Here is a 56,443-nt window from a genome sequence, read left to right as displayed (position 1 = left end):
CGGTGTCCGGATCGACGATGGTGGCCCACTGCGACAACGCCACGTATCCACAGGACACCTGGGCGATCGCGTTGTCGGCGCCCTGCTCGACCTCGATCATCCGGCCCGAATTCAGTTGGGCGCGATCGACATACACGACCCTGGCCTCGTCCTCCGCCTTGGTCGCGGACACGAACAACGTCGCCTCGGCCATGCCGTAGCAGGGCTTGATCGTCGTCTTCGGCAGCCCGTACGGCGCGAATGCCTCGTTGAACTTGTTCATCGACGACACCGACACCGGCTCGCTGCCGTTGATCAACCCGATCACATTCGACAGGTCGAGTTCTTCACCCGGCTTCGGCTTACCCCGCGCCGCCGCGTGCTCGAAAGCGAAATTCGGTGCCGCGGCGAAAGTTCCGGCGCCGTCGGAGGCGGCGGCCAGTTCCTTGATCCAGCGATAGGGGCGGCGGACGAACGCGCTCGGCGACATAATGGTGATGAATCCGCCGCCGACGGTCGGCAGAATCACGCACAGCAGTCCCATGTCGTGGAACAGCGGCAGCCAGGTGACGCCGCGCGAATTCTCTTTCACGCCAATGGCATCGATCATCTGCAACAGATTGGTGCCGACCGCCCGGTGCGTGATCTCCACGCCCGCAGGCGTTCTGGTGGAGCCGGAGGTGTATTGCAGGTAGGCCACGCTGTCGATATTGATATCCGGCCGCACCCACATCGCGCCGACGCTGTCCGGAATCGCTTCCACCGCAATAATCCGCGGCCGTTGCGCCGCGGGCAGATGCCGGAAGAAGTTCCGCACACCGCCCGCCGCGGAGCCGACCGTGAGAATCGCCGCCGGCGTGCAGTCGCTGAGCACCGCGGTGAGCCGGTCGGTGTGCCCCTGCTCCTCCGGGTCGAACAGCGGGACCGCGATATTGCCCGCGTAGACGGCGGCGAAAATGGAGACGACATAGTCGAGCCCCTGCGGCGCCAGAATCGCCACCCGGTCACCGGGCTGGGTCACCTGTTGCAGTCGAGCCGCGACGGCTCGTAGCCGGACACCGAACTGCCGCCAGGTCAGCTCGTGGTACTCGCCGTCGCGTTCCCGCGAATAGTCGATATAGCGGTAGGCGAGGTCGTCGCCGTTCTCCGCGCTGTGCTTGTCGACGAAGTCGATCAGGGTCTTGTCGCCGCGGATTTTGATATTGCCCTGGTCGTCCAAATAGTCGTCGAAGGTCTCGTCGATCATCGCCTTATCCTTTTGCCAAAGCACGCACACAGGCCGTGCAGTTACACCGAACACAGGTCGATAACGAAGCGTCGGGAAGGCTAGCAGGTGTGCAGCCTTCCGACGCTCAGTACCGCCCGAAGGCGATCGCTACGTTGTGCCCGCCGAAACCGAACGAGTTGTTCACGGCGTAATCGATCCGACCCGGCCTGCTCTGCCCCTTGACCACGTCGAGGTCGATTTGCGGGTCCTGATTGTCCAGATTCAGGGTCGGCGGGACGATGCCGTCGCGAATGGACAGCACGGTGAGCACCGACTCCAGCGCGCCGACCGCGCCGATCGAATGCCCGAGCGCCGATTTCGGCGCGTAGACCGAGGCGTGGTTGCCCACCGCCGACGAAATGGCTTGCGCCTCAGCGGTATCCCCGATCGGCGTGGCGGTGGCGTGCGCGTTGACGTGGGCGACGTCTGTCTTGGTCAGCCCGGCCTTCTCGATCGCCCTGGTCATCGCGCGCGCCGCACCCTTGCCCTCCAGATCGGGCGCGACCAGGTGGAAGGCGTCGGAAGTGATGCCAGCCCCCATGATTCGCGCGTGGATGGTCGCGCCGCGGGCCTTCGCGTGTTCCTCGGTCTCGATGATCATCATCGCGCCCGCCTCGCCGAACACGAAGCCGTCGCGGTCGGTGTCGAACGGGCGCGAGGCGCTCTTCGGATCGTGGTTGCGGGTGCTCATCGCGCGCATCATGGTGAACGCCGCGATCGGCACCGCCTGGATGGAGCCCTCGACGCCGCCGGTGACCACCATGTCGGCGTCGCCCATCACGATCATCTGCCACGCGTTGGCGATCGCCTCCGAGCCCGACGAGCAGGCCGACACCGGCGTCACCACGCCCGCCCCCGCGCCCAGCTCGATACCGACACACGCGGCCGAGCCGTTGGGCATGATCCGCTGCACGGTCAGCGGCGAAATCTTGCGGTAGCCACCGTTTTTGATGCGGTCGCGGGCGTCGATGATGTACTCGCCGCCGCCGAGCCCGGTGCCGATGGCGACGCCGAGCCGGTTCTTGTCCACCTCCGGGCTGCCCGCGTTGCGCCACACCTCACGGCTCAGCACGGTGGCCATCTGCTCCACGTAGGACAGGGTGCGCGCCTCGACGCGGGTGAGGCTGTCGGCCGGCGCGACCTTCAGATGCCCGCCGATCCGGACCGGCAGCTCGAACTGCTCGATGAAGCTGTCCTCCAGGACGTCGATGCCGCTCTCGCCGTTGAGCAGGCCTTTCCAGGTCGAGTCGACGTCGCCCGCGATCGAGGTCGTCGCGGCCAGGCTGGTCACGACGACGTTGGGAAAGCTCCTGTTTTTCGAAGGTATCTGCATGTTCGCTCACTTTCCCTAGCGTGACGACTAAGAAATTTGTCGAGCTCAAAACCTTTGTGGAGCAGTTGCATTTCGCATGCGGACGCGCCGCCTAACACGTGGGGCGGCATCCGCGCGTATAGCGCTGGAGCGCAGGCAGATCAGCCTGCCGAGCCTGTCATCAGGGCCGCATACTCGATCGGCCGATAAGCATTATCGAGCAGCAGCAGACCGATCGAGTTGCTGACACGCGGACGGTACCAGGCGGCCTTCGCGGTCGTTCGGTCACGCCGTCATGGCGCTGTTCGCGGACGGCACCCGGCAACTCGAGTAACCTCTCCCCGGGCACGGGGCGACGTCGGCGGCGTCTCGACCGAAGACGCGAGGAAGGGACGGTCGGTGACGGGCGCGCGGATGGTCGGGCTGTTCGCCGGGATCGGCGGGCTCGAGCTCGGCCTCGGCCACAACGGCTGGCAGACCGAGCTGCTGTGCGAGATCGATGCGGGCGCACAGGGGGTGCTGGCTGCCCGGTTCCCTGATGTGCCACTGCATTCCGACATCACCGGACTGCGCGCGCTACCCGCGGGCACCGAACTGGTCGCGGCCGGTTTTCCCTGCCAGGACCTGTCCCAGGCCGGGCGCACGGCGGGCATCACCGGCAAGCGGTCCGGCCTGGTCGACGAGGTGTTCCGGCTGGTACGGCGCAAGCGCGGGCCGCGCTGGCTGCTGATCGAGAACGTGCCGTTCATGTTGCAGCTCGGTCGCGGCGCGGCGATGCGGCACATCACCACGGCCCTGGAGGAGCTCGGCTACACCTGGGCTTATCGGGTGGTGGACGCGCGGGCGTTCGGCCTGCCACAGCGCCGTCAGCGGGTCTTGATGCTGGCCTCCAGGACCGAGGACCCGCGCGGCGTGCTGTTCGGTGACGACGCGGGGCCGCGGATCGTCGGCGACCCCGATCGCGATCCGTGCGGGTTCTATTGGACCGAGGGCGTGCGCGGACTCGGCTGGGCGGTGAACGCGGTGCCGACGGTGAAGGGCGGATCCGCGCTAGGCATCGCCAGCCCGCCCGCGGTGCGGCTGCCGTCCGGCGAGATCGTCACGCCCGGCCTGGTCGATGTCGAACGGCTGCAAGGCTTCGATGCCGACTGGACCGCGCCCGCCGGCGAGGTGCTCGGCGTGCGGCAGGGGCATCGGTGGAAGCTGGTCGGCAACGCGGTGAGCGTGCGGATGGCCGACTGGGTCGGCTCCCGGCTGGCCGCGCCGTTGCACCCGATTCCCGGCGATCAGCCGCTACCGCCGGGCACGCCGTGGCCGGTGGCGGCCTGGGGGCACAACGGGGTGGCCTATCGGGTGCCGGTCTCGACCTGGCCGGTGCACGAACCGTACGAGGATCTGCGCAACTTCCTCACCGATTCCCGGCTGCTCTCGGCCCGGGCGACCGCCGGGTTCCTGCGCCGGACCAGCATGGGCAGCCTGCGGTTTCCGCCGGGCTTCCTCGACGACGTGGAGAGCCATCTCGATCGGATGGGTGGCTGGGCGGCATGAGCCGGGGATCGGCTGCGGGGCCGGCCTCCGCCGGCGACGCGCCCGAGGACGCCCAACGATTTCCGAAAACCGCGCAGCGTCCGACCACCGACGCGGCGACCAGCGCGCGCATGTCTCGGCAGCGACGCACCGGAACCAAGCCTGAACTGGCCTTACGTCGGGAACTACACCGGCGCGGGCTGCGCTACTTCGTCGATCGGGCGCCGATTCGCGGGCAGCGGCGGCGCGCCGATCTGGTGTTTCCGCGACTCAAGATCGCGGTCTACGTCGACGGCTGCTTCTGGCATCGCTGTCCGCAACACGCCACCGATCCGCGCAACAACGCAGAATGGTGGGCGGCCAAGCTGGCTGGGAACGTGGCCCGGGACCGGGCCACCGACGCGGCACTGATCGAGGCGGGCTGGCGGGTGATCCGGGTGTGGGAGCACGAGGACGCCGTCGTCGCGGCCGATCGGGTGCAGGCCGCGCTGGGGCGACCTAGCGGGACTTGACCCGGACCAATGTGCGCGGCGCATGGGCGGCGAGGTAGCTCGACGCCACCATCACCGTCATCACGATGACTCCGGCGGCAGCGGTTGCGTAGCCGATCATGGGGAACCTCCTTGGGAACGCTTCCCTGACAGCCTGTCCGCCGAACCTGACAGGAGCCTGTGTAGTGGGTGGCAAAGGCGTGTGTTTGCTCCCATCGCGGTGGTGATCCCATGACTCCGCGGCCGCGCTGACCTACGGTTTGAACATCGGTCCAGTGGCAGGTAGGAGAATGGGTCCGTGACAGATAGCCAAAAGATCGCCGAACGGCGCGTGCGGGTGGCGTCCTTGGTGATCGCGGCGGCCATCCTGATCGCGGGAGTCTGCTACTCGTCCTGGGTGCTGGAGTTCGTGCTGAAGATCGACGTCGATCCGGTCAACTCGTTTCTCAGCGAACTGGACGCCGAGGGAAAGCCATATCGTGCGGTGTTCGCGACCGCCGACAAGATCGTCGGCGCGGTGCTGATCCCCGCCGCGATCGGCGGACTGCTGATTTTCCCGCGCCGTCGGTTCACCACGATCGGCTGGGTCGCGCTGTTCTGCTTCGGCGCGGCCACGATCGCCGATGTGTTGCTGCCGCTGAAGGACTGCACCGCGAGCGACAGTGGGTGCGGCGGCGGCAGCGAGCTTTTCCCGCAACTGCACCAGCCGCACGCACTGTCGAGCACCATCGCGGTCACCTCGATCGCCGTCGCCACCTTCGCGTTCAGCCTGGCCGCTTTCCGCTATCACCGCTGGCGGATCCTGCGCGAGGCCGGGCTGGTCGTGCTGGTGGTCGGGTCGGCGGCGACCGTGTGGATGCTGGTCGCCGACAACCTGCCCGGCAATTACGCGCTCGGCATCGCCCAGCGGATCCAGGTCGGGTCGATGTCGCTGTGGCTGATCACGCTGGCCGCGGCGGTCATCCTGGAGGGCCGGGAGTGGATCGACCCGAACGACTAGCTATTTCACGGTCAGCTTGATCGTGTGCTCGGCGGTCTTCGCGGGCAGCTTGGTGGTGTCGACGAAGAGGATCTCGCCGCTGTCCTGCACGCCGTTGGGCAGTGTCTTGGGCTTCAACCCGAACGGCGGCTGGTCGCCCTTGCTGCCGGCCAGGCCGAAGTCGCTGTCGTTGGCGATATAGAGCGTCTTGCCGCCGTCCAGGGTGGCCACGCCCTCGATCTTGTCGTGGCCGAAGAACTTTCCGTCGGCGTCGAGATCCTTGACCAAGCCGTTCAGGTCGAGGTTCTTCGGCTTGGCCGCCGGGGTGACGCCCACCTTGGTCAGCGCGGCGACGCCGTCGGTGGTCGAGACCGTGCCGACCAGGGTCTCCAGTGGCTTACCCTCGATCAGCAGGCCGCCGCGTTCCGGATCATATTGTGCGCCGGGCACTTTCGAGCCCGGACCGACGTCGGTGGCGTTGGCGATGTCGACGGTCCACAGCTTCTTGTCCGCCTTGGGCGCCAGGTTGCCGTCGCGTTCGTCGACCAGGAAGGTGGTGGCGCTCAACGCGGTGATCTCCGAGTCGGCGACCTTGGCGCTCTTCGGGTTCTCCAGCGGGACCACGAATTCCTTCTGCGCCTTCGTCTTCAGATCGACGGTGACGAGCCGGGTCAGCGGGACCTCCTTCGCGGATCCGCTGAGACCGGGGGTGTTCAGCGCGCTCTGTACCAAGCCGACCAGGGTGCTGCCGTCGGGCGTGATGGTCAGCCCCTCCATGCCCTGGTTCGGGGTGCGCAGCGAAAGTTCCTTGGGCAGGCCGGATCCCGGCGCGAGGCGCTCGAGCTCGCCGCCCTTGGCGTCGAAATGCACCAGGAACGGGCCGTATTCGTCGGACACCCAGAAGGTGCCGTCGGGCAGCGCGACCAGGCCCTCCGGATCTAGGCCGTGATCGGTGGGCGGCAACACGTTTCCGGCGAGGTCCTTGATGGTCTCGCCGGTGTTGGCGGCGACGTCGACCTGTCCGTTGAACGGGACGCCGGCCTTGGTGTGCAGGTCCAGGCTGGATTGCAGCACCGCGCGGGTGCCCACCAGCTTGAACTTGCCGATCTTGGGCACGAAACTAGCGGTCGGGGAAAGCTTCTCGTTCTTGCCGGGGCCGTCCACGTTCGGGCCGCGGTCGGTCAGGCCGTAGAACTCGTCCTTGCTGCCGGGCACCGGGGTCCAGGCGGAGCCGAAACCGCTGCCCTGCACCGTCGTTCCGCCGAACTCACCGAGCGGCGGAATGTCGGTGGTGTACAGGCGAACCGCGTCCGTGGTGGTCACCTTGATGGTGTCGGACCCGGTGTAGCCGGCCTTCGGCGTGTAGACCACCGCGCCGTCCACGCGGCGGCTCAGCGTGCCGTGCTCCGGATCGGCGAGGCGGACGGCGGCGCTGCCACCCGTCTTGGCGAGCAGGTCGTCCAGGGAGATCACCAGCGGCTGATCCTTGGTGGCGGTGAAGTCGGCCGAGTCCGCGGACGAGCAGCCTGCGGCCAGCACACCGGCACAGAGGACGGCGACGGCGGTGATGCGAGGACGAGAATGAGCTTTCACTGGGACTGCCTACCGCGTCTATCCGACTTCTGGCCGACGCGGAGGTGACAATTCGGTGCCGATCGGCGCGCATGCGATGCTGTCGCCATGACCGCACGCGTGAACATCTCCTCCGGCTCCGAATTCGAAGACATCGTCGGCTACAGCCGCGCCGTCCGGATCGGCAATCACATCGCGGTCAGCGGCAGCACCGCCTCGGTCACCGGCGGCACCGCGGTCGGCGGCGACGACATCGGCGAGCAGACCCGGGAAACCCTGCGCCGCATTGCCGCCGCGCTCACCGAGGCCGGCGCGAGCCTCGCCGACGTGGTGCGCACCCGCATCTTCGTCACCGACATCGCCCGCTGGCCCGAGGTGGCCAAGGCACACGCCGAGGTGTTCGGCGAGATCCGCCCGGCCACCTCCATGTACGAGATCAGCGCCCTGATCACGCCCGCACTGCTGGTGGAGATCGAGGCCGACGCCATCGTCGGCGAATAGCTACCCGGCGAAGTGCGACAGGGTCTGATCCGGATCGCTAGGGTCGCAGAGGTGACCAGTGCCCTGCCGGAAGATCCCGTCTCACTCGACACCCTCGCCGAGGCGACCGACCGTCTCCTCGACACCATGCGCAAGCTCGGCAACGACGACGTGGCCGAGGCCTCGCTGCTGCCCGGCTGGAGTCGCGGGCACGTGCTCGCGCATCTCGCCCGCAATGCCGACAGCCTGCTGAATCTGTTGCTGTGGGCGCATACCGGGGTGGAAATCCTGCAATACGCGAGCATGTACCTGCGCGACTTCGACATCGAGGCCGGCGCCCCGCGGCCCGCCGCCGAACAGCTCGTGGACAACGAGGCCGCCACGAAACGGTGGCTCGCGCTGGCGAATTCGCTGACCGCGGACACCTGGCACGCGGAAGTTCGCACCCGCCAGGGACGTCCGATCCCGGCCAGCGAGGTGCGCTGGATGCGGTTGCAGGAAGTCGAGATTCATCACGTCGACCTGAACGCCGGCTACACCCCCGCCGATTGGCCCGCCCCGTTCGTCGCCCGCATCCTCCAGCAGGCGACCGTCGACATGAACCGAATCACCGCCGCCGCAACCGAACCCGTGCCCGCCTTCGAATTGCGCGCCACCGACACCGATTTCACCGGCCTCGTCGGCACCGACTCCCCTGCCACCACCGTCACCGGCACCGCCCCCGCCCTCGCCGCCTGGCTGCTGGGCCGTTCGGACGGCGCCGATCTCACCGGCGACCTCCCCACCCTCCCCGCGTGGAAGTAGTAGCCGCCCGGAACGTCTGGAAAGGAAGCCCGCCCCTCGATGACCTTCGAGGTGGCGGGGCTTTGTTCGGGTCGTGACCTGCTGAAATGCGAACAGCCCCGCCGGTTTCGGCGAGGCTGTCCGTTCGACCGCTAGATCAGCGGACGGTGAACTCGAAGGCAGGCAGGGCCTGATGCGGGCGGTCCGTCGTGGTCGTGATGCTGATTCGGCCACGGCCGGTGGGCAGATCGGCGCGCCCGATCGCGCCCGGATTCGCCGGCAGCGCGAATCCCCAACCGCCGCTGACGAACACGGGCACCGAGCCGGAGTCGCCGGTGGTGAGATTGCGCCAGTTCGCGAAGACGGTCACGGTGCACGGCGGGTAGACGAACAAGTAGTGCTGGATGCCGTACCAAACGCTGGCTCCACCCGGGCCGCCGACGTCGGGGCGGTTACCCGCGTTGCCGGTGATCGTCGCGAAGGTGAGCGGGTCGTAGCAGAGGGTGTTGGTGTACCCCAGCTGAGTGCCGAGGGCGTCGTCGGCCACCGCGGTCGCGTTGGTGGCGAGCAGCGCCCCCACCAGCAGCGAACCGACGACCGGTATTCGAACAAGCCATTTGCGCATGGATCTCTCCGTCGTGGGAAGGGGGTCGATCAGCGGAAGGTTTCGTACAGGCGTGCGTCCGTGGCGATACCGAAGTGGCCGGTGATGAATTCATTGCATTCGGCCCGCGGATGGGTTTGCGTCGCGTCCATTTCGGGGTGCGGGCCGGCGTAGGCGTTGCGCTGGCTCGATTGCCGGTACGGGCCGATGCCTAATCCGCCGGGGGTGACGTAGACGCCGACGCAGTCGGCTTCCACCGTGAAGTACCCGTCGCCGCCGGGGCAGAAGCCGGTCGCGCCGGTCAGCGATCGATCGAGGACGCAGTCCCTCGGCTCGGCCGCGGCGGCCCCTGCGGTGGCGACGACCGCGGCCGCCGCCAGGCCTAGAAGAGTCGAACTACTGATGATGCGGCGCCAGCTTGCTGTCATTCCGATCTCCGTTCGTTGGACCATCACCGCAATGTATCGGCCGATTCCATGTGGAAGTGACAGGTTCCGGTGACCCCAATTCCATTGGCAGCCGCGCTCAGCCCTCGGGATAGAAGACGAACAGCGTGCACCCGGTGGTCGTCTGCGGAATGTGCGAGGAACCGGCCGGTGCGTGGATGAACGAGCCGGCGGGATAGTCGCGGACCCCGTCGTTGAATACGCCGGAGACCACGAAGACCTCCTCCGGGCCCGGTTCGTGCACGTCGATTCCCGACCAGCAGGAGTTCGGATCGAGCTCGAGGAAATAGGCCTTCGCGCCGTTGTCCCCGGCCCACAGCGAACGCGCGCGGATCCCGGGGAACAGCTCGCGCACCGCGGCGTCCTGCGCGTTGGACCACTCGTAGCCGGACATGTTCAGGTCTGTCGTCATGCAGCCAGCCTCGCCGCAACGAGGACCGCTGCCGAGTGTCAGAAATGACATCTCGAGGTACTTTTCTGCCATGCACCGAGTCGTCGCGCTGGTCCACGCTCCGCAGTCGACCTTCGAACTCAGTTGCGCGGCAGAGGTGTTCGGGCTCGAGCGCGGTGGCCTGCCGACGCGATACGAGTTCAGCGTGTGCGCGGAGCAGCCCGGACCGGTCGCGACGCACGCCGGTTACTCCATGCTCGTGACCGACGGCCTCGACGCGCTCGACCGGGCGGACACGGTGCTCATCCCCGGCTGGTTGCCCACCGAAGAGACCCCCTCACCAGGCGTGATCGAGTCCTTGCAACGCGCCCACGCCCGCGGCGCCCGGCTGGTCAGCATCTGCTCCGGCGCCTTCGCCCTGGCCCACACCGGCCTGCTCGACGGACGACGCGCGACCACCCACTGGGCCCGAACAGCCGAACTGGCCACCCGCTTCCCCGCCATCCACATCGACCGCGACGTCCTCTACGTCGACCACGGCGACATAGCGACCAGCGCAGGCGCCGGAGCCGGCATCGACCTGTGCCTGCACCTGGTCCGCGCCGATCAAGGAGCCCGCTACGCCGCCCAACTCGCCCGCAGCATGGTCATGTCACCCCACCGCGAGGGCGGCCAGCTCCAATACGCCGCACCCCCACACCCCACCCAGATCGACGGCTCCCTGGCCCCGCTCCTGGACTGGGCAACCACCCACCTCGACGAACCCCTCACCGTCGAAGACCTCGCCACCCGAGCCGCCGTCTCCCCCCGAACCCTCGCCCGCCGCTTCACCGACCAACTAGGCACCGCCCCCGGCCAATGGCTCCTGGCCCAACGAATCACCACCGCCCGCGAACTCCTCGAAACCACAAACCTCCCCCTGGAAGCCATAGCCCGCCGCGTAGGCCTCTCCTCCCCCACCAACCTCCGCCGCCGCTTCCTCCGCGCCCTAGGGACAACCCCAGGCGCCTACCGCAGAGCCTTCAAAACCGATCACCCATAACACTGAATCCCCTTGCGCACCGACGATTTCGGCGTAAATACAAGAAGACCTCCTCCCGGATTTCCGAGAGGAGGTCTTCTTTCAATGTGCGGCTGAAGGGATTCGAACCCCTAACCTTCTGATCCGTAGTCAGATGCTCTATCCGTTGAGCTACAGCCGCGTGGTTATTCAGTTGTACCGGTTACCCGGGTTGTGGCGGAGGCGAGAGGATTTGAACCTCCGGTCCCCGTGAAGGGACAACTCATTAGCAGTGAGTCCCATTCGGCCGCTCTGGCACGCCTCCTGGAGCCTTCTCTTCGAGGGCACCGGTCCTTTCGAACCGCCGAGCATGAAGATTACAGGAGCTGTTGTCCAGATCGCAAAACGGCTGGTTATCAGCGTAAGTTGCTGTCGAACCAGTCGAAAATCCGGGTTTGTGAGTCGACCAGACCGTTGTCGTCTTCGGTGGCCGGATGGTCGGCGCGATGCCGGAGTCCGGGGTAGCTGACGACCAGGCTGGCGACGGCCGCGCGACCGGTGGCGTCGCGGAGTCGCTCGACCTCGACGGGCGGGGTGGCGGGGTCGTCGGTGCCGAACAGTCCGAGCCACGGCGCCTGCAGGTGTGGGGCGACCCGGACCAGGGCGTCGGCCTGGTCGGTGAGCGGCTCGACGATGCCGGGCGCGGCGACGCTGACCGCCGCGCCGACCGGACGGTTGGTGGCGACCAGGAACGCGGCGGTGCCGGCCGAGTCGAAGCCGAGCACCCCGATGGTGTCGGGGAACACGCCGTGCCGGGTCAGCCAGTCGAAGCAGGCGTCGAAGTCGTCGAAGAGTTCGTCGCCGAACACCTCGGCGATGGAGTCGCGGCTGGACCGATGGAACAGGTTGGGCGCGACCACCGTCCAGCCCTCGGAGGCCAGCGCGCTCATCAGGGCCAGCAGCGCGCCGGTGAACTCGCGGGATTCGTGCAGCATCACGATGCCGCCGCGGGCATTGCCCTCGGGCTCGACCACGATGATGGGCACCTGGGTATCGGCGGCCCGGCGTATCGAGTCGGTCGCGGGTTCGGGCGACGGATCGTCGCGGCGCAGGGGGGCTAGGTCGTTGTAGGTGCCCGACATGAAACCAGCGTAGGGCGACTTCGTGATCTTCGGTAGAAATTGCTGCTGAGGGGCCATCTGCCAGATAATTTCCGGTACGCGAGCCATGCTTTGCGCGAGGCCGCTTATGGTTGGTGTGTGACAGCGTCAACCCGGCCGGACCTCGACTCGATTCCGGCGTATGTCCCCGGCCGCAACCATCCCGGCGCGGTGAAGCTCGCCAGCAACGAGACCACCTTCGGTCCGCTGCCGACCGCCGCCAAGGCGATCGCCGAGGCGGCCGAGCAGGCCAACCGATATCCGGACAACCTGGCGCTCGAATTGCGGGCCGCGCTGGCCGATTTCCTCGGGGTCACGCAGGAGAACGTCGCAGTCGGGTGCGGCAGTGTCGCGCTGTGCCAGGAACTGGTGCAGATCACCTGTGACGCGCCGGCCGACGAGGTGCTGTTCGCCTGGCGCTCGTTCGAGGCCTATCCGATCGTCACCAAGGTCGGCAACGCGACCGCCGTGCAGGTGCCGCTCACCGCGGCGCACGTGCACGACCTGGACGCGATGGCCGCGGCGGTCACCGAGCGCACCAAGCTGATCTTCGTCTGCAATCCGAACAACCCGAGCGGCACCGCGGTCGGCAAGGCCGAGCTGATCCGCTTCCTGGACGCGGTGCCCGAGCGGGTGCTGATCGTGCTGGACGAGGCGTACTTCGAATACATGCGGCTGGCCGAGGAGAACTACCCGGACGGCGTCGAATTGGGCCGCACGCGACCCAATGTCGTTGTGCTGCGCACCTTCTCGAAGGCCTACGGGCTGGCCGGGCTGCGCGTCGGTTACGCGGTGGGCGATCCGGCGGTGATCACGGCGCTGATGAAGGTGCACATCCCGTTCAGCGTCAACCGGGTCGCGCAGGCCGCGGCGATCGCCTCGCTGGAGTCGCGGCACGAATTGCTCGACCGCACACACACTCTCGTGCTCGAACGCGACCGGGTGCGCGACGCGCTGCTCGCCGCGGGCTACGAGGTGCCGCAGAGCGAGACGAACTTCGTCTGGCTGCCGCTGGGCGAGCGCAGCGCCGAATTCGGTGAGGCGAGCGCGGAGGCGGGCGTGCTGGTGCGGCCGTACGGCACCGACGGGGTGCGCATCACCACCGGCGATCCGCACGAGAACGATCTGTTCCTGAGCTTCGCCACCGATCCCGCCGTGCTCGAACGCTTTTCGATCTAGCGCGGCTCAGACGCCGAGCGCGCCGGCCATCACCGGCCACGACCGGACCAGTTCGTCGGCCCAATACGGCCAGGAGTGGGTTCCGGTCGGGCGGAAGTGCGCGGTCACCGGGATGCCGAGGACGCGCAGCCGATCGGTGAGCCGGTGCGTGCAGGCGTTGGTAGCGGCCTCCAGCGGCCCGCCGAAGCTGATCGCGGTGGCCACGTCGACATCCGGCTCGCCGGGCACGTCGTGGATGCCGGGCACCCCGCTGCCGACGGACATGTAGATCGTCTTGCCGCGCAACGCTTCCGCGTGCAGCGTGACGTCGTGGTCGAGCCAGGCGGGATCGTCCTGCGCGCCGAACATGTTGTCCGGTTCGCCCTGATAGGTGGCGATCACCGCCCTGGCTTGCGCCTGGCCGAGGTCGGTGCCCATGGAGAAGCAGCCGCTGTGCGCGGCGATCGCGGTGTACAGCTGCGGGTGCCGGACGGACAGCATCATCGCGGCCTCGGCGCCCATGGAGACCCCCATGACGGCGTTGCGTCCGTTGCCGTCGAACTTCGCGTCGATCAGCGGCGGCAGCTCGCGGGTCAGGAACGTCTCCCACATGTTGGTGCCGAGCACCGGATCCGGCTTCTGCCAATCGGTGTAGAAGCTGGCCGGGCCGCCGACGGTGAGCACGACATTGACGTCTTTGTCCTCGAAGAAGCGGTCCGCGTGGCCCATGTCGGTCCAGTTGTTGCTGGTCGGGTTCGCGCTGCGGCCGTCGAGCATGTAGACGGTCGGCCGCGGCTTCGAGGTGTCGCGCGGCAGCAGCACCTGCACCTCGACCGGGCGGCTCATGGCCGGCGACTCGACGAAGACCCGCAGCCACCGATCGTTGATCGGTTCGATGCGGTCGATCGCCGGTTTCGCCGGACGGTCCGTGGTCGGTTCGGCCGGGGCCGGACCGTCCGAGGAACCGGAATTCGGTTTTTGCGGGTCTGTAGGGGCTGCCGACAACTGGGGAGCGCCGAACGCCACAGCACCGGAAACCAGTGCCGCGCTGACCAAGACGCCGGATACCCAGCGCCGCACCCCACGCCGAGACAGCATGCGACCCATCCTGCCAGAAATGCGCAGATCAAACGGGTGGCCATAGCGGGTCGCCATAAGATGTGACCAGGGCCACGTTTGACGGGTAATTCAGCTCTGCCAGCGACGTTCCCACCCCGGCAGGCGCAGGTGACCGTTCGCATGCGCGCTGAGCGCCGGGCGTCGATGTCGCCTAGATCACCCGATTCCGCCGATCCACGACCTCGGTGACGGCCGCGAACCGCGCGCAGCAAACCGTCTCGAACCGAAGTCCGGAGGCAGTCAACGGGACTCGACACCGACCCGATTTTCGGCGCGACTTGGGGCAACCCAGCAAATCCAGCAAATCTGGGCACACCGCCAGCACACCCGCCGTACGCTACTCTCCGGGCCTCTTCCGGGCATGAACAAGGACGAGCATGATCGTGTATCCGCACCATCGGCACCGAGGTCAACTCGCTGCGCTTACGCACAGCAAGCGGACCGGCCGCTCGGTACGCAGTCGGGACAGTCCGGGCAGGATCACGCTCCCCTTCGGGCCGAAGCTATTTCGCGGCATCCCGATGCTGACGCACTCTCGCGGACCACCGACGCGGGACGCTGTCGGCTGCGCGCCCGCGCGAATTCTCCCGCTCGAACTCGTCTGTTTCACCGCAGTACCTATGCCCGACCGGAGAAAACCGTGAACCCTGTATTACCCGTCCCGCCGCTCGAAAACTCGCCCGACACAAAGCCTTTCAGTACCGACCTGAAACGCCGGCTACGCGAGTGCGATGAATTCTTCCGCCTGCCGGAATTGGCCCACCTGTCGTCCCAGCGCCGCCGCACCGCGCTGGAGCAGCTCGAACAAACCGGCGGCTACCTGCAGACCGCCGAGGAGATCCTGATCGGAGCCAAGCTGGCGTGGCGTAATCACGCCCGCTGCGTCGGCCGAAAACATTGGCGCTCATTGAAATTGCTCGACGCGCGGCGCGTGCGGTCCGCGCGTGATCTGGCCGAGGTCTGCTGGCAGCATTTGCAGATGGCCACCAATGGCGGCGCCATTCAATCGATGATCACCGTCGGGCCGCCACGGCAGCCCGACGGGCGGGAATTCCGGATCGTCAGCCCACAGCTGATCCGGTACGCGGGATACCGCAACGGCGACGGCTCGGTGACCGGCGACGCGGCGAATGTGACGCTCACCGAATTCGCCATGAAGCTCGGATGGCGCGGTGCCAGAACACCTTTCGATATTCTGCCGTTACTGATCAGCACACCGGACGAGCCGATCCGCTGGTTCGACATTCCGCCCGAGCTGGCCCGCGAGGTGGAGCTCGAGCATCCGGAGTTCGAGTGGTTCGCCGCGCTCGGCCTGCGCTGGCACGCGCTGCCCGCGGTGTCCAACATGAACCTCGAAGTCGGCGGCGTCACTTACCCGTTCGCGCCGTTCAACGGCTGGTACATGGGCGCGGAGATCGGCGCACGCAATCTGAGCGACACCAACCGCTACAACATGCTGCCGCTGATCGCCGAAATGATGTGCCTGGACACCAGATCCGAGCGCAACCTGTGGCGCGACCTGGCGCTGGTCGAGCTCAATCGTGCGGTGCTGCACAGCTTCCGGAAGGCGGGGGTGTACATCGTCGATCACCACACGGTGGCCAAGCAGTTCTGCGATCACGTCAAACGGGAAGAGACGGCCGGGCGTAAATGCCCGACCGACTGGAGCTGGATCAATCCGCCGATCTCCTCGGGTCTGACGCCGACGTTCCATCGGTACTACGACCCGCCGGATCTCGATATCCGGCCGAACTTCGTGCGGCGGGATTTCAGCGGAGACGCGGACGAGTGAGGTATCGGCGGCCTGAGTGGCCGCCGACCAGCATCTTTACCCTTGCTTGCGGCGCAGGATCCGCCACACGACCAGAGCCGCGAGTGCTGCGACTCCGGCGATCACCGCAGGTGGTTTCCGGGCGAGGTCCGCGGCTTGGGCGCCGCGTTCGATGATCGGTTCCGAGGTCTCGGCATCGACCTTGTCGACCAGTTCGCGGGTCTGCTCCTTGGCCTGCTGAGTCTTCTCCTCGACGAGCTGCTCGGCCTTGGCCGCGGTCCGGCTCGCGGATTCCTTTGCCTGCGCGGCATGTTCGCGCAAAGCGGCCGCCGCCTCGTCCGCGTCGCGAGCGGCAGCCGCCTTCGCCTCGGCGGCCTTGCGGTTCGCGGATTCCTTTGCCGCCGTGGCGATCTGGCTGGCGGACTCGGATGCCTCCGCGGCGGTCCCACGCACGGATTCCTTGACCTCCGCCGCCTTCTCGCCTACGGATTCCTTGGCCGGCGCCGCCTTCTGGCTGGCGGCCTGCTTTGCCGGGGCGGTCTTCTTGCTCGCCGCCGCTTTCGGCTCGACGGTCTTGCGACTGGCGGCAGCCTTTGCCTGCGCCAGCTGCTCCGCGGCGGCTTCGACTGTCTCCGTGGTCTTTTCCGGCACCGCGTCCGCCTTCTCTCGCGCAGGTTCGTCCTCGGTCGGCCCGGGCACGTCTGCCTTGCCGGACGGAGGCGAAACCGGTTGCCCGAGTTGCTCTCTGGTCTCATCGCGCTCCGCGCGCAACGCCTCCTCGTCGATCGGCCCGCTCACGATCGGCTGGCCTGTCTCGGTGTCGCCGTCGGCGTAGCGTTTCTCGTCGCTCATCGGCGTCTCCCGTCCTCGCTGGCTTCGATGTCGCGTTGACACCCGCATCGACGGGCGGTTACCCGGCGTCGACGGAGGCAAACACGGCCCGCCGAGGATCGACGGGCAGGGGCGGCACGTCATCACCCCTGCCTGTCACATCGAACGTGGTGCTCCTACGTGGCCTGCCAATGCCAGCCACGCTCGTTGTCATAGGTGCAGACATATTGGCGGCCGGTGGTTCCGGGGCCGTCCCATGCCGTCCAGTTCATGTAGTCCCTGGAGCAGACGATGTCAGTGGGTTCAGCCGTGGCGTTCGGCGCCGCGAGCGCCAACGATCCCGCGATGGCCGCAGCGGCGGCGATGACGAACGGCAGCTTCTTGCCGAAGGTGTTCATGTTTCTCCCCAAATGAACGAGTTGACCGGATGCGTCGTCCTAGATGGCCCGCCAGTACCAGCCTTGTTCGTTGGAGTGGCTGCACACATATTCTTGGCCGCTGTACCCGGGGCCGTCCCATGCATGGAAGCCGAGAGCCGACTGACTGCACGGCTGGCTCGGGTATGCGGTGGCGTTCGGCGCCGCGAGCGCCAACGATCCCGCGACGGCCGCAGCGGCGGCGATGGCGAACGGCAGCTTCTTGCGCATGTTCATGAATTCTCCCCAATTCGAACGAGTGACCTCGACGCGCATCTGGCGTTGTCACAACGTATCCATGGGAGATTCGAAATTGCCAGCAGGACTGCGACTTTCGGCAGTCAGCGGGGTGCCGGCGAGGGCACAGGGTTGGCAGTGAAACCGCGCGACCTGTGCCCTCGTCGTGGCGGACTAGCTGCCGAAGCTGCCAGTGGCAGGCTTGTTGGCAGGCACGGCGACGGTGACCGTCTCGCTCAGCTCGTACCCGCCCGCGGGGCTGGTGTCCGCGCAGCCGCCGCGCGCGGTGATCTTCGTGCCCGGCTCGAGGCCGGTCAGCGTGGTCTTGATGGTCTGGCCGGGCTGGGCCAGCGACTCCAGCTTGCCCTCGCCGAAGAAGACGTGGTTGTTCTCCGGGCCGACGCCGGCCTCCGCCCAGCACTGACCCCGCTCGTTCGGGTTGGTCAGGGTGGCCGTCACCGTGCCGGGCCCGGTGCCTTCGAAGGTGACCACAGGGGCCTTGAACGGGGCCGCCGCGACGGCGGGAGCGGCGGTAAGCGGGGCGAACGTCACGGCCGCAGCAGACGCGGCAAGCAGGATAACTCCAGAAATACGTTTGTTCATCACATGACCGGATCCTGCCCGCTAATGGGTTCGAACACAACGGGTTCCGTAACCAGATCACCGGCCGCGAGGCCGAGGTGAATCCGATAAACAGCCACGACCTGCACAGTCCGCCGGGCACGTGACTATCCACACCGGAACGATAAGTCCGTGAACAGGAACGGACGAGTCGCCCAAGACGTCGACAAGCTGATCAGTCCGGCGCACGCAGACGGTTGAGATGTGGGGGCAGGCATCTCCGATACCCTGCCGCTCGGGCGACTGGTCGAAGACGCGCCAATCGTGCCGAAGTCCGGCGACGCCGGCGGCAATGGATTCCCATCGGCCGCAGCATGGCACGGACTACTCGCCCACCCTCGACTATCTCTACCGAAGTAAGCGGAGCCAACGCGATACCGGATCGGTCCGCCGTAAAGCTGGGCTGGATCGCCCGTGGACTAAGCGATTTTCGAAGGCCGTGGGCAGACCGATCAACAGCGGTCCGCGCGGGCGCACCCGGCTCATGAAGTGGACGAAATCGGGGAACCTTTCAAAGCTTGAATCATTTTCACCAGGACCGGCGCACCGGCCCGCCTCGCTTCTTGATCCCCACCTTTGAAGGAAATATTCCCCTCCCAGCCGTCGATTGTCGCCCTCAATATATATACTCGGTCCGCGGTGTTCGGATCCTGGCTGCCGTCCAGTGGTAGCTCGATTTCGGTAACCGTCACCCCGTCGATTGCAAGATCCCGAGTTCGGGCTCCGGCCGGTACGGCTTTCGAGCTATCGGTTTCAGGCGACAGCAGCGCGTAGCCGAAATTTGGAATACTGGCGCTCGGATTGTCGTAGACGCATTTAGCCGAGTCACCGATTGCAGAGTCTATCGGCTTCGACCTCGCCGACTTCGCCACTAACTCCGATAGGTCGTAATGCTCCAGAAAGAACTGCTTCGGGAAATCACACAGCTCCTGTACCGTATGATCGTTTGAATACGGCTGCGCTGGATTTTGCGTCGATTCTTGCCCGCATCCTGCGAGTGCCAGCAGCGCCGCCATCGAAACCAGACGAGATATATTCACTTCGCCGACCACTTCTCCGAACTCGGCGAGTCGATCGAAACGAACTTCTCATCAATCTGCGGCCATTTGTTCTGATGGAAAGACTTCGGATTATCTATCGCACTACCCATCTTTTTCACTTGCGTCCGCTGCGTAATCAATGCCTGACCAGTGTCCAGCGCATAATCCACGACCTTCTTTATAATATCCCCCAAGGCGTCGATCGCATCAGAAACGCCCCACGGCGCACCGACACCAGTGGCAATCTTGGTGAGAGCTCCCGTAAAGTCGACAAGAAAGCCGGTGATGTCTTTGACATGTGTCGAGTAGAAGCTCCAAGTGGTATCAGCCATTGTGCCGAGCGCATCACTCAGCGTGTCACAGATCTTGCTCGCCTCATCCGTGGCTGTTACCTGGAGCTGCTGCGCGGCGAAGTGCGCGTCGGCCGACTGACCGCTCCAATGACTACGCAGATCAGTCTTGTTTAAGACCCAGTTTCGGCTCTCATTGATTTCGGTTTGAAGATTGATCCATTCCTCACTGGCCTGCAGGAAAGCGACCGGAGCTTTCAGCGCGTCGATCGCATCTTGCAGCTTCTCCAGCAGAGTCTGGATCTTACGCTTGATCTCTTCCTTGTTCTCTTGGAACTTGCCGGTAATATCATCTTCAGTTATCGATCCATACACATAACCCGCTGCAGCGCCGAACACTCCGAAGGCTGAACCTCCTTCGGCCGCTGCCGCCCATTTCGCCGCTTCTCGAAAAGCTTCGTCCACCTTGGCCGGACTATTGCGAATCTCCTCCACTTTTTTCGAGAAATCGTTGAGCACCGAATTCAGTTGATCGAGAGTTTTTGTAGCACCCATGGAAATCTCTACTCCGCATCGAGTGTAAATAATACATTGGCGAAGTTCTGATCCTGCTCCATGAGCACTTTGGCGACATGTTCGAGCGCGTCCCCCATCTCCCCCATTTCCCTACTCCCCTCGTTCAACCTGTCGTAAACGTACTGAGCTGCCTTGACACTGGCATCCCAGGTCTCCTGAAACAGCGCCCATACAACATCTTTATTGCTTTCCCGAATAGCTTGCGCCTTCGCCGAACCCTGTTTCAGGTCGTTGGATGCACTATCCCAGGCACTTGCAGATTTGACGATTCGGTTCAGGTCAGCTGAGAAGTCCGGCATCTATGCCACCTTTTGCAGATATTTTACGTATTCGCGGAGGTTCTCTTCCAATTGATCAACAGCGTGACCAGACCAGGCTCCACCTTCATGGAAATGTGGGCGCTTATCGCGAATTTGATTCGCACATTCGATTATGTCGTATCCGATATCCGATGGGTTCGCCCCGGCTGCCCATCCCGGATGTATGTCGAATTTTTCGATACGCGATATGCTCGCCGATATCTCTATCGAAGGTGATCCGAATTCGGTCAGCGGTCCGTTTCCGATGAATTCGCCGTGCCCGCGTAACACACGCTCGAGCATCTCGAATTCGGCGAGCGAGCGCGTATTCAGAAGTGCTATGAGCTCGGATCGACGCGATGGTCGCGCACTCAACATTTCCCAATTACCGGAACTGATTATCGGCGCGTCGTGACGCCACAGCGCCGCGTAGTAGCCGGTCATCGCCGCGGCTGCGAAGTCCCGAGGATGCAACCGCGCATGCAGATTCCGGTCGACATTCACCTGAACCGGGAGACGGCCGTCATCAAGGATCATCTGGAACAGTCCAGCCCCGATTATTGTGTCGGTCGCGGTAGCACCATCATCCTGGGCGGCGGTCTCAGCAGGACGCACCGAAGTCGGCTCTGGCTGGACGCGCGCCGACTCTGCAGCGGTGTACACGTTCGGGGATGTCTTCGGCGGCCGGTCAAGTGGCTCGTCATCCCAGAATTCGTCCGGGTCATCATAGTGATTGAAGAAACCCGAGTTCGTCACGACAACGCCTACCCCCATTTGTGTTGCTGCACCGCGCCGCTGAGGCCGCCGAACGGCACCGATTCTTTCCCTTGTCCTACGGCCTGTCAACCGAAGCCCTGAACGTTCGCGTTGTATATGCGTTCGGCGATCAGTGCGGAACCTGGGGAGTCACTGTGCAGATCAAAGATTCAGCGCGGGCGAGACACACCGCCGCCTAGCCTCGCCCCGGGTGCGAGAAGCAGTACACAACCTCTCGTAATGGGGCGTGACCAGCCGGGCCAGTCAACGATTGTTGCGGAGACGGAGGGATTTGAACCCCCGGTCGATCTCTCGACGCTCGCTTTCAAGGCGAGTGCATTCGGCCGCTCTGCCACGTCTCCAGGAACACGATGGTAGCGGACGGGTTAGAGGGGGCGCGCTCCGATTTCCTGATCGATGCGGGCGAAGACTTCGGCGATGACCTCTAGCTGGTGGGGGGTGAGGAGGTCGACGAAGTCGCGGCGGACTGCTTCTACGTGGCCGGGGGCGGCGGCTTCGAGGCGGCGCAGGCCTTCGTCGGTGAGTTCGGCGAGGACGCCGCGGCCGTCTTCGAGGCAGGTGTTGCGGCGGACCATGCGCTCGCCCTCGAGGCGGCGGATCTGGTGGGTGAGGCGGCTGCGGGAGGAGAGCACGCCGTCGGCGAGCTCGCTCATCCGCAGGGCGTGGCCGGGGGCCTCGGACAGCAGGACGAGGATGCGGTATTCGGCGACGCTGAGGTCGCTGTCGCGTTGCAGTTGCCGGTTCAACGTGGCCATCAGCCGCTGGTGCCCGTCCATATAGGCCCGCCAGGCCCGTTGCTGAGCCGGAGTGAGCCATCTCGGCTCGGCCGCCACGGAACTGCTCGGTTCGGAATGCACGATGCTCATTCTATGTCGGCCCCAACTGCGGAAAGTTGCTGTGGGGAAAGCGTATCGGTCAGCGGGCGGGCTTCGCCCCGGATCGCGCCCAGGTGCTCGTGCGGGGCCCGCGTTTCGCGGCGCGGCGGGCGGGAGCACTATGGAGCTCGTGCATGCGATCGAGCTGAACGGTTCCGGCGGGCCCGAAGTGATGGCGTGGGGGAACGCGCCGGATCCGGTGCCCGGACACGGCGAGGTACTGATCGAGGTGGCGGCCGCGGGGATGAACCGGGCCGACCTGATGCAGCGGCAGGGCTTTTATCCGCCGCCGCCGGGGGCCAGCGAGGTGCTCGGCCTCGAGTGCTCCGGTGTGATCGCCGCGCTCGGTGACGGCGTGCATGACTGGCAGGTCGGCGATCGGGTCTGCGCGCTGCTGTCCGGCGGTGCGTACGCCGAGAAGGTGGTCGCGCCGGCCACGCAGTTGCTGCCCGTTCCGGACGGCCTGGATCTCGGCGCGGCCGCGGGGCTGCCCGAGGTGGCGGCGACCGTGTGGTCGAATCTGGTGATGACGGCCGGGCTCCAGTCGGGTCAGCTGCTGCTGATCCACGGCGGCGGCAGCGGGATCGGCACGCATGCCATCCAGGTGGCGCGCAGCCTCGGCGCACGGGTCGCGGTCACCGCCGGATCGGCGGAGAAGTTGCAGCGCTGCAAGGAACTCGGCGCGAGCCTGCTGATCAACTACAAAGAAGACGACTTCGTCGCCGCGGTGCGGGCCGAAAGCTCCGGCGCCGACGTCATTTTCGACAACATGGGCGCGGTCTACCTGTCCCGCAACGTCGATGCGCTGGCGAACTTCGGCCACCTGGTCATCATCGGTATGCAGGGCGGCGTCAACGGTGAACTGAATGTCGCTGCGCTGCTGCGGAAGTGGGGCACCGTGCACGCGACCAATGTGCGCAACCGCCCGGCCACGGGGCATGGCAGCAAGGCCGAGATCATCGCCGAGGTGAATCGGCATTTGTGGCCGTTGGTCGCGGATGGCACTGTCGCGCCGGTGATCCACGCGGAGCTGCCGATCACCGAGGCCGGCGAGGCCCATCGCCTGCTGGAATCCGGCGAAGCCTTCGGCAAAGTCGTTCTGCGCGTCCAGGATCTCTGACCACAAGCACGCCGCGCACGAATCGGCATGGCGCGCACACGATTGCGGGCTGCTTCGTGCGCGGCACCAGAATTGGTGCGCGGCACGCAAACGCTGCCGCGGGACACGGGCACTGCCGCGGCAACGCGGCGCGTGTGAATTGGCATGGCGCGCATAGGATTGCCCGCTATTTTGGTGCGCAGCGGGGGAATTGGCGTGCGGGAGGTCTACTCCAGGGCGGCGAGGGCGCGGCCGAGCTGGTCGATCTCGAATTTGGTGGTGTAGGGCGCGAGACCGATGGTCACCGCACCGCCCTCATCGTTCACCCCGAGCGCGTCCAGCAGCCGGCTGCCGCCATGCACTCCGCTGAGCGTGCCGATCCGATTGTCGGCGAGCTTGGCGGCGACCTTCTCGGCCTGCATGCCCGCGAGAGTGAAACTGACGGTGGGGATTCGGGTGGAGGCGCGGCCGATCACGGTCAGGTTCGGGATCTTGTCCAGCACGTCCATCAGGTGCTCGAAGAGCTGATCGTGGTAGTCCTGCAACGAGGTGATCGACATTTCCAGCCGCTGGCGGCGGCTGCCGCGCGCGCGTTCGTCGAGTCCGGCGAGGAAGTCGATGGAGGTGGTCAGCCCGGCGAGCAGGGCGTACTGATGCCCGCCGACCTCGAGCCGCTCGGCGCCCTTGGCGTAGGGGTTCAACGACATCGAGGGAATTCGATCGAGGAAGGCCGGATCGCGGAACACCAGCGCGCCGATCTGCGGACCACCCCAGGCGGGCGCGCTGAGCGCGACCACGTCGGCATTGAGTTCGTCGATGTCGATGAGCGCGTAGGGCGCCGCGCCGAACGCGTCCGCGACCAGCAGTCCGCCGACCTCGTGCACCCGGTCCGCGGCGACCCGGACCGCGGGCGCGGAGCCGACGATCGGCGAGGCGGCGGTGAGCGCGACCAGGCGCGCGGTCGGCCCGATCAACTCCTCGAACTGCCAGGACGGCATCTCGCAGGTCTCGATCTCCACCTCGGCCCAACGCACATGCGCGCCGTACCGATTGGCGATGCGCAACCACGGCGCGACATTCGCCTCGTCGTCCAATCGGGACAACACGATGCCGGTGCCGAGCCCGAGCCGCGAGCTCAACGATTCGGCCAGCCAGGCGAGCAGCACGGCCCGGTCCGGGCCGAGCACAACGCCCGCCGGATCGCCGCCGACCAGATCCGCCACCGCCTCGCGGGCCGCGTCCAGGATGGCGGCGCTGCGCACCGCCGCACCATTACGACCGATATGCGAAAAAGAGGAAGTTCGGAATCCTGTTGAGACGGCGCGAGATACCGCGTCGGGCACCAGCATGCCCGCTTGCGGGTCGAGATGAATCCAGCCGTCGCCGAGGGACGGTATCAGGCCCCGAACCCTCGCGACGTCGTAAGTCATGCTGGCCACTCTAAGGGCAGCGGGCGAGCCTGTGTAACTGCGTTCCCCTCCGCTTCACAGCGGGGGCACAGCGACCTGGGACTCAGCATGGCAACCGACTTTCAGCAAATCCGAACCACACGACCCGAACAGAATAGAACGCCACCGGGTCACCATGCGCGGCCTCGCGCATTCGCGTCCGCACGCGCTCCTCGGGGACCGGGGCAACCTGGTCGCAGCCGGTTATCCCCACCCCGCTGAACACCGACTTAGCGCGTTCGGGAACGACGCGACATGATAGGGACCATGACGCAATCGGATGAGGCCCCGGACCACATCGTCGTTGTCGGACCGGACGGCCGCCCGTTGGTCATCCCAGCGGAGGCCGCGGCGGACGCGCCCTTCACCGCGCAGGTGGTGACCGACGAGGACAAGAAGGACGAGTCGGACGATCGGGACGATACCGGCGAATCGCTCGCCGACATGGTCGAGCAGCCGGCGAAGGTCATGCGCATCGGCACCATGATCAAGCAGCTGCTCGAGGAGGTGCGCGCGGCACCGCTGGACGACGCGAGCCGCAGCCGGCTCAAGGAGATCCACAAGTCGTCGGTGCGCGAGCTGGAACAAGGCCTGGCCCCCGAACTGCGCGCCGAGCTCGAGCGGCTCACGCTGCCGTTCACCGACGACGCCATCCCGTCCGACGCCGAGCTGCGGATCGCGCAGGCGCAGCTGGTCGGCTGGCTGGAGGGCCTGTTCCACGGCATCCAGACCGCGCTGTTCGCGCAGCAGATGGCCGCGCGGGCGCAACTGGAGCAGATGCGCCAGGGCGCGCTACCGCCCGGCATCCACGCGGGCGACCCCCGCGGCGGCCCGGCCAACCACGTGACCGGCGGGTCCGGGCAGTATTTGTGAGGTGTCCGACCCGCGTCCACGCGGGTCGGCCGGAATGTCCAAGGGTAGTGTCGTGCACCGTGCCCGCCGCTGCCGCCCGCCCCGACTCGGACATGGGTTCGGGGCGTCCTGAAGAGAGCTCAGTGCGTTCAGATGACAGCTCAGATGAATCCGTGCGCCCGGAGGACGATCCCTCCGACGACAGTGCGGTGCGCTCCGACGACGGCGCGGCGGAAGAGGATCAGGTGACCCCCAGCGAGACCTCGACGGCGACCGCGGTCGCCGAACCCGTGGACATCGAACCGTTCCCCTCCGATTCGCAGACCTATCGGCGCGCGTTCAAGGACTTCCGCGTCGGTTTCGGCCAGCGCGAACTGTGGCTGTCGCTCGGCTGGCAGGACATCAAGCAGCGGTACCGGCGCTCGGTGCTCGGTCCGTTCTGGATAACCATCGCGACCGGCGTGCAGGCCGCGGCGATCGGGCTGCTGTATTCCGCGCTGCTCGATCAGCCGATCAAGGACTACCTGCCCTATGTTGCGATCGGCATCATCGTCTGGAATGTGATCAACGCGAGCATTCTCGAGGGCGCCGATGTCTTCATCGCCAACGAGGGGCTGATCAAACAGTTGCCCTCGGCGTTGAGCGTGCACGTCTATCGCCTGGTCTGGCGGCAGATACTGTTCTTCGCGCACAACCTGGTGATCTATTTCGTGGTGCTGGTCGCGTTCGGTGTGTGGGAGAAACTGCACTGGACCGCGATATTCGCCATTCCCGCGCTCGGGCTGCTGTTCCTCAACGCGATGTGGGTGTCGATCGTGTTCGGCATCTTCAGCACGCGCTACCGGGATATCGCGCCGATCCTCGGCAGCCTCACGCTGATGCTGTTCGTGCTGACCCCGGTCATGTGGAGCACGAAAAGCCTGACCTCGCAGGGTGGTGCGGTCGGCGACCGGGCGAAGCTGGCCGAGATCGTACCGACGTTCCACTATCTGGAGATCATTCGCGCGCCGTTGCTCGGCGACGACCAGCATCTGTATCACTGGGTGATCGTCGGCGCGATCACCGTGGTCGGCTGGCTGGTCGCGATCTTCGCGATGAAGCAGTTCCGCTCGCGCGTGCCGTACTGGGTTTAGGAGGGTATCGATGACCGACCATGTGAGTATCGAAACCCGCAATGCCTGGGTCGAATTCCCGATCTTCGATGCCAAATCGCGTTCGTTGAAGAAGGCGTTCCTCGGTAAGGCCGGCGGCGCGATCGGGCGCAACCAGTCCGATGTCGTTGTCGTCGAGGCACTCAACGACATCACGCTGTCGCTGAAGGAAGGCGACCGGGTCGGTCTGGTCGGGCACAACGGCGCGGGCAAGTCGACCCTGCTCCGGCTGCTGGCCGGCATTTACGAACCCTCGCGGGGCGGCGCCCGCATCCGCGGCCGGGTGGCGCCGGTGTTCGACCTCGGTGTCGGCATGGACCCGGAGATCTCCGGGTACGAGAACATCATCATCCGCGGCCTTTTCCTCGGGCAGACGCGCAAATCCATGCTGGCCAAGGTCGACGAAATCGCCGATTTCACCGACCTCGGTGACTACCTGTACATGCCGCTGCGTACCTACTCCTCCGGCATGCGGGTCCGGCTCGCCATGGGCGTGGTGACCTCGATCGACCCCGAGATCCTGCTGCTCGACGAGGGCATCGGCGCGATCGACGCCGAATTCATGAAGAAGGCCCGGCTGCGTCTGCAGAAATTGGTGGCCCGATCGGGCATCCTGGTATTCGCCAGTCATTCCAACGAATTTCTCGCGCAACTCTGCGATTCCGCGCTGTGGATCGATCACGGCCGGATCCGGCAGCGCGGCGGCATCGAAGAAGTGGTGCGTGCGTACGAGGGTCCGGACGCGGGCAACCACGTCGCGACCGTCCTGCGTGAGCTGGAAGCCGAACGCGAATTGGCAGCCGAAAAGACCATGGGAACCGAACGAGAACTGGAGCGGAATAAGGCATGAGTGAGCCGACCGGGCAGGACACCCCGATCGAGACCGGGGCGGATGCCCTGGTCGACTCCGCGCCGCAGAGCTCCAGTGCAGCCGAGACATTCGTACCGACGGGGACCGGGCCGGAGGCTCGCATCGTGGCCGTCGTGGTCACCCACAAGCGCCGCGAGCTGCTCGCCGAATCGCTGAAAGTCATTGCCTCCCAGGCGCGCCCGGTGGATCACCTGATCGTGATCGACAATGCCAACGAGCCCGAGGTGGCCGACCTGGTGCGCGATCAGCCGATCGAGTCCACCTATCTCGGTTCGGCGCACAACCTCGGCGGCGCCGGCGGTTTCGCGCTCGGCATGCTGCACGCGCTGAGCGTCGGCGCGGACTGGGTGTGGCTGGCCGACGACGACGGCCGTCCCGAGGGACCGGACGTCCTTGCCACGCTGCTGGATTGCGCGCAGCGGCACGGGCTGGTCGAGGTGTCGCCGGTGGTCTGCGACATCAACGAACCCGACCGGCTGGCCTTCCCGCTGCGCCGCGGCGTGGTCTGGCGGCGGCTGCGCTCCGAACTCGGCGACGAGGACTTCCTGCCCGGCATCGCCTCGCTGTTCAACGGCGCCCTGATCTCCGCCAAGGTCGTCGACGTGATCGGCGTGCCCGACCTGCGCCTGTTCGTGCGCGGCGACGAGGTCGAGGTGCACCGCAGGCTGGTCCGCTCGGGGCTGCCGTTCGGCACCTGTTTGCAGACCGCGTACCTGCATCCCAATGGCGCCGACGAGTTCAAGCCGATCCTCGGCGGCCGCATGCACACCCAGTACCCGGACGACCCGATCAAGCGGTACTTCACCTACCGCAACCGCGGTTATCTCATGTCCCAGCCCGGCATGCGCAAGCTGCTCCCCCAGGAATGGATTCGCTTCTCCTGGTTCTTCCTGGTCACCCGCCGCGACCCGGCCGGCCTGCGCGAGTGGTTCCACCTGCGCTCCCTCGGCCGGCACGAGCAATTCGGCAAACCCGACCAGCGCCCGTAACCGGCTCGCCGTAGCCGGTGCATAAATCGGTTGCGCGGGAAAACAAGGGCATGTCACAGTGGGGCAACTGCAAGAGAGGCGAGGAGGTGTGGACCGTGGCTAGGAACCTGCGGATTGTCGTGTTCGGACGAGCTGTGCTTGTGCACGCCGCCACACGCAACGCCACCTCATTCTTCAGTCGCTGAGTCCGGGTTGGGCTCGGCGCCCAACGAAAGACTCCTTCCCTCATGGTCGAGAACGACCTTCTTGTTCCCTACGGCTGGAACGAAGCTGTAGCCGACGAATATGCCTCGCTGATCGAGGACGGTTGTGTGCCCGCCCGGGTCATCCGGATGGATCGCAGCGAATGTGATGTCGCCACACCGACGGGGCCGGTCCGAGCCCGCTGCCCGCGCGCCGATGCCGAGGCCAGCGGGCTGTGCACCGGCGACTGGGTGACGATCGACGCCGAATCCATGGTGCGGCAACTACTTCCGCGCCGGTCGGCGATCATGCGATCGTCGGTGTCCGGGCGGTCGCAGGGCCAGGTGCTCGCCGCCAATGTCGACACGGTGCTGCTCTGCACGGCGGCCGACGCGGATGTCGACCTGGGCCGGATCGAGCGGATGCTCGCGCTGGCCTGGGAAAGCAACGCGCAACCGATCGTCGTGCTGACCAAAGCCGATGCGGCAGCGGATATTCCGATCGACGACGTGCGCGCGGTCGCGCCCGGTGCGAGCGTGCTCGCGGTGAGCGCGAACAGCGGTGCCGGGCTGGACGTCCTAGCCGCCATGCTCGACGGAACGGTCGCGCTGATCGGTCCGTCCGGCGCCGGAAAGTCCACCCTCGCCAATGCCCTGCTCGGGCAGGAAGTGTTCGCCACCAACGCCGTTCGCGCGGCGGACAAGAAGGGGCGGCACACCACGGTGCATCGCGAGCTGCGGCCGTTGCCCAACGGCGGCACGCTCATCGACACACCGGGACTGCGCGGGATCGGCCTCTGGGACGCCGCCGAAGGGATCGAGAAGACCTTCAGCGACATCGAATCCCTCGCCGCCCGTTGCCGATTCGGCGACTGCGCGCACAACGGCGAACCCGGCTGTGCCGTGCTGGCCGCCATCGACACCGGCGAACTCCCCCAGCGGCGCTTCGACAGCTACCGCAAGCTGGCCAAGGAGAACGCCTGGATGGCGGCCCGGACCGACAAACGCCTGGAAGCCGAGCGCAAACGCGACTGGCGCGCGATCGCCAAGCAGCAGCGGCAGGGCTACCAGGAACGCGGCTCTCGTCGCTGAGCAATAGGCCCGGCGCACGGGCGGGCGGCCCGCAGATCAGCGACCGCCCGTCCGGCGGGACCTCCCTATGCAACCCGTTGCATATGACGAGGGTTTACGCTTATTGTGCAATCGGTGGAAGGCTGCGGGGTCTTGCCTGCGGCGCTGACGACAGGAGCAGGTCACATGACGGAACCGGGATCCAAGCCGCTCGCGGGTAGAACGCTCATCATGTCCGGCGGCAGCCGCGGCATCGGGCTGGAGATCGCCAAGCGGGCCGCGGCGGACGGCGCGAACATCACGCTGATCGCCAAGACCGATCTGCCGCATCCCAAGCTCCCCGGCACCATCCACACCGCCGCGGCCGAGCTGGAGGCGGCCGGCGCCCAGGTGCTGCCGTTCGTCGGCGATGTGCGCATCGACGACTCGGTGGCCGAGGCCGTGCGCCAGACGGTGGAGCGGTTCGGCGGCATCGACATCGTGGTGAACAACGCCTCGGCGATCGATCTGTCCCCGACCGATGCGCTGGCGATGAAGAAGTACGACCTGATGCAGGACATCAACACCCGCGGCAGCTTCCTGCTGTCCAAGCTGAGCATCCCGGCGCTGCGCGAATCGGCCGCGGCCGACCGCAATCCGCACATCCTCACCCTGTCCCCGCCGCTCAACCTCAACCCGAGGTGGGCAGGCATGGCGCTGGGTTACACCATCGCCAAGTACGGAATGTCGCTCACCACACTGGGTTTGGCGGAGGAGCTGAAGGGCGACGGCATCGGCGTGAACTCGCTGTGGCCGCGCACCACCATCGCCACCGCCGCGGTGAAGAACCTGCTCGGCGGCGAGGAGATGATCGCCACCTCGCGCACCCCCGACATCTACGCCGACGCCGCCTACCTGGTGCTCACCTCGCCGGCCAAGTCGACGTCGGGCAACTTCTTCATCGATGACGATGTGCTTGCCGCACATGGCATCACGGATCTGGAGAAGTACCGCGTGGTGCCCGGCGACGGCAAACTCACCACCGACCTGTTCCTGGACGACTCACCGCTCGGCCGGTAGCACCGACAGCCGAGGGGACGGGCGATACTTCGCCCGTCCCCTCAACCATGTGCGAGATCAGTTGTCGCGCTTGGCCTTCTCGATGCCGTAGAGCCGCTCCCAGTTGGCCCGGCTGGTCAGCTCCGGTACCGCCGCGCGGTACTGCTGTTGCAGCGCGGGCAATTCGCGGCGCAGCTCGCGCAGCACCCGGACGGTGCGGCGCAGCAGCTGCCGGGCCCGCGCCTTGTCCCGCTGCCGGACCCGGACGCCGGACTGCGAGGCGTCGGTGACCACCACGTGGTCGAACAGCGAAACATGCCACCAGTAGGCGTCTTCGCGGGTGACGCCGATGACGCCGTGCTGGGTGCGGCCGAACCACTGGTTGATCGCCCGCTTGATCAGCACCAGCACCGGGCGGCTCGGTTCGCCGGTGGCCCGGCGCAATTGGATGTCACCGGAACGCACCGGCGGCGTCGAGGCCGGGTGCTTGATCGTCTCGGCGTAGTCGGCGCGGGTGCCGCGCGCGGCGGCCAGCGCGGCGATACCGCCGTCCTGCAACACCTTCGGGCCCTTCAGGAAGTCCTCGATGCCCTGCAGGGTGGTGTGCACCAGGCCGTACTGCATGGCGACCAGCTGCTCGGACAGCTCACGGAAGAGCTTGCGGGTGATCGCCTTCGCGTCCAGGTCGGTGTGCAGCGAGCCGACGATCAACGAGTTGCGCGTGCTGAAGTAGCGCGCCCAGTCGTCGTAGTCCTTCCAGTAGAAGTCCGCGTGCCACACCGCCGCGTTCGGCAGGGTGACCGTGACGAACCCGTTCTCCCTGGCCCGGATGCCGTATTCGACGTCGTCCCACTGGAAGAAGATCGGCACCGGCAGCCCGATCTTGGCCACCACCTCGGCCGGGATCAGGCAGGTCCACCACGCGTTGTAGCCCGCGTCGACCCGGCGCTCCTGGTTCTTCTTGAGCATGCTGGTGTTGCGCAACGCCTTCGGCACCTTCTGGCCGTGCCGCAGCTGCTGCAGATGCACCTCTTCGGCGCCGACATTGAGGTAGTCGGGGTTGAGCAGGAACAGCATCTGCGCGCCGACCAGGGTCGGCTCCACCGTCATGTTGGCGAAGGCGTTGAGCCGCAACACCGTTTCCGGCTCGCACAGGATGTCGTCGTCCATCAGGATGACGTCGGCATGCTCGTTGGCCGCGGACACCTCGTAGAGGCCGCGGGTGAACCCGCCCGCCCCACCGAGATTCGGCTGGCGGATGTAGCGCAGCTTGTCGCCGAAGACCGGCACCACCTCTTGATAGCGCGGCCGGTTCTGCACCAGGTCGGTGCCCTGGTCCACCACGTACACCGCGTCGATCGCGTCGAGCACGACCTCGTCGGAGGCCAGCGCCGCGACCGTGTGCGCGCAGTCCTCGGCCCGGTTGAACGTGCAGATGGCGATGGCGACCGGACGGATGTGGTCCGGCGCGGCCGTGGTCCAGCTGACCTCGGTGATGCCGAGATCGCCGCCGATGGCGTCGAATTCGAGCCAGATCGCGCCGCCGTCGACGTACTGATCCAGCGGCGCGTTGAGCGTCAGCGGGCCGCTCTCGGCGACCTGCGCGGTGTCGATGATCCGGCGATGCCCCGCGATGTCGGAGGCGACCAGGCGGATCCTGGCCTTCTTGGTCACGTCGAGCACCATGGTCACCCGTACCTCGGTGACGGTGGTCCAGCGCTGCCAGTAGCTCGCGGCGAAGCGGCCGAAGTAGGTGTTGGTGTGTGCGGCGGTTCCCTTGTCCAGCCGCAGCACCTGGCGTTCCCGATGCGCCCGACCCTTGACGACGGCATACAGCTCGTCGCTCACCTTGGCCGACGGACCGGTGAAGATGCCGCGCTGCAACACCAGCCGATCCGGCGCTCGGTGGTCGGAGCGCAGCGAGGCCGGGGCGGCAACGGCCGGGGCTCGATCGTTCGTTTCGGTCACGGCCTGGGTAGCCGACTGATCCATGAAGTCCTCGAAATCGTTATCGTGCCGGACGGGACAGACTGCCCCTGGATGCCGTTCGCGGCGGGGGTGAGGATATCAACCAGCGTAGCTAGCTGCCTGCTCAGTGGTGGTGCCGACGTGTCTATTACGGTTGCTGAACGTTCGCTGAAGTATCGTTCCCGGGCGCGTCGGCCGGCTCGCGCGCGCCGGTGAAGACGAACTTGTCGTAGGCCCAGTAGCGGAAGATCACCGCCACGATCTGGCCGATGAGGGTGCCGGAGATGTTGTCCGACAGCGGGGAGGACAGGTCGAGCACGTACCGGGAGAAGCCGAGACAGCCCAGTTGCAGGCCGATCGCGACGACGTTGAACACGGCGTAGAGAAGGTATTCGCGCCCGGGGTTGTCGGTCTTCTTGTGCGCGAAGGTCCACCACTTGTTGCCGAAATAGGTGACCACCGTGGCCACCGCGATCGCGATGATCTTGGCCGGCAGCGGGGAGTGATAGAGCACCCCCTCGCCACCCCAGAACACCAGCAGGTTGTAGGTGCCCGCGTCGACCAGGAAGCCGATCGCCCCGACCACCAGGAACGCGCTGCCCTGCCGCAGCGCGGTGAGCACCTTCCGGACGATCGATCCCTCGACGGGCGGCACGGTCTCGCCCGCCTGCGCGGTCGACTCACTGGTTGGCACGGCCCGACGGTACCGCAGCCCGCGCGCGTCGTGCCCCGACCGAAAATTCCGCCCCCGACGCGGTGAGGTCGGCCACGCGTCGACGGTGGGTTCCCTGTACCCTCCCGGTGTTCCCACATTCACCACCGATCGCGAGGATTGACCCGGGTGGACTCCACCGAGCTTCGTATTGCCGCCGTGGTGCCGTGCCACAACGAAGAAGCGTCCGTCGCCAAGGTCGTCGCCGACCTGCAGGCCGCCGTGCCGGGGATCGTCGTGTACGTCTACGACAACCTGAGCACCGACCAGACCGCCGAGCGCGCCCGCGCCGCCGGGGCGATCGTGCGCCACGAGTACACCAAGGGCAAGGGCAATGTGGTCCGCCGCGCCTTCGCCGACATCGAGGCCGATGTCTATCTGATGATCGACGGCGACGACACCTATGAGGCGTCGGCCGCACCGCTGATGATCAAGACCCTGCTCGACGGCCCGTACGACCACGTGCTCGGCGTGCGCAGGCAGGACGAGAGCGGCTCGGCGTACCGGGCCGGCCACGAGACCGGCAACAAGGTGCTCAACGGCGTGGTCGGCAAGGTGTTCGGCGAGAACGTCGAAGACATGCTGAGCGGGTTCCGGGTGTTCTCCCGCCGGTTCGTGAAGAGCTTCCCCGCGGTCTCCCGCGAATTCGAGATCGAGACCGAGCTGACCGTGCACTCGCTGCACCTGCGGGTGCCGCGGACCGCGGTGCCGGTCGATTTCCGCGACCGCCCGGCGGGCAGCGAGAGCAAGCTGCGCACCTATCACGACGGGCTCAAGATCCTGGCGCTGATCATCGGCCTGGCCAGGCACGAGCGGCCGGTCATGTTCTACGGCCTGTTCGGCACGCTGAGCTGGCTGGTCTCGGTCGTGCTCAGCATCCCGATCGTGGTCGAGTTCTACAACACCGGCACCGTGCCCCGGTTCCCGACGCTGTTCCTCGCCTTCACCCTGCTGCTGCTCGGCAGCCTGGCCTGGACCGCGGGCCTGATCCTGGACGGCATCCGGCGCTCGCGGCACGAGGCCGCGCGGCTGGTGTACCTGCGCTACTCCGCGGTGAGCGCGGACGACTTCCATCCGAACGGCAACGGCGGTGACGCCGGCACCGGCGGAGACCGGCGGTGACCACCTCGGCGGAACGCGCCACGACCGAAGACAGCGGATCCACTCCGGCACTGGAGGATACGGCTCCCGCAGCGACCAACGGCACGGCGAAAGCCGTGTCGGTCAAGACGTCCGGGTCCGGTTCGGCCCGCGATGTCGCGAGCAGGCTGGTGACCCGCCTCGGCGGCGCGACGATCGCCTTCACCGTGCTCGTCGCCATCTTCGGCGGACTGTTCACGGTGCTCACGCCGGCCTTCTGGGGTCATGACGAGATCACCCAGTTCGGCCGCGCCTATCAGGTCGCGCACGGCGGGCTGCTGCCGCAAAAGATCCACGACGATCGCGGGGTCGCCTACGGCGGCGACGTCCCGACCAGCATCACCGCCCTGATGGGCTACGCGCTGCGGGACTACACGACCAATCCCGAAGAGCCCGGCTCGATGGTCGAGGACCCGAGCGCCTACGACCGGCTCGGCGGCGCGGCGGTGTCCGACCGCACCGAACCGGTCTGGTTCACCAACACCGCGGCCTACTCGCCGGTGCCGTATATCCCTGCGGCCATCGGCATTCGGCTCGCCGAGCTGTTCGGCCTGGACGTCGGCGGGATGATCGCGCTGACCAGGCTCGCCGGACTGCTCGCCTACCTGTCCGTGGTCGGCTTCGGCCTGTACGCGCTGCGCAAGCACCGGGTGCAGTGGCTGGCGTTCACCGTCGCGGTGCTGCCGATCGCGGTGTTCCAGGCGGGCACGGTCACCGCGGACACCATGACCAACGCGCTGGCCATCATGGTGTCGGCGCTGCTGGTGAAGGCGCTGTTCCTGGGCGAGCGGCTCGGCCGGGTGGAAACCGGCGCACTGCTGGCCGCGACCATCCTGCTGCCGATCAGCAAGCCGACCTACGTGCTGCTGGCAATGCTCGTCGTGCTGGTACCCGCGGACCGGCTCGGTTTCACCGGCTGGAAGCGCGGAATCCCGTGGGGCTTCGCGGCACTCGGCGGTGCGGTCTTCGCAGTCTGGATGAAGATCGCGGCGCCGACCGGCGACGGCATGGGCCTGATGCGACCGGAGCACCAGTGGCATTCGGTGAAGCCGGGCGAGCAACTGCGCGGAATCCTCACCGATCCAGGGCATTTCATCAACGTGTTCGGCGAGAGCATCGCGCTGCGCGACGAGCGGTGGTTCAGCCAGTTCTTCGGTGAGCTCGGCTTCGCTTATATCGATGTGCCCGCGCTGACCATGCTGGCCTGCCTGTTCGCCTTCGCGGTGAGCATCGGCGTGGCGGATCGGATGACCGCGGCCACGTTCCGGCGCACGCTGCTCGTCGCGCTGACCGTGGCGGCCAGCGTGGCGATGATCTACGTGACGCTGTACATGTCGTTCACGCCGGTCGGCTACTACATCATCGACGGTGTGCAGGGCCGCTACTTCGTGCCGCTGGCGATCGTCGCGTTCGCGGTGCTGCTGCGCTGGATGCCGTTGCGGCTCACCAACGTTGCGGGCCGGACCCCGACGCTCGGCCCCGCGGTGACGGTCATCGTCGCCACCGTGATCGCGCTGATCGGCGCGGTCTGGAAGTACTACGACATCGTCTGGGGCTGAGCTAGAGGGTCTGCTCGCCCGCGGCGACGTAAGCCCGCTCGGTGACGGCTTTGTCAGGGCGCCACCAGGATTCGTTATCGCGGTACCACTGGACGGTGGCGGCCAGGCCGGCGCGGAAGTCGGCGTATCGCGGGGCCCAGCCGAGTTCGGTGCGCAGCAGCGTCGCGTCGATCGCGTAGCGCTGGTCGTGGCCGGGCCGGTCGGTGACGTGGTCGAAGTCGTCCGGGTCGCGGTCGAACGCCTCCAGGATCATCCGCACCACGGACTTGTTGTCCAGCTCGCCCTTGGCGCCGATCAGGTAGGTCTGCCCGATCCGCCCGCGCTCCAGGATGTCCCAGACCGCGCGGTTGTGGTCCTCGACGTGGATCCAGTCGCGCACCTGATGGCCCGCGCCGTAGAGCCGCGGCCGGACGCCGTCGATCAGGTTGGTGATCTGGCGCGGGATGAACTTCTCCACGTGTTGCAGCGGACCGTAGTTGTTACTGCAGTTGGACAGCGTCGCGCGGACGCCGAACGAACGGGTCCAGGCGCGCACCAGCAGATCACTCGAGGCCTTGGTCGCCGAGTAGGGGCTCGACGGGTTATACGGAGTCTGCTCGGTGAAGGGGGGCGCGTCCGGGGTGAGGTCGCCGTAGACCTCGTCGGTGGACACGTGGTGATAGCGCACGTCATAACGGCGCACGGCCTGCAGCAGTGAATAGGTGCCGACAATATTGGTCTGCACGAACGGCCACGGCTCGGCCAGAGAGTTATCGTTGTGTGATTCGGCGGCGAAGTGCACGACCGCGTCCACTCCACTGACGAGTTCGTCGACCAGATCGAGATCGGCGATGTCCCCGTGGACGAAATCGATGCGCTCGGCCACCGGGTCCAGGGATGCTCGATTTCCGGCATAGGTCAACGCGTCCAGAACCGTTACGGTGGTGTCGGGACGGTCGACAATGGTCTGCTTGACGAAGTTGGCTCCGATGAATCCGGCTCCGCCGGTGACAAGCAATCGCACCCTATGAACCTTACGTCCACGGGCGCGGTGCGGCAGGATCCAGTCCACGTCAGCCCAACTCGGCGGTTCCGCCACAGTTGCGCTCTGTGACCTTGGTCTCTTACTGTGCAGTAGAACTAGGACGCCCAGTCCGATTCAGCGGTGAAATCCGCACCTAGAGTGCATGTTTCCGCGACCCCACCATGCCGTGGGTCTCTTTGGTGAACAAAATTTGAATAAAAGGTCACAACCGGTTCACCACTCGTTAGCTGGTCTAGATTTCGATCGTCTAGTCCCCTCCGAACGCTTCACATCGAGGTTCTCAACAAAATGCTGATGAGGAAATTCGCCGCTACGTCGGCCCTGCTGATCGCCGCGCTCGGCGTAACGGCAGGCACCGTCAACGCGGCGCCGGCCGTCGATGACGCGCCGATCAACTTCACTTCCCAAGCCACCGACACCCAGTCCGTCATCTCCATCGACTCCGGATCCCTGGTGGTCGAGGACGAGGCGCTGAAGATCAAGGCGGCCAACGGCACCACCGTCGCCGGCACCCCGCTCAAGTTCCGCCTGGACGATTTCGAGTTCCCGCTGGCCGCCGACATCTCCGGCCGGACCGCGACGCTGACCCCGCAGCTCGAGATGGACAAGGCCACCTACAAGCCGGTCGCCCTGCCCTTCGAAGACAAGGCGCCGTGGAAGACCGAGTACGACCGTGAGCAGGCGGCGTTCAACCGCATGAAGGACACCATCGCCATGGGTGCCACCATCGGCACCCTCACCGGTGGCCTCGGCGGCGCGGCGGTCGGCTGCGTCCTGGGTGGCGCGCTGGGCGGCGTGATCGTCGGCGGCACCATCGTCGGCCTGTTCGGCCCGTTCGTCGGCGGCATCATCGCCGGCTGCCTCGCCGGTGCGGCCGCTGTCGGCGCGCTCGGCACCATCGCCGGCCAGATCTTCGTGACCGCCCCGGTCGCGATCGGTGCGGTGATCCAGTACTTCACCACCATCAACCAGCCGTTCGTCGCCCCCAAGTAATCAGGCGAACCACGCTGCCACACAACTGAACTCGCACAACGACAAAGCGAGCCAGGAGCCCCGCCGGCGACTGCTTAGGCGGGGCTCCTTCCCCGTCGATCGAGTTACCCGAAGTTAGCGAACTCGGTCAACGGTCGTCCCCCGCCTGCTGAACGCAACTGACAGAGGACTAAATCCCATGCTTATCAAGAAGTTTGCCGCCACCTCGGCGCTGCTAATCGCGGCGCTCGGCGTCACCGCGGGCACGGTCAACGCGGCTCCCGCCGAGGCCGCCGATGCGCCGATCAACTTCACCTCCCAGGCCACCGACACCCAGTCGGTCATCTCCATCGACTCCGGCTCGATCGTGGTCGAGGACGACGCGCTGAAGATCAAGGCGGCCAACGGCACCACCGTCGCCGGCACCCCGCTCAAGTTCCGCCTCGATGACTTCGAGTTCCCGCTGGCCGCCGACATCTCCGGCCGGACCGCGACGCTGACCCCGCAGCTCGAGATGGACAAAGCCACCTACAAGCCGGTCGCCCTGCCCTACGAGGACAAGGCGCCGTGGAAGAACGAGTACGACCGTGAGCAGGCGGCCTGGTCGCGCATGACCTCCACCATCTCCATGGGCGCCACCATCGGCACCCTGGTCGGCGGCCTCGGCGGCGCGGCGGTCGGCTGCGTCCTCGGCGGCGCGCTCGGTGGCACCATCGTCGGCGGCACCATCGTCGGCCTGTTCGGCCCGTTCGTCGGCGGCATCATCGCCGGCTGCCTCGCCGGTGCGGCCGCGATGGGCGCGCTCGGCGTCATCGCGGGCCAGATCTTCGTGACCGCCCCGGTCGCGATCGGTGCGGCGATCCAGTACTTCACCACCATCAACCAGCCGTTCGTGGCGCCGCCCGCGCCGGCCAAGTAGTCGAAAGCAGTACTGCACAACCGAATATCACCGCGAAACCCCGCTCGGCCAGTGGCCGGGCGGGGTTCGTTGTGTCCGGGCATGCGCGAGCCCCGTCCCGGCCACAAGCGGAACGGGGCTCGCCTGGACAGGCCGGGCCGCTTACGCGGTCCGCGCCTGTTGGCCCTCCTCGATCCGCGCCCGGACGAAGCGCGACACCCGGGCCAGCGCGGCCCGGCTCTCCGGCAGGCTCGGCGCGATGCTCATGAACGCGTGCACCTGACCGCGCCAGAGCTCCACCGCGTTCGGCACGCCCGCGGCGGTGAGCCGCTGCGCCATCAGCTCGCAGTCGTAGCGCAGCACCTCGTCCTCGGCGGCGATCAGCAGCACCGGCGGCAGGCCGGCCAGGATCCCGTTCACCGGGGACAGCAGCGGATCGAGCTTGCCGTCGATCTCCGCGCCGATGCGCACCACCGCCTCCAGCGCGAGCAGCGGGATGTACGGATCGCGCCGGACGTTGACGTGGGTTCGCTTGGCCGCGTAGTCCAGATCGAGCAGCGGGCTCAACCCGACCAGCCCGGCCGGCGCGGGCAGGCCCAGCTCGATCGCGCGCAACGCGGTGGCGAAAGTCAGGTAACCACCGGCGGAGTCGCCGGCGAAGACGATCCGGCTCGGGTCCGCGCCGTGCCGCAGCAGCCAGCGGTAGGCGGTCAGGCAGTCGTCCACCGAATTGGTGATCCGATTGCTCGGCAGCTGTCGATAGTCGACGTTCACCACCGGCAGCCCGGTACGCCGCGCCAGGCTCGCCGCGACCGGCCGATGGGTACGGAGTCCACAGACCGCGAATCCGCCGCCGTGCATGTACAGCAGGGCACCGTGGCGCAGTGCCCTGGCCGCGCCCGCGGGGCGCAGGATCTCCATCCGGAAACCGTTGAGCGACACCTGCTCCCGATCGATGCCCTGGGGCTCGGGCCGCAACCGGGCCAAGGTGTCGATGGCGAGCGCGCCGATCGGGATGGTCGCGCGGGTGATCGGCGCCGCGCGCAAGGCCGGCCGGACGACGCCCAAGCAGGCCGCCAACACCAGGCGCGCGGGGGCACTCAGATTTTCCGGGTTCATCACATTGCCGGGCTCGCCGACGCTGGTCGCTGCCATCGCGCACCTACCTCACCAACTGGCGCGCCGAGCCACGACCGAGGGTCCCAGGCGAGCTGTCGGCGCTGACATCTCACACAGTGTCGTTTCAGAACACCATGCGTTGTGTGACCTAAGCAACAGAATCACCGAATCGGCGGCTCCCGAAACCGAGAACGCCGATTCCGTAATCAATTCGACGAGCACTCGGAACCTCGCCGACGCCGAGCGCCGCCCCCAATGGCAGACTCCTGGTCATGCGGGGAATCATCCTGGCGGGTGGCACCGGATCCCGGTTGCACCCGATTACACGCGGGGTCAGCAAACAGCTGGTCCCGGTTTACGACAAGCCCATGGTCTACTACCCGCTGTCCACCCTGATGCTGGCCGGCATCCGCGACATCCTGGTGATCACCACGCCCGAGGACGCGGACGCGTTCGGCAGGCTGCTCGGCGACGGCGCGCAGTTCGGCCTCGCGATCAGCTACGTGGTGCAACCCGAGCCGGACGGCCTGGCCCGCGCCTTCGTGCTCGGCGCCGACCACATCGGCACCGACGACGCGGCGCTGGTGCTGGGCGACAACATCTTTCACGGTCCCGGCCTCGGCACCAGCCTGAACCGCTTCGCCGGGATCGACGGCGGCGCGGTGTTCGCCTACCGGGTGTCGGATCCGACGGCGTACGGCGTGGTCGAGTTCGCCGACGGGCGCGCGGTGTCCATCGAGGAGAAGCCGAAGACCCCGCGCTCGAACTACGCCATCCCCGGGCTGTACTTCTACGACAACGACGTGCTCGAGATCGCCCGCACGCTACGGCCTTCCGCCCGCGGCGAATACGAGATCACCGACATCAATCGGGCCTACCTGGAACAGGATCGGCTGCGCGTCGACGTGCTCGCCCGCGGCACCGCCTGGCTCGACACCGGCACCTTCGACTCGCTGCTGGACGCCGCCAACTACGTGCGCACCATCGAGGAACGGCAGGGCCTCAAGATCGGCGTGCCCGAGGAGGTGGCCTGGCGAATGGGCTTCATCGACGACGAACAGCTGTGCAAGCTGGCCGAACCGCTCGCCCGCTCCGGCTACGGCAGCTACCTGCTCGACATCCTCGAACGCGGCCGGGACTGGTGAGCATGGAGTTCAGGGAACTGGCGGTGCCCGGCGCCTGGGTGATCACCCCGCGCCAGCTCGGCGACGGGCGCGGCATGTTTCTCGAGGGGTTCAAGGCCTCGGAGTTCGAGAAGGCGACCGGCCGTCCGTTCGATCTGCGGCAGGTGAACTGCTCGGTCTCGGCGGCGGGCGTGCTGCGCGGCATCCACTACACCGAGGATCCGCCGGGACAGGCGAAGTACGTAACCTGTGTGCGCGGAGCGTTTCTCGACGTGGTCGTCGATCTGCGGCCGGGCTCGCCGACCTATGGTCGCTGGGACAGCGTGCTGCTCGACGATGTGGATCGGCGCTCGATGTTCCTGTCCGAGGGGCTGGGGCACGCGATCCTCTCGCTGGCAGACAACTCCACCGTCACCTACCTGTGCTCGCTCGAGTACACGCCCGAATTCGATAGGGACATCGACGCTTTCGATCCGCGGCTGGGTATCGACTGGCCGACGGTCGGGCGCGACGGCAGTCCGCTGACCTTCATCCGCTCAGCCAAAGACACTGCGGCGCCGCCCTTTTCCTGAGTACGACAAAGGCGATGGACACCACCTTTCGGTGGCGACCATCGCCTTCCGTGTCAGCTGTGAGGGGGTCAGCCGACGAGTTCCAGCTCCGGTTCCGGCTTCGCGGCCACCTCGGCTTGCTTGCCGCGCTTCACGAAGAAGGCCGAAAGCGCAACCAGCGCACCGACGATCGAGACCGCCGCGGCGAACATCAGACCCGGCCGGTAGGTGTCGAGCATCGCGGTGGGCGAGGTGTCACCGTGCGTGCCGGACGCGATGATCGCGGTGGTCACCGCGAGCACGATGGCCGCACCGACCTGCATGGAGGTCTGCAGCACGCCGGCCGCGAGCCCCTGCTCGTCGTCGTCGATCCCGTTGGTCGCCTGAATATTGATGGCGGGGAAGCCGACCCAGCCGATGCCGATCAGCATGATGGCAGGCAGCAGCATGGTCCAGTACGACGGATCGGTGTCCAGCCGCAGGAACAGCAGGTAACCAACGGCCATCACGGCCATGGTGACGCCGATGATCGGACCGGTGCCGAACCGGTCGACCAGCTTGTCCGAGAACACCGCCGACAACGCGACCATCAGACCGACCGGCAGCAGCGCCATCGACAGCTTCAGCGGCGACCAGCCCAGGGTGTCCTGCATGTACAGGGTCACGATGAACTGCCAGCTGAAGTAGGAGCCTGCCACCGCGACGATGGCCAGGCTGGCGCGCACCAGCGACACCTTGCGCAGGATGCCGAGCCGGACCAGCGGGTGCTTGACCCGCTTCTCCACCGCGATGAACCCGGCGAAGAGCACCAGCACCGCGGCGAACGAGCCGAGCGTGCGCGCCGAGGCCCAACCGGCCTCCGGCGCGGTGACCACGGTGTAGACCAGCAGCAGCATGGCGGAGGTGGACAGCAGCGCGCCGAACAGATCGTGGCCGCCACCCTCGGCGGGCTTGTCCTTGGGCACCAGCACCCACGCGGCGGCCAGCGCGGCCAGCGCGATCGGGACCGGCAGCAGGAAGGTCCAGCGCCAGCCGACGCCGGTCATCAGGCCGCCGAAGAGCAGGCCGGAGGAGTAGCCACCGGCACCGAACACGGTGTAGATGGACAGTGCCTTGTTGCGGGCCGGGCCCTCGGCGAAGTTGGTGGTGATGATCGACAGACCGGTCGGCGCGGTGAACGCGGCGGCCAGGCCCTTGATGAATCGGGTGAGGATCAGCAGCGGTCCGGAGCTCACCAGACCACCGGCGAGCGAGGCGACGGCGAAGACCGCCAGCGCGATGAGGAAGACCTTGCGGCGCCCGAACAGGTCGGCCGTACGACCACCGAGCAGCAGCAGGCCGCCGTAGCCGAGGATGTAGCCGCTCACCAGCCACTGCAGGGTTGAGGTCGAGAGATCGAGTTCGTTGCCGATGGACGGCAGCGCCACCCCGATCATCGACACGTCGAGGCCGTCGAGGAACAGCACGATGCACAGCGTGATCAGCATGCCCCAAAGGCGGGTAGTCCATCTGGTCGGATCGGTCGCGGAAGCGGCCGCCAGGGTTGCTGGTGAAGTCATGCGGGGTACGTTACATGCGCACGCATTAAATGCCAACACATTTAATGCAGTTGCATAGACGTCGCTCGATCACTAGGATGGGGCCATGTCGAACCCGTCGACAATCGAGACAGCCCGCCGCACCGTCGCGCAGACCGGGCTGATTGGCGAGTGGCGCGAGCTGCTCGACCGGCACGCGACGGTGAGTTGCGCACTGGAAAAAGCGCTACAGGGACAGCATCAGATCGGACTCAGCGAGTTCGAGACCCTGGACCGGCTGATCGACGCCAACTGTGGCGACTATCGAATGAGCGATCTGGCCAACGACATCTACCTGAGTCAGAGCGCGCTTTCGCGCGCGGTGGCCCGGCTCGAACGTGACGGCCTGGTGGCCCGCACCATGTGCACCGACGATCGCCGCGCCGTGTTCGTCTGCCTCACCGAGAAGGGTCGCGAGGTCTACGACCGCGCACTGCCCACCCACCGCGCGGTGTTGACCGAGACCTGGGGTTCGCCCGGCCAAAAGTGCTGACACACAACGCCGCCGGGCGGCGCGATCAGACGCCGGCGCCGGCCAGGGCCGCTTCGATGCCTTCGCATGCGTCCACCGCGACCGCGCCCAGGCTCGCGAAAGCCTTTCGGTACCGGTCGATTTCGTTTTCCTTGTCCAGGTAGACCGGACCGGTGAAGGCCTCGACGTAGACCACCGGCGGCTCGGGCTGCTCGCCGACCCGCAGCTCGGGGAACTCGAGCATGACGAACCGGCCCGAGTCCATGCCCTCGTGGTAGCCGGAATCCGGTGGCACCAAGCGGATTCGGACGTTCGGCAGGTCGCACATGCGGCGCAGGTGTTCCAGCTGTCCCGCGGCCACCTCGGCGCCGCCGATCCGCCGCCACAGCACCGACTCGCTGATCACCGCGTCCAGGTGCATCGGCGAATCGGGACGGGTGACCAACGTCTGCCGCGCCATCCGCAGCTGCACCCGGCGATCGATCTCGTTGGCCGGCATCTCCGGTCGCGCGGCGCGCAGCATCGCGCGGGTGTAGGCCTCGGTCTGCAACAGGCCGGGCACCAGTTCGTTCTCGTAGGTGGACAGCCGCGAGGCCGCCTCCTCCAGGCCGATGTAGACCTCGTAGCCCTCGGCGATCACGTCCCCGTAGGCGGTCCACCACCCGCGCGCCTTGGTCTCCCTGGCCAAGGCCGTGAGCGGTGCGATCAGGTCGGTCGGCGCGCCGTAGACCTTGCACATCGCCTCGACGTCGAGGCTGCGCAGTGAGGTCTGGCCGGTCTCGATCCGCCAGATCTTGGCCTCGGACCATTCCAGCTGCTGCGCGGCCGTCCTGGTGGTCATTCGTGCCCGGTTGCGCAGATCGCGCAGGTGCCGCCCCAACTGGCGTCTTGGCATCGTGGACCCGGTGGTCCCCGCCGGTAAAGCCATGGTTGTTCCCCCCTCGTTGCCGTGCGCCGGTCGCACCGAACCCTCACGAGTTCGTCATGGCGACCATCCCTACCAGATGCCGCTCGTCGGTACCCCGGCATCCGAACAGCATTGTTTCACAGCGAATCGGACAAAGGTCACGATCGGTGGCGCAGCCAGGCCGTTGGCCTCGCAACGTCAAAAGAGTTTGGCGTGGGGCGATTCGGTTCGCTACCTGCGCGAGCCGCCCTTGCGGAAGCGCCAGAACTGCACCGCGCGAACGTCTTCGGAGAGCTGGTTGACCGGCTCCGCGACATCGGACAACGCCTGGAACAGATCGTCGGCCAGCTCGCTGATGTGCTCCATCCGGCTCGCCAGGCGCGAGGCGTTGGCCAGGAATTCCAGGATCAGCCGCACCGCGGCCGCGATGGTCAGCCCGAGCGGCACCCCGATCAGCGCCGCGAGCACCCCCAGCACCGCGGAGACCCGCCACATGGACACGGTCAGCGCGATCGGCACCGCGAAGGCGAACACCAGCCCGAGGATGTAGACCAGCGGCAGCAGCGTGCGGGTGGCCGTGCGGCGGAACTGCACATCGAGCAGGCCGCGCGCCGCCTCGACGCTCCACTGGCCGAAGGCGCGCGGGCTCTCGAACGGCTCCGGGGGCTGCTCCTCCGGGACGGCGGTGGTGCGGGAGAATCGGCGCGCGGCCGATTCCTTCCAAGTGATCCACCGCGATTCGGCTTCGTACTCCTCCGGGTTCGGCAGCTCACTTCCCCTGCCGGTGCCGTTGGACTCATCACTCATGGGCGAAATCCTCCCCGCAATCGCACATCCGAGCCAGCCGAGAATGCCTGGCAGACCTCACGAGTCCCACCATCCACAGCCGCCTCGCCGGAACGGCACAGCGAAAGAACAGGTCAGCGGCCGAAAGTAGCGGCGGGACAACAAATCCTGGACAGTTTTAGCAACGTCATAGCAATTGGCTTTCAAGCCGGGCTGAAAGAGACGTAGCCAACAGTCCTGAAGAAGTTTTGAAGATCGCGTAACACTGCGGACAGCCCGCACCGATACGCCCCATGAAGATGCAGGACCCAGATCTACCGGGGAATGGAGAGAACAGTGCGCACCACGTTTCCGACTTCCGTCTCGGCGGCCGCAATGACCGCCGCTGCGCAGGACTACACCCAGCGCGGATGGACGGTCGCAGAAACGGCCAACGGTCTCTGCCTGATCACCGATGACGACCTTTCCGCCATCGAGGTCAGCGGCGAGCTGGCCGGCGAAGTTCGCCGCTTCTTGCGGGCGAACAACCTGTCCGGCCCGGTCATCGAGCTGCCCGGCGCCGAGCGTCGCGAGATCCACTTGGTCACCGGCGTCCGCAAGGCCGCCATGGCACTCGAGGCGCTCACCGCCGCAGGTGCCGTTGTCTACACCGACGGCGCGGGCGTCCCGCTGCCGCCCACCCAGCTCTCGGCCGGTTCGGCCTGCTGGAGCGTCGCACCCGCCGAGGCCCGCTGGGTCCCGCCGGTCGTCGCGATCAGCGCCGCCGTCCGCGCCGCGACCGCCCGCAAGGGCTCGCAGCTGACCAGCGTCGCCTGCTGAAGTAGTTGACGACGGCCGGGCGCTTTCGCCCGGCCACCACGACCGATATCCGGCCCACGCCGACGGTATCGGTCGTTTTGCTTCAGCAGTCCACCGCAAATCGCTCGTTCTCTTTTCAGACCAGCGCCGGCGCGGGAGGATGGGGCATGGCTCCCATCACGGAATCTCGCAACCTGTTGCGCACCTGCCCGCTGTGCGAGGCCGTGTGTGGACTCGAAATCACCCTCGATGCCGATGATCACGTGACCTCGGTCCGCGGCGACAAAGCGGATCCATTCAGTAAGGGCTTCATCTGCCCGAAGGGCGCGAGTTTCGGCACGCTCGACGAAGATCCGGATCGGGTGACCGAGCCGATGATTCGCGATCGCGCGACCGATACCTGGCGGACCGCCTCCTGGAACGACGCCTTCGATCTCATCGCGGAACGTTTTCCCGCGGTGGTCGCCGAGCACGGAAAACAGGCCGCGGCCGCCTATTTGGGCAACCCGAACGCACACACCGTGGCGGGCGCGCTGTACGTGCCGGTATTGCTGCGCGCGTTGAGCACCAAGAATCTTTTCTCCGCCAGCACCGCCGACCAGATGCCCAAGCAGGTGGCCAGCGGGCTGATGTTCGGCGATCCGCTGACCGTGCCGGTGCCGGACCTGGACCGCACCGACTTTCTGCTGATGCTCGGCGCGAATCCGCTGGAATCGAACGGATCGCTGTGCACCGCACCGGATTTCCCCGGGCGGTTGAAGGCGTTGCAGCGCCGGGGCGGCCGGTTCGTGGTGGTCGACCCGCGGGTCACCCGGACCGCGAAGCTGGCCGACGAGCACCTGTTCATCCGGCCTGGTAGCGATGCCTATCTGCTGTTCGGCATCGTGCACACGCTGTTCGCCGAGCAGCTCACCGACGTTCAGGTCGCGGTCGACGGGTTCGACGAACTACGCACGGCCGCAGCGGCATTCAGCCCGGACTCGGTGGCCCTGCGCACGGGCATACCCGCGGCGACGGTGATTCGGCTGGCCCGCGAGCTGGCCGCCGCGCCGACCGCGGCGGTCTACGCCAGAATCGGCACCTGCACAGCGGAATTCGGCACCATCACCCAGTGGCTCGTCGATGCGATCAACGCGTTGACCGGCAACCTGGACCGGCCCGGCGGCGCGATGTTCGCAACCGCGGCGGCGGGCGGGATCACTCGCAGCCGGCCGTTCCGGCTCGGGCGCTGGACCAGCCGGGTCCGCGAGCTGCCCGAGGCGATGGGCGAACTGCCGGTCGCCACCCTGGCCGACGAGATCCTCACCCCCGGCGAGGGGCAGATCCGCGCGCTGGTGACGGTGGCAGGCAATCCGGTGCTGTCCGCGCCGAGCGGCGCCCGCCTGGACGCCGCGTTCGCCCAGCTCGACTTCATGGTCAGCGTCGACCGCTACCTCAACGAAACCACCAGGCACGCGGACGTGATCCTGCCGCCGCCGCGGCCGGTGCAGTCGCCGCACTACGACTTCGCCCTGTTGCAGTTCGCGGTGCGCAACTACACGCGCTACTCCCGCCCGCTGGTCCCGCTGGGCGATCGGCCCTCGGAATCGGGGGTGCTGGCCCGCCTCGCCGCGGCCGTCTCCGGCATGCCGCACGAGAGCGCGGACGGGGTGGACCCGCTGACCGGCGTGGACGAGCTGATCATCGCGGGCACGTTGCAGAAGGCCGGCCTGGCCGAGCGGCGCGCCGAACTGGTCGGCCTGGACACCACCGAACAGCGCATCGACCTGATGTTGCGCCTCGGACCCTACGGCGAATGGAACGGCGGCACGCTGAATCTGCAAGTGCTGCTGGACAATCCGCACGGCATCGACCTCGGGCCTTTGCAGCCGCGGCTACCCGACGCGCTGCGGACCGCGTCGAAACGAGTGGACCTCGCCCCGCAGCCGCTACTCGACGACGTGGCCAGGATGCGGGCCCGGCTGGCCGACCTCGCGCCGGACGTGGTGTTGATCGGCCGCCGCCAGCTGCGGTCCAACAACAGCTGGATGCACAACATCGGCCAGCTGGTGAGCGGCTCCAATCGCTGCACGCTGCACATCAATCCGGCCGATGTGGCCAGGCTCGGCCTGGGCGAGCACGCGGTGGTGAAGTCCGCCGCGGGCACGCTGACCGTGCCGCTGGAGCCGACCGACACGATCATGCCCGGGGTGGTCAGCCTGCCGCACGGCTGGGGCCACGCGGACAGCACGCAGACCGTCGCCCGGCAGCACGCCGGCGTCAATGCCAATGTGCTGACCGATGATTCGGTGGTCGACGTGCCCTCCGGCAACGCCATCTTCAACGGCGTCCCGGTGACGCTGAATCCGGCGTGACGCACGCGCCGACCGCTCGCCGATCGAGTCGGCCGCCGGGGTTAATCATCCCGGCCGGTCGGCTTGTTGTCGAAACCCGGAATCCCTTGCGCTAACTACGCATTCGGTGCATTCTCAACGTTGGTTTCACAGCTTTTGCCAGACCGAACGGACTAAAATGGACAGGATTTCGGTTTAGTCGCGAGCTCAGCGTCGACCCGCGCGGATCCGGATTCCGGCAACCAGAGGGTGGCGAAGATGCCCGGTACACAGTGCGGCAGCGACGGCGAGCACGAGCTACAGGAGCGGTACGGCACACAGGAAAGAGCTGCTCGCTTCTATCACGACCAAGTGCTGGAGCAGCTGAATCCGACGATGATCGAATTCATCGGCCGGATGGAGATGGCCTTCATCGCCACCTCGGACAAGCACGGCGAATGCGATTCCAGCTTCCGCGCGGGCGAGCCCGGATTTCTGCACGTCATCGATGAACGCACGATTGCGTACCCCGAATACCGCGGTAACGGCGTGCTGGCCAGCCTGGGCAACATCCTGGAGAACCCGCACGTCGGGATCCTGCTCATCGATTTCGTTCGCGACCTGATCGGCCTGCACATCAACGGCTCGGCCCGGATCATCCCGGACGCCACCCTGCGCAAGGTCACCCCCGGCCTGCCGGAGAACCTCAAGGGCCGCGCCGCCGAACGCTGGGTGGTGGTCGACGTCGAAGAGGCGTACATCCACTGCCGCAAGCACATTCCGCACCTGGTGCCCGCCGACCGCGAGCGCCGCGACTGGGGCACCGACAACGTCCGCGCCAAGGGCGGCGACTTCTTCGGCGCCAAGGCAAGCAGCGGCGACCGGACCGGAGCGCTGGTCACCCACTGATCCGCCCCGCGGCGGCTAGTGGATCTTGAAAATCACCAGACGCTGGACGATGAAGTTGATCACCGTGGCCGTGCCCTGCGCGACCACGAAGGCCAGCAGCTGCCGCCAGACGGCGTCGGGGAGCGCGTCGTAGAGCACCGCGTTGATACCCACCTGGACGGCGAAGGTGACCGCGTAGAGGATCACCACGGCAATGAACCGGGCCCGGCTCGGCGGGGCCTGGAAGGTCCAGCGCCGGTTGATCAGGTACGCCGTGGTGGTGCCGGCGATGAAGCTGAGCGACTTGGCCGCCTCGCGCGGCAGCCCGATCAGGTTGAACAGCAGGCTGTACAGCCCGAAGTCGACGATCGCCGACAGGCCGCCGGTCAGGGTGAACCGGACGATCTGGGTCTTCAGGTCGACGTCGGTACCGCCCGGCTCGTCGACCAGCGGCAGCTCGGCCGGGAGCGGCAGGTGGGGTTCGGCATGCACGCGACGAGCGTAGCGGGCGCTAAACCGATATGTAGATCACTACTCCGGAGTAAGCGACATCGACCGGATGTCCGGTCATACCTGTAGCCTCTATGCCGATGTCCACGAAAGCTCCGACCGCCACCACGACGACCGGTAACGAGAACGGCACCACCGTCACAAACGCTGGGGCCGACGCCGGGAACGCGTTCGCATTGCCGACGCAGACCCGCACGTTGACCGGGTGGGGTCGCACCGCACCAACCTCATCCGAAGTGCTCTCGACCGGTGATCCCGAACTGATCGCCAAGGCTGTGGCCATGGTCGCCGAGGACAATGACTCGAAGCCCCCGCATCTGCGCCGTGGCGTGATCGCGCGCGGCCTCGGCCGCTCCTACGGCGACCACGCGCAGAACGCCGGCGGGCTGGTCGTCGACATGACGGCGCTGAACAACATCCACCGGATCGACCGCGATACGCGGATCGTGGACGTGGACGGCGGCGTCAGCCTGGACCAGCTGATGAAGGCAGCGCTGCCGTTCGGGCTGTGGGTCCCGGTGCTGCCGGGCACCCGGCAGGTGACGATCGGCGGCGCCATCGCCTCCGACATCCACGGTAAGAACCATCACAGCGAAGGCAGCTTCGGCAACCACGTGCGCTCGATCGATCTGCTGACCGCCGATGGGCAGGTGCAGCACATCACGCCGAAGCGCAACGCCAAGCTGTTCTGGGCGACCGTCGGCGGCAACGGGCTCACCGGCATCATCCTGCGCGCGACCATCGAGATGACGCCGACCGAGTCGGCCTACTTCCTCAACGACGGCGTGAAGACCACCACGCTGGACGAGACGATCGCGGCGCACAGCGACGGCAGCGAGGCGAACTACACCTACTCCAGCGCGTGGTTCGACGTGATCAGCCCGCTGCCCAAGCTCGGCCGGGCCACCATCACTCGTGGCCGGCTGGCCAAGGTCGACGAGCTGCCCAAGCGCCTGCGCAGCAAGCCGCTGAAATTCGATGCGCCGCAACTGATGACGGTGCCGGACATCTTCCCGAACTGGACCATGAACAAGCTCACGCTGCGGTCCATCGGCGAGGCGTACTACGCCATGGGCGGCAACTACACCGGCAAGGTGCAGAACCTGACCCAGTTCTATCACCCGCTCGACATGATCGCGGAGTGGAACCGGGGCTACGGTTCCAACGGCTTCCTGCAGTACCAGTTCGTGGTGCCGACCGAGGCGGTCGAGGAGTTCAAGCGGATCATCATCGACATCCAGGGGTCGGGGCACTACTCGGCGCTCAACGTGTTCAAGCTGTTCGGCGCGAGCAATCCGGCGCCGCTGAGCTTCCCGATGCCGGGCTGGAACATCTGCGTCGACTTCCCGATCAAGCCGGGGCTGAACGAGCTGGTCAGCGAGCTGGACCGGCGGGTGCTGGAATTCGGCGGGCGGCTCTACACCGCGAAGGACTCGCGGACCACCGCGGAGACCTTCCACAAGATGTACCCGCGGATCGACGAGTGGATCAAGATCCGCCGAAGTGTCGATCCCACAGGCGTTTTCATGTCCGATATGGCGAGAAGGCTGGAGCTGCAGTGATCAATGCCGTAGGTAACCCGCAGGCCATCCTGCTGCTCGGCGGGACCTCCGAGATCGGCCTGGCGATCTGTGCGGAATACCTGAAGAAGGGCCCCGCGCGCATCGTCCTCGCCGCACTGCCGAACGACCCGCTCCGCGAGTCGGCCGTCGCCCAGATGCAGGCGGCCGGCGCGAGCCAGGTCGACCTCGTCGACTTCGACGCGCTCGACACCGACGGCCACCCGAAGGTGATCGACGCGGCCTGGGACGGCGGCGACATCGATATCGCCATCGTCGCGTTCGCGCTCGACGGTGACCCGGAAGAGCTGTGGCAGAACCAGCGCAAGGCCGTGCAGGTCGCCGGAATCAATTACACCGCATCGGTTTCCGTCGGCGTGCTGGTCGGCGAGAAGATGAAGGCGCAGGGCTTCGGGCGGATCATCGCCATGTCCTCGGTCGCCGGTGAGCGGGTCCGCCGCTCCAACTTCGTCTACGGCTCGACCAAGGCCGGCCTGGACGGTTTCTTCCTCGGGCTCGGCGAGGCGCTGCGCCCGCACGGCCCGCGCGTGCTGGTGATCCGGCCGGGCATGGTGCGGACCAAGTTCTCCGCGCACGTCAAAGAGGCGCCGCTCACGGTCGACAAGGAAGACATTGCGGTGCTGGCGGTTTCGGCCGCGCAGAAGGGCAAGGAGCTCATCTGGGCGCCGGGCGCCTTCCGCTACGTGATGATGATCCTGCGCCATATCCCGCGCCCGATCTTCCGCAAGCTCCCCATCTGAGTTTCCCCCCGAGCCGCACCTCGAACCGGCCCCGCGCCTTGTCGCGTGGGTCGGGAGGTGCGGCTTTTTCGTTTCGCCACGACGACTTGCGTTGCCACATCCGACGCCGGACCTGGCAGCATGATCGCCGATCGTCCGTGCGAATGCCCAGCCGAGTGAACCCGGAGATGCCATGCGAGTAAGCCGAGAATGTCGCCGCACGGCGTGCCCCTCGCACGTCGCCGGAGCCGGTCGATGACGGCCGTGGTCGAGGAGCGCGACACAGCATCCACTCCGGGGCGCGGGGCGCTGCTGGGCAAGCACATCGGCTCCGGTGTCGGTGAGGCTGTGCTGGCGGCACTCGTCGCCGTCGTGGTGACCGCCGTCGGACTCGTCGCGTTCTCGTTGGTGCACTGGCCCGCGTTCAACTCCTCCAATGTGACTCGGGCGTTGACCACGGTCGGGCAGGTGCTCGCCGCGGTGTTCGTGGTCACGGCGATCGCGCTGACGCGGATGCGGCCGGGTAAGTGGTTCGCCCGGCCGTGGGTGGCGAAACTGCTGTCCTGGGTGGGTATTTCGACGTTCGTCACGTTCACCCTCGGCATGCCGTTGGCGGCGACCAAGCTGTATCTGTTCGGCGTTTCGGTGGATCAGGAGTTCCGCACGGAGTACCTGACCCGACTCACCGATTCCGCGGCGCTGCACGACATGACGTATGCGGATCTGCCGCCGTTCTATCCGGCCGGGTGGTTCTGGATCGGCGGACGGGTCGCCAACGTGCTCGGGATGGACGGGTGGGAGGCGTTCAAGCCGTACGCGATCGGGTCGATCGCGGTGGCGGCGGTGATCTCGCTTGTGCTGTGGTCCAAGCTGATTCGCGCGGATTGGGCGATCGCGGTGGCCGCGTCGACCACCGCGCTCACGGTCGCGTATGCCGCGCCGGAGGCGTACAGCTCGGTGATCGTGATTCTGCTACCGCCGGTGCTGGTGCTCGCGTGGGGTGCGCTGCACCGGCCGGAGGAGTCCGCGGCCACGGCCGGCGGTTGGGGCGCGGTGATCGGCACCGGGCTGTTCCTCGGCCTGGCCGCGACGTTCTACACGCTGTACGCGGGCTTCGCCGCCTTCGCGGTCGCGCTGCTCGGCCTGGCGGCGGCCGGACTCGCGGTGCGGGAGCGGTCCGCGGCCGGTCATCCCCGGCGGGCGCGCACGGCCGACGGCCCGGCCGGTCCGGCTTGGCGGGCGGCTGTCTCGCCGTTGGCGCGGCTCGTGGTGATCGCCGCGATCGCCGCGCTGGTCGCGCTGATCGTGTGGCTGCCGATTCTGCTGAAGGCGCTGCACGGCATTCCGTCGCGGTCCGGTTCCGCATTCCACTACCTGCCGGAGTCCGGCTCCGAGTTGCCGCTGCCGATGGCCGAGTTCTCGCTGCGCGGCGCGTTGTGCCTGGTCGGCGTCGTCTGGCTGGTCGTGCGCGCGGCCTCGTCGCGCCGGGCGCAGGCGCTGGGCATCGGCGTGGTGGCCATCTACCTGTGGACACTGCTGTCGATGGTGGCGACCGCCGCGGGGACCACGCTGCTGTCGTTCCGGCTGGAACCGGTCCTGCTGGTGCTGCTGGCCGCGGCGGGCGCGTTCGGTTTCGTCGAGGGTGCCCGGGCGGTTTATCAGGCCCTGGGCGAGCCGGGCAATTTCCGCATCGCGGCGGTGGCCGTCGCCATCGTCGGTGCGCTGGCGTTCACGCAGAACATCCCGCACGTGCTCGCGCCGGAGATCACCACCGCCTACACCGACACCGACGGCGACGGCATCCGGGCGGACCAGCGCCCGGCCTCGGCCGTGGCGCGGTACGGCGAGGTGGACAGGGCGATCACCGCGCAGACCGGCCGGCCGCGCTCGGACACCGTGGTGCTGACCGCCGACACCAGCTTCCTGTCCTTCTATCCGTACTACGGCTTCCAGGCACTCACCTCGCACTACGCGAACCCGCTCGCCGACTTCGCCGGCCGGGCCGCGACCATCGAGGGCTGGAGCAAGCTGAAGTCCTCGGGCGCGCTGCTCGACGCGCTGGCGGCCAGCCCGTGGCGCGCCCCGGACGCCTTCCTGTTCCGCAACAGCGGCGACACCTACACGCTGCGCCTGGCCAAGGACGTCTACCCGAACGATCCCAACGTGCAGCGCTACACCGTCGCATTCCCCAAGGATCTGTTCGCCGATCCGCACTTCACCACCACCGATATCGGCCCGTTCACCCTGGTGACCGTCCGCCGATAGCCGGCTCGTATAAACAGGGCAGAAGCGCGTCTCGACCTGCGCTTCTGCCCTGTTTTCGCGCTGCCGCCGTCCCCCGTTGCCAGGCAGAACACAGCGTAGTTGGGTAGCGTGGGCGGCTGAGTTGAGCTAGTTACAGGAGCTGTTTGCAGGTGGTACAGGCACGACAAGTCGATCTGGGCACGCAGGACGGGTCGGCGGTAGGAATCGCGGACCGAGCACCCACCGCGACCGCAGTGCACACCACCGAGACCTCGACGCCGGCTCGCCGGCGCAGACTCCCCCGCATCCGGATCAACCGGTCCGACTTCGTCGTGACGGTGGGATACCTCGCGCTGGCGATCGTGGTCCTGTCCGGGCAGTGGCGCAATACGCAGAGCGGATACCTGATCAAGAGCGGTCAGGACCAGACCATGTGGGAGTGGTTCTTCGCGGTCACCGCGCACTCGGTGGCGCATCTGGAGAACCCGCTCGGCACCACGCTGCAGAACTTCCCGGCCGGGGTGAACATGATGGCCAACACGGCCATGTTCGGGGTCGGGGTGCCGCTCACGCCGATCACCCTGATGTTCGGGCCGACCGTCACGTTCGTGCTGGTGCTCACCCTCGGCCTGGCCACCACCGCGCTGGCCTGGTACTGGCTGTTCTCCCGCGAGCTGGTCGAGTCGAAGGTCGCGGCCGCGATCGGCGGGCTGTTCTGCGGTTTCGCGCCCGCGATGATCTCCCATGCCAACGCGCACCCGAATTTCGTTGTGCTGCTCCTGCTTCCGATCATGGCCGGGCTGCTGATCCGGATGAGCAGGCGCGCCGCCGATCGCGAGTCCGGCCGGCCGCGCCGGCGCGTCCGCGACGCCGTACTGCTGGGATTCCTGGTGGCGCTGCAGATCGCGCTCGGCGAGGAGCCGCTGCTGATCTTCGCGCTGTCCTTCGGCCTGTTCACCGTTGTGTACTACTTGCACACGCCACGACACGGTCTGCGCGTGCTGCGCGGGATCACGCCGGCGATCATGTTGGCCGGGGCAATCGCCTTGCTGTGCACCGTAATACCGCTGTGGTACCAGTTCTTCGGTCCGCAGAGCTACCGCTCGATCGATCACGGCCCGATGGGCAACGACCTGAAGGCGATCACGCAGTTCCCGTCCGAGTCGCTAGGCGGGCTCCTCTCGCCCGGACAGTACGTGGCGATAAACGACACCGAGCAGAACGCCTACTTCGGCTGGCCGCTGTTGCTGGTGCTGGCCGGCACCGTCGCGCTGCTCTGGCGGGAACGGGTGGTCCGGGCCGCCGTCGTGGTGATCGCGGTGTTCGGCGTGCTGTCCCTCGGCGCGGTCGCCATGTTCGGCAAGCGGGACACCGGCTTTGCCTTGCCGTGGCGCTGGGCCGAACACGTCCCGCTGCTGAGCACGGTGCTGGAAACCCGGCTCACCATGGCGGCGATCCCGGCCATCGCGGCGGTGCTCGCCCTGGCCACCCAGCGGGCGATCGGCTGGTGGCGGGACTCGCCGGTCGACTGGCGGCCGTTGGCCTGGTTCGGCGCACTGCTTTTCGCGTTGCTGCCGCTGATCCCGACCGCGCTCCCGGTGGTCCAGCGCCCACCGACGCCGGTGTTCTTCGCGGACGGAATAGTGCGCGACTACGTCAACACCGGGTCGGTGGTGATGGTGCCGCCCTCGCGGCCGATGGACGCGGGCGCGCTGCGCTGGCAGGCCGACGCGAACTTCGACTTCCCGCTCGCCGGTGGCTATTTCGTCGGCCCGACGAGTACCCAGAAGAAGGGCATCTACGGACCCGAGTTCCGGCCGACCACCGCACTGCTGGTGCAGGCACAGGACACCGGCACCGTGCCGCCGCTGACCGACGAGG

55 protein-coding genes and 3 tRNA genes (2 of these 58 running past the window's edge) are annotated in these 56,443 nt (G+C 66.9%); 29 read left to right on the top strand and 29 right to left on the bottom strand.

Going from position 1 to position 56,443, the window contains the following annotated elements:
* Together fadD32 and AB0M22_RS15735 are read right to left on the bottom strand one after the other, a co-directional pair.
* Positions 1–1,222 carry the 5' portion of a long-chain-fatty-acid--AMP ligase FadD32 gene (fadD32, locus tag AB0M22_RS15740; RefSeq protein WP_364726977.1) on the bottom strand. It extends 698 nt beyond the left edge of the window, so 1,222 of the gene's 1,920 nt are visible here — the first part of the coding sequence; its start codon is at positions 1,220–1,222; its stop codon lies off the left edge, out of view.
* A gap of 109 nt (positions 1,223–1,331) precedes the next feature.
* On the bottom strand, positions 1,332–2,579 hold the full coding sequence (locus AB0M22_RS15735) for a KasA/KasB family beta-ketoacyl-ACP synthase (protein WP_364726228.1): 1,248 nt from the start codon (positions 2,577–2,579) through the stop codon (positions 1,332–1,334).
* Positions 2,580–2,972: 393 nt separating this feature from the next.
* Between AB0M22_RS15735 and dcm the strand changes: the two genes are divergently transcribed.
* The 3 genes from dcm to AB0M22_RS15720 all read left to right on the top strand — a co-directional run bounded on the left by dcm (position 2,973) and on the right by AB0M22_RS15720 (position 5,576).
* Positions 2,973–4,106: a DNA (cytosine-5-)-methyltransferase gene (gene dcm, locus AB0M22_RS15730; RefSeq protein ID WP_364726971.1), complete on the top strand. Its 1,134-nt coding sequence runs from the start codon at positions 2,973–2,975 to the stop codon at positions 4,104–4,106.
* Positions 4,103–4,597: a very short patch repair endonuclease gene (locus AB0M22_RS15725; protein ID WP_364726225.1), complete on the top strand. Its 495-nt coding sequence runs from the start codon at positions 4,103–4,105 to the stop codon at positions 4,595–4,597. The genes dcm and AB0M22_RS15725 overlap by 4 nt, the downstream gene beginning before the upstream one ends.
* Before the next feature lie 277 nt (positions 4,598–4,874).
* A complete protein-coding gene (locus AB0M22_RS15720) occupies positions 4,875–5,576 on the top strand; it encodes a DUF998 domain-containing protein (RefSeq protein WP_150400643.1) in 702 nt (233 codons plus the stop codon).
* Here the strand turns inward: AB0M22_RS15720 and AB0M22_RS15715 are convergent, their stop codons facing one another.
* Positions 5,577–7,148 carry an esterase-like activity of phytase family protein gene (locus AB0M22_RS15715; protein ID WP_364726221.1) on the bottom strand — a complete coding sequence of 524 codons (1,572 nt, stop codon included), beginning with the start codon at positions 7,146–7,148 and terminating at the stop codon, positions 5,577–5,579.
* A gap of 87 nt (positions 7,149–7,235) precedes the next feature.
* Between AB0M22_RS15715 and AB0M22_RS15710 the strand changes: the two genes are divergently transcribed.
* Both AB0M22_RS15710 and AB0M22_RS15705 read left to right on the top strand, forming a co-directional pair.
* The gene (locus AB0M22_RS15710; protein ID WP_150400642.1) at positions 7,236–7,628 is read left to right on the top strand and encodes a RidA family protein; all 393 of its coding nucleotides are present in this window, start codon (positions 7,236–7,238) and stop codon (positions 7,626–7,628) included.
* 51 nt (positions 7,629–7,679) lie between these two features.
* Positions 7,680–8,411, top strand: a complete 732-nt coding sequence (locus AB0M22_RS15705; protein ID WP_364726217.1) for a maleylpyruvate isomerase family mycothiol-dependent enzyme — start codon at positions 7,680–7,682, stop codon at positions 8,409–8,411.
* 136 nt (positions 8,412–8,547) lie between these two features.
* Here the strand turns inward: AB0M22_RS15705 and AB0M22_RS15700 are convergent, their stop codons facing one another.
* The 3 genes from AB0M22_RS15700 to AB0M22_RS15690 all read right to left on the bottom strand — a co-directional run bounded on the left by AB0M22_RS15700 (position 8,548) and on the right by AB0M22_RS15690 (position 9,834).
* Positions 8,548–9,015, bottom strand: coding sequence for a hypothetical protein (locus tag AB0M22_RS15700; protein ID WP_364726214.1), 468 nt, complete (start codon positions 9,013–9,015; stop codon positions 8,548–8,550).
* Between the two features lie 29 nt (positions 9,016–9,044).
* On the bottom strand, positions 9,045–9,422 hold the full coding sequence (locus tag AB0M22_RS15695) for a hypothetical protein (RefSeq protein ID WP_364726211.1): 378 nt from the start codon (positions 9,420–9,422) through the stop codon (positions 9,045–9,047).
* 97 nt (positions 9,423–9,519) lie between these two features.
* Positions 9,520–9,834 (bottom strand): cupin domain-containing protein, encoded by a 315-nt coding sequence (locus tag AB0M22_RS15690; protein ID WP_223884876.1) that lies wholly within the window; start codon positions 9,832–9,834, stop codon positions 9,520–9,522.
* An 88-nt stretch (positions 9,835–9,922) separates the two neighbouring features.
* Here AB0M22_RS15690 and AB0M22_RS15685 point away from each other — a divergent pair, with 88 nt between their 5' ends.
* Positions 9,923–10,873: a helix-turn-helix domain-containing protein gene (locus tag AB0M22_RS15685; RefSeq protein ID WP_364726208.1), complete on the top strand. Its 951-nt coding sequence runs from the start codon at positions 9,923–9,925 to the stop codon at positions 10,871–10,873.
* An 87-nt stretch (positions 10,874–10,960) separates the two neighbouring features.
* On the opposite strand, the gene AB0M22_RS15680 is transcribed toward AB0M22_RS15685, so the two are convergent.
* The 3 genes from AB0M22_RS15680 to AB0M22_RS15670 all read right to left on the bottom strand — a co-directional run bounded on the left by AB0M22_RS15680 (position 10,961) and on the right by AB0M22_RS15670 (position 11,973).
* Positions 10,961–11,033 (bottom strand) — tRNA-Arg (locus AB0M22_RS15680).
* A gap of 33 nt (positions 11,034–11,066) precedes the next feature.
* Positions 11,067–11,156, bottom strand: a tRNA-Ser gene (locus AB0M22_RS15675).
* A gap of 91 nt (positions 11,157–11,247) precedes the next feature.
* Positions 11,248–11,973, bottom strand: a complete 726-nt coding sequence (locus tag AB0M22_RS15670) for a dienelactone hydrolase family protein (RefSeq protein WP_364726205.1) — start codon at positions 11,971–11,973, stop codon at positions 11,248–11,250.
* Between the two features lie 117 nt (positions 11,974–12,090).
* Here AB0M22_RS15670 and hisC point away from each other — a divergent pair, with 117 nt between their 5' ends.
* Positions 12,091–13,170 (top strand): histidinol-phosphate transaminase, encoded by a 1,080-nt coding sequence (hisC, locus tag AB0M22_RS15665; protein ID WP_364726202.1) that lies wholly within the window; start codon positions 12,091–12,093, stop codon positions 13,168–13,170.
* 6 nt (positions 13,171–13,176) lie between these two features.
* Here the strand turns inward: hisC and AB0M22_RS15660 are convergent, their stop codons facing one another.
* On the bottom strand, positions 13,177–14,247 hold the full coding sequence (locus AB0M22_RS15660; RefSeq protein ID WP_364726199.1) for an alpha/beta hydrolase family protein: 1,071 nt from the start codon (positions 14,245–14,247) through the stop codon (positions 13,177–13,179).
* Positions 14,248–14,974: 727 nt separating this feature from the next.
* Here AB0M22_RS15660 and AB0M22_RS15655 point away from each other — a divergent pair.
* Entirely contained in the window at positions 14,975–16,060 is a 1,086-nt protein-coding gene (locus tag AB0M22_RS15655; RefSeq protein WP_364726966.1) for a nitric oxide synthase oxygenase, read from the top strand.
* Between the two features lie 36 nt (positions 16,061–16,096).
* Here AB0M22_RS15655 and AB0M22_RS15650 read toward each other — a convergent pair whose 3' ends face one another.
* From AB0M22_RS15650 to AB0M22_RS15605, 10 genes are all read right to left on the bottom strand, one after another.
* Entirely contained in the window at positions 16,097–16,891 is a 795-nt protein-coding gene (locus AB0M22_RS15650; protein WP_364726196.1) for a hypothetical protein, read from the bottom strand.
* A gap of 155 nt (positions 16,892–17,046) precedes the next feature.
* The gene (locus AB0M22_RS15645) at positions 17,047–17,268 is read right to left on the bottom strand and encodes a hypothetical protein (RefSeq protein ID WP_364726193.1); all 222 of its coding nucleotides are present in this window, start codon (positions 17,266–17,268) and stop codon (positions 17,047–17,049) included.
* Between the two features lie 39 nt (positions 17,269–17,307).
* On the bottom strand, positions 17,308–17,523 hold the full coding sequence (locus AB0M22_RS15640) for a hypothetical protein (RefSeq protein WP_364726190.1): 216 nt from the start codon (positions 17,521–17,523) through the stop codon (positions 17,308–17,310).
* Between the two features lie 174 nt (positions 17,524–17,697).
* Positions 17,698–18,126 (bottom strand): hypothetical protein, encoded by a 429-nt coding sequence (locus AB0M22_RS15635; RefSeq protein ID WP_364726187.1) that lies wholly within the window; start codon positions 18,124–18,126, stop codon positions 17,698–17,700.
* A gap of 500 nt (positions 18,127–18,626) precedes the next feature.
* Positions 18,627–19,160, bottom strand: a complete 534-nt coding sequence (locus AB0M22_RS15630; RefSeq protein ID WP_364726184.1) for a hypothetical protein — start codon at positions 19,158–19,160, stop codon at positions 18,627–18,629.
* Between the two features lie 20 nt (positions 19,161–19,180).
* A complete protein-coding gene (locus AB0M22_RS15625) occupies positions 19,181–20,029 on the bottom strand; it encodes a hypothetical protein (RefSeq protein WP_364726181.1) in 849 nt (282 codons plus the stop codon).
* A gap of 8 nt (positions 20,030–20,037) precedes the next feature.
* Positions 20,038–20,349: a hypothetical protein gene (locus AB0M22_RS15620; protein WP_364726178.1), complete on the bottom strand. Its 312-nt coding sequence runs from the start codon at positions 20,347–20,349 to the stop codon at positions 20,038–20,040.
* The gene (locus AB0M22_RS15615) at positions 20,350–21,105 is read right to left on the bottom strand and encodes a hypothetical protein (protein WP_364726175.1); all 756 of its coding nucleotides are present in this window, start codon (positions 21,103–21,105) and stop codon (positions 20,350–20,352) included. It lies immediately after the preceding gene.
* Between the two features lie 277 nt (positions 21,106–21,382).
* A tRNA-Ser gene (locus AB0M22_RS15610) sits at positions 21,383–21,467 on the bottom strand.
* Positions 21,468–21,491: 24 nt separating this feature from the next.
* Positions 21,492–21,992: a MarR family transcriptional regulator gene (locus AB0M22_RS15605; RefSeq protein WP_364726172.1), complete on the bottom strand. Its 501-nt coding sequence runs from the start codon at positions 21,990–21,992 to the stop codon at positions 21,492–21,494.
* A 139-nt stretch (positions 21,993–22,131) separates the two neighbouring features.
* Between AB0M22_RS15605 and AB0M22_RS15600 the strand changes: the two genes are divergently transcribed.
* Positions 22,132–23,121 carry an NAD(P)H-quinone oxidoreductase gene (locus AB0M22_RS15600; protein WP_364726963.1) on the top strand — a complete coding sequence of 330 codons (990 nt, stop codon included), beginning with the start codon at positions 22,132–22,134 and terminating at the stop codon, positions 23,119–23,121.
* A gap of 206 nt (positions 23,122–23,327) precedes the next feature.
* Here the strand turns inward: AB0M22_RS15600 and AB0M22_RS15595 are convergent, their stop codons facing one another.
* The gene (locus AB0M22_RS15595; protein ID WP_364726169.1) at positions 23,328–24,530 is read right to left on the bottom strand and encodes a cysteine desulfurase-like protein; all 1,203 of its coding nucleotides are present in this window, start codon (positions 24,528–24,530) and stop codon (positions 23,328–23,330) included.
* 285 nt (positions 24,531–24,815) lie between these two features.
* Between AB0M22_RS15595 and AB0M22_RS15590 the strand changes: the two genes are divergently transcribed.
* From AB0M22_RS15590 to AB0M22_RS15565, 6 genes are all read left to right on the top strand, one after another.
* Positions 24,816–25,421 (top strand): bacterial proteasome activator family protein, encoded by a 606-nt coding sequence (locus AB0M22_RS15590; protein ID WP_040729518.1) that lies wholly within the window; start codon positions 24,816–24,818, stop codon positions 25,419–25,421.
* Between the two features lie 122 nt (positions 25,422–25,543).
* Positions 25,544–26,533, top strand: coding sequence for an ABC transporter permease (locus AB0M22_RS15585; RefSeq protein WP_364726165.1), 990 nt, complete (start codon positions 25,544–25,546; stop codon positions 26,531–26,533).
* A gap of 10 nt (positions 26,534–26,543) precedes the next feature.
* Positions 26,544–27,401, top strand: coding sequence for an ABC transporter ATP-binding protein (locus tag AB0M22_RS15580; RefSeq protein WP_364726162.1), 858 nt, complete (start codon positions 26,544–26,546; stop codon positions 27,399–27,401).
* On the top strand, positions 27,398–28,411 hold the full coding sequence (locus AB0M22_RS15575; protein WP_364726159.1) for a glycosyltransferase family 2 protein: 1,014 nt from the start codon (positions 27,398–27,400) through the stop codon (positions 28,409–28,411). Before AB0M22_RS15580 ends, AB0M22_RS15575 begins: the two co-directional genes overlap by 4 nt.
* A gap of 227 nt (positions 28,412–28,638) precedes the next feature.
* Positions 28,639–29,685: a ribosome small subunit-dependent GTPase A gene (gene rsgA / locus AB0M22_RS15570; protein WP_364726157.1), complete on the top strand. Its 1,047-nt coding sequence runs from the start codon at positions 28,639–28,641 to the stop codon at positions 29,683–29,685.
* A gap of 165 nt (positions 29,686–29,850) precedes the next feature.
* On the top strand, positions 29,851–30,723 hold the full coding sequence (locus AB0M22_RS15565; protein WP_364726154.1) for an NAD(P)-dependent oxidoreductase: 873 nt from the start codon (positions 29,851–29,853) through the stop codon (positions 30,721–30,723).
* A gap of 57 nt (positions 30,724–30,780) precedes the next feature.
* Here AB0M22_RS15565 and AB0M22_RS15560 read toward each other — a convergent pair whose 3' ends face one another.
* Together AB0M22_RS15560 and AB0M22_RS15555 are read right to left on the bottom strand one after the other, a co-directional pair.
* A complete protein-coding gene (locus tag AB0M22_RS15560) occupies positions 30,781–32,694 on the bottom strand; it encodes a glycosyltransferase (RefSeq protein WP_364726151.1) in 1,914 nt (637 codons plus the stop codon).
* A gap of 124 nt (positions 32,695–32,818) precedes the next feature.
* A complete protein-coding gene (locus AB0M22_RS15555) occupies positions 32,819–33,364 on the bottom strand; it encodes a GtrA family protein (RefSeq protein WP_364726148.1) in 546 nt (181 codons plus the stop codon).
* Between the two features lie 147 nt (positions 33,365–33,511).
* On the opposite strand from AB0M22_RS15555, the gene AB0M22_RS15550 reads away from it, so the two are divergent.
* Positions 33,512–34,504 (top strand): glycosyltransferase, encoded by a 993-nt coding sequence (locus AB0M22_RS15550; RefSeq protein ID WP_364726145.1) that lies wholly within the window; start codon positions 33,512–33,514, stop codon positions 34,502–34,504.
* Positions 34,501–36,081, top strand: a complete 1,581-nt coding sequence (locus AB0M22_RS15545) for a DUF2142 domain-containing protein (RefSeq protein WP_364726142.1) — start codon at positions 34,501–34,503, stop codon at positions 36,079–36,081. Before AB0M22_RS15550 ends, AB0M22_RS15545 begins: the two co-directional genes overlap by 4 nt.
* Position 36,082: 1 nt before the next feature.
* Here AB0M22_RS15545 and rfbB read toward each other — a convergent pair whose 3' ends face one another.
* Entirely contained in the window at positions 36,083–37,084 is a 1,002-nt protein-coding gene (rfbB, locus tag AB0M22_RS15540) for a dTDP-glucose 4,6-dehydratase (RefSeq protein ID WP_364726139.1), read from the bottom strand.
* A gap of 309 nt (positions 37,085–37,393) precedes the next feature.
* Between rfbB and AB0M22_RS15535 the strand changes: the two genes are divergently transcribed.
* On the top strand, positions 37,394–38,098 hold the full coding sequence (locus tag AB0M22_RS15535) for a hypothetical protein (protein ID WP_364726136.1): 705 nt from the start codon (positions 37,394–37,396) through the stop codon (positions 38,096–38,098).
* A 178-nt stretch (positions 38,099–38,276) separates the two neighbouring features.
* Positions 38,277–38,996 (top strand): hypothetical protein, encoded by a 720-nt coding sequence (locus tag AB0M22_RS15530; RefSeq protein ID WP_364726133.1) that lies wholly within the window; start codon positions 38,277–38,279, stop codon positions 38,994–38,996.
* Positions 38,997–39,137: 141 nt separating this feature from the next.
* Here the strand turns inward: AB0M22_RS15530 and AB0M22_RS15525 are convergent, their stop codons facing one another.
* Positions 39,138–40,130 (bottom strand): alpha/beta hydrolase, encoded by a 993-nt coding sequence (locus AB0M22_RS15525; protein WP_364726130.1) that lies wholly within the window; start codon positions 40,128–40,130, stop codon positions 39,138–39,140.
* A gap of 236 nt (positions 40,131–40,366) precedes the next feature.
* Here AB0M22_RS15525 and rfbA point away from each other — a divergent pair, with 236 nt between their 5' ends.
* Together rfbA and rfbC are read left to right on the top strand one after the other, a co-directional pair.
* The gene (rfbA, locus tag AB0M22_RS15520) at positions 40,367–41,239 is read left to right on the top strand and encodes a glucose-1-phosphate thymidylyltransferase RfbA (RefSeq protein WP_364726127.1); all 873 of its coding nucleotides are present in this window, start codon (positions 40,367–40,369) and stop codon (positions 41,237–41,239) included.
* Between the two features lie 2 nt (positions 41,240–41,241).
* Positions 41,242–41,790: a dTDP-4-dehydrorhamnose 3,5-epimerase gene (gene rfbC, locus AB0M22_RS15515; protein WP_364726124.1), complete on the top strand. Its 549-nt coding sequence runs from the start codon at positions 41,242–41,244 to the stop codon at positions 41,788–41,790.
* 68 nt (positions 41,791–41,858) lie between these two features.
* Here rfbC and AB0M22_RS15510 read toward each other — a convergent pair whose 3' ends face one another.
* Positions 41,859–43,328: an MFS transporter gene (locus AB0M22_RS15510; RefSeq protein WP_364726121.1), complete on the bottom strand. Its 1,470-nt coding sequence runs from the start codon at positions 43,326–43,328 to the stop codon at positions 41,859–41,861.
* An 85-nt stretch (positions 43,329–43,413) separates the two neighbouring features.
* Between AB0M22_RS15510 and AB0M22_RS15505 the strand changes: the two genes are divergently transcribed.
* Complete coding sequence (locus AB0M22_RS15505) at positions 43,414–43,839, top strand: MarR family transcriptional regulator (protein WP_364726118.1); 426 nt, start codon at positions 43,414–43,416, stop codon at positions 43,837–43,839.
* A 25-nt stretch (positions 43,840–43,864) separates the two neighbouring features.
* On the opposite strand, the gene AB0M22_RS15500 is transcribed toward AB0M22_RS15505, so the two are convergent.
* Complete coding sequence (locus AB0M22_RS15500) at positions 43,865–44,713, bottom strand: helix-turn-helix transcriptional regulator (protein WP_364726115.1); 849 nt, start codon at positions 44,711–44,713, stop codon at positions 43,865–43,867.
* 243 nt (positions 44,714–44,956) lie between these two features.
* The gene (locus AB0M22_RS15495) at positions 44,957–45,532 is read right to left on the bottom strand and encodes a DUF4282 domain-containing protein (protein ID WP_364726112.1); all 576 of its coding nucleotides are present in this window, start codon (positions 45,530–45,532) and stop codon (positions 44,957–44,959) included.
* Between the two features lie 315 nt (positions 45,533–45,847).
* On the opposite strand from AB0M22_RS15495, the gene AB0M22_RS15490 reads away from it, so the two are divergent.
* The 3 genes from AB0M22_RS15490 to AB0M22_RS15480 all read left to right on the top strand — a co-directional run bounded on the left by AB0M22_RS15490 (position 45,848) and on the right by AB0M22_RS15480 (position 49,530).
* On the top strand, positions 45,848–46,330 hold the full coding sequence (locus tag AB0M22_RS15490; RefSeq protein WP_150400612.1) for a hypothetical protein: 483 nt from the start codon (positions 45,848–45,850) through the stop codon (positions 46,328–46,330).
* A gap of 146 nt (positions 46,331–46,476) precedes the next feature.
* Positions 46,477–48,663 (top strand): molybdopterin-dependent oxidoreductase, encoded by a 2,187-nt coding sequence (locus AB0M22_RS15485; RefSeq protein WP_364726108.1) that lies wholly within the window; start codon positions 46,477–46,479, stop codon positions 48,661–48,663.
* Between the two features lie 237 nt (positions 48,664–48,900).
* Entirely contained in the window at positions 48,901–49,530 is a 630-nt protein-coding gene (locus AB0M22_RS15480) for a pyridoxamine 5'-phosphate oxidase family protein (protein WP_364726105.1), read from the top strand.
* A 15-nt stretch (positions 49,531–49,545) separates the two neighbouring features.
* Here the strand turns inward: AB0M22_RS15480 and AB0M22_RS15475 are convergent, their stop codons facing one another.
* Positions 49,546–50,001, bottom strand: a complete 456-nt coding sequence (locus AB0M22_RS15475) for a GtrA family protein (RefSeq protein ID WP_364726102.1) — start codon at positions 49,999–50,001, stop codon at positions 49,546–49,548.
* A gap of 92 nt (positions 50,002–50,093) precedes the next feature.
* On the opposite strand from AB0M22_RS15475, the gene AB0M22_RS15470 reads away from it, so the two are divergent.
* The 4 genes from AB0M22_RS15470 to AB0M22_RS15455 all read left to right on the top strand — a co-directional run.
* Positions 50,094–51,581, top strand: coding sequence for an FAD-binding oxidoreductase (locus tag AB0M22_RS15470; RefSeq protein ID WP_364726099.1), 1,488 nt, complete (start codon positions 50,094–50,096; stop codon positions 51,579–51,581).
* Positions 51,578–52,339 (top strand): decaprenylphospho-beta-D-erythro-pentofuranosid-2-ulose 2-reductase, encoded by a 762-nt coding sequence (locus AB0M22_RS15465; RefSeq protein ID WP_364726096.1) that lies wholly within the window; start codon positions 51,578–51,580, stop codon positions 52,337–52,339. Before AB0M22_RS15470 ends, AB0M22_RS15465 begins: the two co-directional genes overlap by 4 nt.
* A 234-nt stretch (positions 52,340–52,573) precedes the next feature.
* Positions 52,574–54,583, top strand: a complete 2,010-nt coding sequence (locus tag AB0M22_RS15460; RefSeq protein WP_364726093.1) for a galactan 5-O-arabinofuranosyltransferase — start codon at positions 52,574–52,576, stop codon at positions 54,581–54,583.
* 149 nt (positions 54,584–54,732) lie between these two features.
* Positions 54,733–56,443, top strand: partial view of a glycosyl transferase gene (locus tag AB0M22_RS15455; RefSeq protein WP_364726090.1) — the 5' portion only. Its footprint extends 167 nt past the window's final position; 1,711 of the gene's 1,878 nt are visible here — the first part of the coding sequence; it begins with the start codon at positions 54,733–54,735; its stop codon lies beyond the right edge, outside the window.

This window comes from Nocardia sp. NPDC051756, from assembly GCF_040681495.1.
Taxonomy (GTDB): Bacteria; Actinomycetota; Actinomycetes; order Mycobacteriales; family Mycobacteriaceae; genus Nocardia.
The sequence above is the reverse complement of the archived record's forward strand: the minus strand, read 5'-3'. Positions and strand labels throughout refer to the sequence as shown.

Bases quoted from the DNA above. Each gene is read 5' to 3' on its own strand.
- AB0M22_RS15735 (WP_364726228.1), bottom strand. From the start codon at position 2,579: ATGCAGATACCTTCGAAAAACAGGAGCTTTCCCAACGTCGTCGTGACC.
- dcm (WP_364726971.1), top strand. From the start codon at position 2,973: ATGGTCGGGCTGTTCGCCGGGATCGGCGGGCTCGAGCTCGGCCTCGGC.
- AB0M22_RS15725 (WP_364726225.1), top strand. From the start codon at position 4,103: ATGAGCCGGGGATCGGCTGCGGGGCCGGCCTCCGCCGGCGACGCGCCC.
- AB0M22_RS15710 (WP_150400642.1), top strand. From the start codon at position 7,236: ATGACCGCACGCGTGAACATCTCCTCCGGCTCCGAATTCGAAGACATC.
- AB0M22_RS15700 (WP_364726214.1), bottom strand. From the start codon at position 9,015: ATGCGCAAATGGCTTGTTCGAATACCGGTCGTCGGTTCGCTGCTGGTG.
- AB0M22_RS15695 (WP_364726211.1), bottom strand. From the start codon at position 9,422: ATGACAGCAAGCTGGCGCCGCATCATCAGTAGTTCGACTCTTCTAGGC.
- AB0M22_RS15690 (WP_223884876.1), bottom strand. From the start codon at position 9,834: ATGTCCGGCTACGAGTGGTCCAACGCGCAGGACGCCGCGGTGCGCGAG.
- AB0M22_RS15685 (WP_364726208.1), top strand. From the start codon at position 9,923: ATGCACCGAGTCGTCGCGCTGGTCCACGCTCCGCAGTCGACCTTCGAA.
- AB0M22_RS15670 (WP_364726205.1), bottom strand. From the start codon at position 11,973: ATGTCGGGCACCTACAACGACCTAGCCCCCCTGCGCCGCGACGATCCG.
- AB0M22_RS15660 (WP_364726199.1), bottom strand. From the start codon at position 14,247: ATGCTGTCTCGGCGTGGGGTGCGGCGCTGGGTATCCGGCGTCTTGGTC.
- AB0M22_RS15650 (WP_364726196.1), bottom strand. From the start codon at position 16,891: ATGAGCGACGAGAAACGCTACGCCGACGGCGACACCGAGACAGGCCAG.
- AB0M22_RS15645 (WP_364726193.1), bottom strand. From the start codon at position 17,268: ATGAACACCTTCGGCAAGAAGCTGCCGTTCGTCATCGCCGCCGCTGCG.
- AB0M22_RS15640 (WP_364726190.1), bottom strand. From the start codon at position 17,523: ATGAACATGCGCAAGAAGCTGCCGTTCGCCATCGCCGCCGCTGCGGCC.
- AB0M22_RS15635 (WP_364726187.1), bottom strand. From the start codon at position 18,126: ATGAACAAACGTATTTCTGGAGTTATCCTGCTTGCCGCGTCTGCTGCG.
- AB0M22_RS15630 (WP_364726184.1), bottom strand. From the start codon at position 19,160: ATGGCGGCGCTGCTGGCACTCGCAGGATGCGGGCAAGAATCGACGCAA.
- AB0M22_RS15625 (WP_364726181.1), bottom strand. From the start codon at position 20,029: ATGGGTGCTACAAAAACTCTCGATCAACTGAATTCGGTGCTCAACGAT.
- AB0M22_RS15620 (WP_364726178.1), bottom strand. From the start codon at position 20,349: ATGCCGGACTTCTCAGCTGACCTGAACCGAATCGTCAAATCTGCAAGT.
- AB0M22_RS15605 (WP_364726172.1), bottom strand. From the start codon at position 21,992: ATGAGCATCGTGCATTCCGAACCGAGCAGTTCCGTGGCGGCCGAGCCG.
- AB0M22_RS15595 (WP_364726169.1), bottom strand. From the start codon at position 24,530: ATGACTTACGACGTCGCGAGGGTTCGGGGCCTGATACCGTCCCTCGGC.
- AB0M22_RS15590 (WP_040729518.1), top strand. From the start codon at position 24,816: ATGACGCAATCGGATGAGGCCCCGGACCACATCGTCGTTGTCGGACCG.
- AB0M22_RS15580 (WP_364726162.1), top strand. From the start codon at position 26,544: ATGACCGACCATGTGAGTATCGAAACCCGCAATGCCTGGGTCGAATTC.
- AB0M22_RS15575 (WP_364726159.1), top strand. From the start codon at position 27,398: ATGAGTGAGCCGACCGGGCAGGACACCCCGATCGAGACCGGGGCGGAT.
- rsgA (WP_364726157.1), top strand. From the start codon at position 28,639: ATGGTCGAGAACGACCTTCTTGTTCCCTACGGCTGGAACGAAGCTGTA.
- AB0M22_RS15565 (WP_364726154.1), top strand. From the start codon at position 29,851: ATGACGGAACCGGGATCCAAGCCGCTCGCGGGTAGAACGCTCATCATG.
- AB0M22_RS15560 (WP_364726151.1), bottom strand. From the start codon at position 32,694: ATGGATCAGTCGGCTACCCAGGCCGTGACCGAAACGAACGATCGAGCC.
- AB0M22_RS15535 (WP_364726136.1), top strand. From the start codon at position 37,394: ATGCTGATGAGGAAATTCGCCGCTACGTCGGCCCTGCTGATCGCCGCG.
- AB0M22_RS15530 (WP_364726133.1), top strand. From the start codon at position 38,277: ATGCTTATCAAGAAGTTTGCCGCCACCTCGGCGCTGCTAATCGCGGCG.
- AB0M22_RS15525 (WP_364726130.1), bottom strand. From the start codon at position 40,130: ATGGCAGCGACCAGCGTCGGCGAGCCCGGCAATGTGATGAACCCGGAA.
- rfbA (WP_364726127.1), top strand. From the start codon at position 40,367: ATGCGGGGAATCATCCTGGCGGGTGGCACCGGATCCCGGTTGCACCCG.
- rfbC (WP_364726124.1), top strand. From the start codon at position 41,242: ATGGAGTTCAGGGAACTGGCGGTGCCCGGCGCCTGGGTGATCACCCCG.
- AB0M22_RS15510 (WP_364726121.1), bottom strand. From the start codon at position 43,328: ATGACTTCACCAGCAACCCTGGCGGCCGCTTCCGCGACCGATCCGACC.
- AB0M22_RS15505 (WP_364726118.1), top strand. From the start codon at position 43,414: ATGTCGAACCCGTCGACAATCGAGACAGCCCGCCGCACCGTCGCGCAG.
- AB0M22_RS15500 (WP_364726115.1), bottom strand. From the start codon at position 44,713: ATGCCAAGACGCCAGTTGGGGCGGCACCTGCGCGATCTGCGCAACCGG.
- AB0M22_RS15495 (WP_364726112.1), bottom strand. From the start codon at position 45,532: ATGAGTGATGAGTCCAACGGCACCGGCAGGGGAAGTGAGCTGCCGAAC.
- AB0M22_RS15485 (WP_364726108.1), top strand. From the start codon at position 46,477: ATGGCTCCCATCACGGAATCTCGCAACCTGTTGCGCACCTGCCCGCTG.
- AB0M22_RS15480 (WP_364726105.1), top strand. From the start codon at position 48,901: ATGCCCGGTACACAGTGCGGCAGCGACGGCGAGCACGAGCTACAGGAG.
- AB0M22_RS15470 (WP_364726099.1), top strand. From the start codon at position 50,094: ATGCCGATGTCCACGAAAGCTCCGACCGCCACCACGACGACCGGTAAC.
- AB0M22_RS15460 (WP_364726093.1), top strand. From the start codon at position 52,574: ATGACGGCCGTGGTCGAGGAGCGCGACACAGCATCCACTCCGGGGCGC.